47 protein-coding genes (1 of these 47 cut by a window edge) are annotated in these 57,671 nt (G+C 73.9%); 29 read left to right on the top strand and 18 right to left on the bottom strand.

Annotated features, from left to right (window positions below; genetic code table 11):
• Nucleotides 1-129 precede the first annotated feature (129 nt).
• From ACZ466_RS04975 to ACZ466_RS04965, 3 genes are all read right to left on the bottom strand, one after another.
• Entirely contained in the window at nucleotides 130-1,059 is a 930-nt protein-coding gene (locus ACZ466_RS04975) for a sucrase ferredoxin (protein WP_464042906.1), read from the bottom strand.
• A gap of 146 nt (nucleotides 1,060-1,205) precedes the next feature.
• The gene (locus tag ACZ466_RS04970) at nucleotides 1,206-2,750 is read right to left on the bottom strand and encodes a glycerol-3-phosphate dehydrogenase/oxidase (RefSeq protein ID WP_378292663.1); all 1,545 of its coding nucleotides are present in this window, start codon (nucleotides 2,748-2,750) and stop codon (nucleotides 1,206-1,208) included.
• On the bottom strand, nucleotides 2,747-3,367 hold the full coding sequence (locus tag ACZ466_RS04965; protein ID WP_378292661.1) for a TetR/AcrR family transcriptional regulator: 621 nt from the start codon (nucleotides 3,365-3,367) through the stop codon (nucleotides 2,747-2,749). Before ACZ466_RS04965 ends, ACZ466_RS04970 begins: the two co-directional genes overlap by 4 nt.
• 17 nt (nucleotides 3,368-3,384) lie before the next feature.
• Between ACZ466_RS04965 and ACZ466_RS04960 the strand changes: the two genes are divergently transcribed.
• From ACZ466_RS04960 to ACZ466_RS04925, 8 genes are all read left to right on the top strand, one after another.
• On the top strand, nucleotides 3,385-5,001 hold the full coding sequence (locus ACZ466_RS04960) for an FAD-binding oxidoreductase (RefSeq protein WP_378292659.1): 1,617 nt from the start codon (nucleotides 3,385-3,387) through the stop codon (nucleotides 4,999-5,001).
• Nucleotides 5,002-5,006: 5 nt separating this feature from the next.
• Nucleotides 5,007-5,897 carry a diacylglycerol kinase family protein gene (locus ACZ466_RS04955; RefSeq protein ID WP_378292657.1) on the top strand — a complete coding sequence of 297 codons (891 nt, stop codon included), beginning with the start codon at nucleotides 5,007-5,009 and terminating at the stop codon, nucleotides 5,895-5,897.
• 297 nt (nucleotides 5,898-6,194) lie between these two features.
• A complete protein-coding gene (locus ACZ466_RS04950; protein ID WP_378292655.1) occupies nucleotides 6,195-6,593 on the top strand; it encodes a YccF domain-containing protein in 399 nt (132 codons plus the stop codon).
• Nucleotides 6,594-6,888: 295 nt separating this feature from the next.
• Nucleotides 6,889-7,425: a DUF485 domain-containing protein gene (locus ACZ466_RS04945; RefSeq protein ID WP_378292652.1), complete on the top strand. Its 537-nt coding sequence runs from the start codon at nucleotides 6,889-6,891 to the stop codon at nucleotides 7,423-7,425.
• Between the two features lie 41 nt (nucleotides 7,426-7,466).
• Entirely contained in the window at nucleotides 7,467-9,101 is a 1,635-nt protein-coding gene (locus tag ACZ466_RS04940) for a solute symporter family protein (RefSeq protein WP_378292671.1), read from the top strand.
• Between the two features lie 176 nt (nucleotides 9,102-9,277).
• Nucleotides 9,278-10,954 carry a metallophosphoesterase family protein gene (locus ACZ466_RS04935; protein ID WP_464042903.1) on the top strand — a complete coding sequence of 559 codons (1,677 nt, stop codon included), beginning with the start codon at nucleotides 9,278-9,280 and terminating at the stop codon, nucleotides 10,952-10,954.
• A gap of 126 nt (nucleotides 10,955-11,080) precedes the next feature.
• Nucleotides 11,081-11,581 carry a DUF4234 domain-containing protein gene (locus ACZ466_RS04930; RefSeq protein WP_378292648.1) on the top strand — a complete coding sequence of 167 codons (501 nt, stop codon included), beginning with the start codon at nucleotides 11,081-11,083 and terminating at the stop codon, nucleotides 11,579-11,581.
• A 124-nt stretch (nucleotides 11,582-11,705) separates the two neighbouring features.
• Entirely contained in the window at nucleotides 11,706-13,526 is a 1,821-nt protein-coding gene (locus ACZ466_RS04925; RefSeq protein WP_378292646.1) for a bifunctional 3'-5' exonuclease/DNA polymerase, read from the top strand.
• 79 nt (nucleotides 13,527-13,605) lie between these two features.
• Here the strand turns inward: ACZ466_RS04925 and ACZ466_RS04920 are convergent, their stop codons facing one another.
• The 5 genes from ACZ466_RS04920 to ACZ466_RS04900 form a co-directional block, all read right to left on the bottom strand.
• On the bottom strand, nucleotides 13,606-14,520 hold the full coding sequence (locus tag ACZ466_RS04920) for an IS982 family transposase (protein WP_378293641.1): 915 nt from the start codon (nucleotides 14,518-14,520) through the stop codon (nucleotides 13,606-13,608).
• Between the two features lie 57 nt (nucleotides 14,521-14,577).
• Nucleotides 14,578-15,402 carry an ABC transporter ATP-binding protein gene (locus tag ACZ466_RS04915; RefSeq protein ID WP_378282020.1) on the bottom strand — a complete coding sequence of 275 codons (825 nt, stop codon included), beginning with the start codon at nucleotides 15,400-15,402 and terminating at the stop codon, nucleotides 14,578-14,580.
• A gap of 70 nt (nucleotides 15,403-15,472) precedes the next feature.
• Entirely contained in the window at nucleotides 15,473-16,324 is an 852-nt protein-coding gene (locus tag ACZ466_RS04910; RefSeq protein WP_378282021.1) for an ABC transporter permease, read from the bottom strand.
• A complete protein-coding gene (locus ACZ466_RS04905; RefSeq protein WP_378282022.1) occupies nucleotides 16,321-17,097 on the bottom strand; it encodes an ABC transporter permease in 777 nt (258 codons plus the stop codon). The genes ACZ466_RS04910 and ACZ466_RS04905 overlap by 4 nt, the downstream gene beginning before the upstream one ends.
• On the bottom strand, nucleotides 17,094-18,071 hold the full coding sequence (locus tag ACZ466_RS04900; RefSeq protein WP_378282023.1) for an ABC transporter substrate-binding protein: 978 nt from the start codon (nucleotides 18,069-18,071) through the stop codon (nucleotides 17,094-17,096). The genes ACZ466_RS04905 and ACZ466_RS04900 overlap by 4 nt, the downstream gene beginning before the upstream one ends.
• A 460-nt stretch (nucleotides 18,072-18,531) precedes the next feature.
• Between ACZ466_RS04900 and ACZ466_RS04895 the strand changes: the two genes are divergently transcribed.
• From ACZ466_RS04895 to ACZ466_RS04875, 5 genes are all read left to right on the top strand, one after another.
• Entirely contained in the window at nucleotides 18,532-22,011 is a 3,480-nt protein-coding gene (locus tag ACZ466_RS04895; protein ID WP_378282024.1) for a nitrate- and nitrite sensing domain-containing protein, read from the top strand.
• On the top strand, nucleotides 22,008-22,466 hold the full coding sequence (locus ACZ466_RS04890; protein ID WP_378282025.1) for a roadblock/LC7 domain-containing protein: 459 nt from the start codon (nucleotides 22,008-22,010) through the stop codon (nucleotides 22,464-22,466). The genes ACZ466_RS04895 and ACZ466_RS04890 overlap by 4 nt, the downstream gene beginning before the upstream one ends.
• Before the next feature lie 30 nt (nucleotides 22,467-22,496).
• Nucleotides 22,497-22,940, top strand: coding sequence for a DUF742 domain-containing protein (locus tag ACZ466_RS04885; protein ID WP_378282026.1), 444 nt, complete (start codon nucleotides 22,497-22,499; stop codon nucleotides 22,938-22,940).
• Between the two features lie 40 nt (nucleotides 22,941-22,980).
• The gene (locus tag ACZ466_RS04880) at nucleotides 22,981-23,637 is read left to right on the top strand and encodes a GTP-binding protein (RefSeq protein WP_378282149.1); all 657 of its coding nucleotides are present in this window, start codon (nucleotides 22,981-22,983) and stop codon (nucleotides 23,635-23,637) included.
• A 108-nt stretch (nucleotides 23,638-23,745) separates the two neighbouring features.
• Nucleotides 23,746-24,519, top strand: coding sequence for an SGNH/GDSL hydrolase family protein (locus tag ACZ466_RS04875; protein WP_378282027.1), 774 nt, complete (start codon nucleotides 23,746-23,748; stop codon nucleotides 24,517-24,519).
• Nucleotides 24,520-24,606: 87 nt separating this feature from the next.
• Here the strand turns inward: ACZ466_RS04875 and ACZ466_RS04870 are convergent, their stop codons facing one another.
• Complete coding sequence (locus tag ACZ466_RS04870) at nucleotides 24,607-25,026, bottom strand: anti-sigma factor antagonist (RefSeq protein ID WP_378282028.1); 420 nt, start codon at nucleotides 25,024-25,026, stop codon at nucleotides 24,607-24,609.
• A gap of 277 nt (nucleotides 25,027-25,303) precedes the next feature.
• Between ACZ466_RS04870 and ACZ466_RS04865 the strand changes: the two genes are divergently transcribed.
• Complete coding sequence (locus tag ACZ466_RS04865) at nucleotides 25,304-28,963, top strand: AAA family ATPase (protein ID WP_378282029.1); 3,660 nt, start codon at nucleotides 25,304-25,306, stop codon at nucleotides 28,961-28,963.
• Here the strand turns inward: ACZ466_RS04865 and ACZ466_RS04860 are convergent.
• Entirely contained in the window at nucleotides 28,954-30,969 is a 2,016-nt protein-coding gene (locus ACZ466_RS04860; RefSeq protein WP_378282030.1) for an ABC transporter ATP-binding protein, read from the bottom strand. The two genes, ACZ466_RS04865 and ACZ466_RS04860, sit on opposite strands and share 10 nt — an antisense overlap.
• A 183-nt stretch (nucleotides 30,970-31,152) precedes the next feature.
• On the opposite strand from ACZ466_RS04860, the gene ACZ466_RS04855 reads away from it, so the two are divergent.
• The 6 genes from ACZ466_RS04855 (at nucleotide 31,153) to ACZ466_RS04830 (ending at nucleotide 34,879) form a co-directional block, all read left to right on the top strand.
• Nucleotides 31,153-32,289, top strand: coding sequence for an LCP family protein (locus ACZ466_RS04855; RefSeq protein WP_378282031.1), 1,137 nt, complete (start codon nucleotides 31,153-31,155; stop codon nucleotides 32,287-32,289).
• 39 nt (nucleotides 32,290-32,328) lie between these two features.
• Nucleotides 32,329-32,631 (top strand): hypothetical protein, encoded by a 303-nt coding sequence (locus ACZ466_RS04850; RefSeq protein WP_378282032.1) that lies wholly within the window; start codon nucleotides 32,329-32,331, stop codon nucleotides 32,629-32,631.
• 97 nt (nucleotides 32,632-32,728) lie between these two features.
• Nucleotides 32,729-32,884, top strand: a complete 156-nt coding sequence (locus tag ACZ466_RS04845) for a hypothetical protein (RefSeq protein WP_378282033.1) — start codon at nucleotides 32,729-32,731, stop codon at nucleotides 32,882-32,884.
• Between the two features lie 219 nt (nucleotides 32,885-33,103).
• Nucleotides 33,104-33,262 carry a hypothetical protein gene (locus ACZ466_RS04840; protein WP_378282034.1) on the top strand — a complete coding sequence of 53 codons (159 nt, stop codon included), beginning with the start codon at nucleotides 33,104-33,106 and terminating at the stop codon, nucleotides 33,260-33,262.
• A gap of 77 nt (nucleotides 33,263-33,339) precedes the next feature.
• Nucleotides 33,340-33,828: a glutathione peroxidase gene (locus ACZ466_RS04835; protein ID WP_378282035.1), complete on the top strand. Its 489-nt coding sequence runs from the start codon at nucleotides 33,340-33,342 to the stop codon at nucleotides 33,826-33,828.
• 133 nt (nucleotides 33,829-33,961) lie between these two features.
• Nucleotides 33,962-34,879 (top strand): oxidoreductase, encoded by a 918-nt coding sequence (locus ACZ466_RS04830; RefSeq protein WP_378282036.1) that lies wholly within the window; start codon nucleotides 33,962-33,964, stop codon nucleotides 34,877-34,879.
• A gap of 7 nt (nucleotides 34,880-34,886) precedes the next feature.
• Here the strand turns inward: ACZ466_RS04830 and ACZ466_RS04825 are convergent, their stop codons facing one another.
• On the bottom strand, nucleotides 34,887-35,468 hold the full coding sequence (locus ACZ466_RS04825) for a TetR/AcrR family transcriptional regulator (protein WP_378282037.1): 582 nt from the start codon (nucleotides 35,466-35,468) through the stop codon (nucleotides 34,887-34,889).
• Nucleotides 35,469-35,488: 20 nt separating this feature from the next.
• Nucleotides 35,489-36,049 carry a methylated-DNA--[protein]-cysteine S-methyltransferase gene (locus ACZ466_RS04820; protein WP_378282038.1) on the bottom strand — a complete coding sequence of 187 codons (561 nt, stop codon included), beginning with the start codon at nucleotides 36,047-36,049 and terminating at the stop codon, nucleotides 35,489-35,491.
• A gap of 166 nt (nucleotides 36,050-36,215) precedes the next feature.
• Here ACZ466_RS04820 and ACZ466_RS04815 point away from each other — a divergent pair, with 166 nt between their 5' ends.
• Nucleotides 36,216-37,439, top strand: a complete 1,224-nt coding sequence (locus tag ACZ466_RS04815; RefSeq protein ID WP_378282039.1) for an RNA-guided endonuclease InsQ/TnpB family protein — start codon at nucleotides 36,216-36,218, stop codon at nucleotides 37,437-37,439.
• A 42-nt stretch (nucleotides 37,440-37,481) separates the two neighbouring features.
• Here ACZ466_RS04815 and ACZ466_RS04810 read toward each other — a convergent pair whose 3' ends face one another.
• The 3 genes from ACZ466_RS04810 to ACZ466_RS04800 form a co-directional block, all read right to left on the bottom strand.
• The gene (locus ACZ466_RS04810; RefSeq protein ID WP_378282040.1) at nucleotides 37,482-38,735 is read right to left on the bottom strand and encodes an MFS transporter; all 1,254 of its coding nucleotides are present in this window, start codon (nucleotides 38,733-38,735) and stop codon (nucleotides 37,482-37,484) included.
• 107 nt (nucleotides 38,736-38,842) lie between these two features.
• Entirely contained in the window at nucleotides 38,843-41,503 is a 2,661-nt protein-coding gene (locus tag ACZ466_RS04805) for a DUF6493 family protein (protein WP_378282041.1), read from the bottom strand.
• Nucleotides 41,500-42,855 carry an SWIM zinc finger family protein gene (locus ACZ466_RS04800; RefSeq protein WP_378282042.1) on the bottom strand — a complete coding sequence of 452 codons (1,356 nt, stop codon included), beginning with the start codon at nucleotides 42,853-42,855 and terminating at the stop codon, nucleotides 41,500-41,502. Before ACZ466_RS04800 ends, ACZ466_RS04805 begins: the two co-directional genes overlap by 4 nt.
• Nucleotides 42,856-42,961: 106 nt before the next feature.
• On the opposite strand from ACZ466_RS04800, the gene ACZ466_RS04795 reads away from it, so the two are divergent.
• A complete protein-coding gene (locus ACZ466_RS04795) occupies nucleotides 42,962-43,324 on the top strand; it encodes a hypothetical protein (protein ID WP_378282043.1) in 363 nt (120 codons plus the stop codon).
• A 47-nt stretch (nucleotides 43,325-43,371) separates the two neighbouring features.
• The gene (locus ACZ466_RS04790) at nucleotides 43,372-43,719 is read left to right on the top strand and encodes a DUF3817 domain-containing protein (RefSeq protein ID WP_378282044.1); all 348 of its coding nucleotides are present in this window, start codon (nucleotides 43,372-43,374) and stop codon (nucleotides 43,717-43,719) included.
• A gap of 953 nt (nucleotides 43,720-44,672) precedes the next feature.
• Here ACZ466_RS04790 and ACZ466_RS04785 read toward each other — a convergent pair.
• Entirely contained in the window at nucleotides 44,673-45,314 is a 642-nt protein-coding gene (locus tag ACZ466_RS04785; protein ID WP_378282045.1) for a GNAT family N-acetyltransferase, read from the bottom strand.
• Between the two features lie 301 nt (nucleotides 45,315-45,615).
• Between ACZ466_RS04785 and lon the strand changes: the two genes are divergently transcribed.
• The 4 genes from lon (at nucleotide 45,616) to ACZ466_RS04765 (ending at nucleotide 52,827) form a co-directional block, all read left to right on the top strand.
• Nucleotides 45,616-48,015, top strand: coding sequence for an endopeptidase La (gene lon / locus ACZ466_RS04780; RefSeq protein WP_378282046.1), 2,400 nt, complete (start codon nucleotides 45,616-45,618; stop codon nucleotides 48,013-48,015).
• 391 nt (nucleotides 48,016-48,406) lie between these two features.
• The gene (locus tag ACZ466_RS04775) at nucleotides 48,407-51,265 is read left to right on the top strand and encodes an AfsR/SARP family transcriptional regulator (protein WP_378282047.1); all 2,859 of its coding nucleotides are present in this window, start codon (nucleotides 48,407-48,409) and stop codon (nucleotides 51,263-51,265) included.
• 48 nt (nucleotides 51,266-51,313) lie between these two features.
• The gene (locus ACZ466_RS04770) at nucleotides 51,314-52,147 is read left to right on the top strand and encodes a TIGR03619 family F420-dependent LLM class oxidoreductase (protein WP_378282048.1); all 834 of its coding nucleotides are present in this window, start codon (nucleotides 51,314-51,316) and stop codon (nucleotides 52,145-52,147) included.
• A gap of 95 nt (nucleotides 52,148-52,242) precedes the next feature.
• Nucleotides 52,243-52,827: a VanZ family protein gene (locus ACZ466_RS04765; protein WP_378282049.1), complete on the top strand. Its 585-nt coding sequence runs from the start codon at nucleotides 52,243-52,245 to the stop codon at nucleotides 52,825-52,827.
• Here ACZ466_RS04765 and ACZ466_RS04760 read toward each other — a convergent pair.
• Nucleotides 52,811-54,382, bottom strand: a complete 1,572-nt coding sequence (locus ACZ466_RS04760) for a nitroreductase family deazaflavin-dependent oxidoreductase (protein ID WP_378282050.1) — start codon at nucleotides 54,380-54,382, stop codon at nucleotides 52,811-52,813. The genes ACZ466_RS04765 and ACZ466_RS04760 overlap by 17 nt on opposite strands.
• A gap of 207 nt (nucleotides 54,383-54,589) precedes the next feature.
• Between ACZ466_RS04760 and ACZ466_RS04755 the strand changes: the two genes are divergently transcribed.
• Nucleotides 54,590-55,696 (top strand): Gfo/Idh/MocA family protein, encoded by a 1,107-nt coding sequence (locus ACZ466_RS04755; protein ID WP_378282051.1) that lies wholly within the window; start codon nucleotides 54,590-54,592, stop codon nucleotides 55,694-55,696.
• A gap of 44 nt (nucleotides 55,697-55,740) precedes the next feature.
• On the opposite strand, the gene ACZ466_RS04750 is transcribed toward ACZ466_RS04755, so the two are convergent.
• The gene (locus tag ACZ466_RS04750) at nucleotides 55,741-56,964 is read right to left on the bottom strand and encodes an RNA-guided endonuclease InsQ/TnpB family protein (protein ID WP_378282052.1); all 1,224 of its coding nucleotides are present in this window, start codon (nucleotides 56,962-56,964) and stop codon (nucleotides 55,741-55,743) included.
• A gap of 168 nt (nucleotides 56,965-57,132) precedes the next feature.
• Here ACZ466_RS04750 and ACZ466_RS04745 point away from each other — a divergent pair, with 168 nt between their 5' ends.
• Nucleotides 57,133-57,671, top strand: partial view of a TIM barrel protein gene (locus tag ACZ466_RS04745; protein ID WP_378282053.1) — the 5' portion only. It continues 319 nt past the right edge of the window; the window shows 539 of its 858 coding nt (coding positions 1-539); its start codon is at nucleotides 57,133-57,135; the stop codon falls past the right edge of the window.

Here is a 57,671-nt window from a genome sequence, read left to right as displayed (position 1 = left end):
AGACATGCGTCAGAAGCGCCGAAAGGTCCAACGTCTAGAGTTGCCGCTCTGTTCCCCTCCCCGCCCGGTTCACCGGGTGCCTGAGGGGCCGTGCGACAGTGGAGACCCTCGAATGGGGCCTTGGAGAGATTACACGAGGGCCGCTTCGTTGAGAAGGGTGATGTCCCTAACAAAGTAGGTCCGGAGGTTCTCCTGGCAGTCCGGGCCGCACGGATCATTCGTGCGGGACGGCCCTCCATGGGCCTGTGCGCCGCTCTCGAAGATCACCCGGTAACGGTTCCGGCGGGCCCGGACCACGGCCTCGTACGGCGATGTCCCGGTGACCGATTCCACCGTCACGCCACCGATCTCGAAGATCCCGGAATGCTCGCGGACGAAGTGCTCGGCGGCCTGGACGGGTTCGGGGTTGCCGGCCCGTCCGCGCAGCCGGTCCAGGCTGACCTGGCCTTTCAGGTATGCCTCGACCGCTGCCGTGGCCTCCTGCGGGCCAAGGTCGCCGTAGTACAGAGCGTGTGGGAGACATACGAGATTCGCGGCGTAGCGGTCGCCACCGACATGGGTCGTTTCCCATACAAAGGCGCCAAAACGCGCTGAGAGGAACCGGGCGAGCGGAGCCCCGGTCCGGGCGCAGCACACGTTGCGCCGCCCGTGCGTGCACACCAGCAGCAGCGGGTCGGCCACGGGCTCTCCGAAACCGGGCCGGACGCCCGCCGCCACCGCGCGCAGGTCGAGCCCGGCCAACTCGGCGGGGTCGGCCAGCTCGCGGCCCTCGAGCCAGACGTCGTCGCCCGCGGAGTAGCCCGTGTACACCTGGACGGGCGGGGTGGCGCGGCGCCGTCCGGGGCGGCGGATGAGCTGGGGGCGGACGCCGGCGGCCAGGGCGGCCCGCACGGCGTCGGTCACGGGGCCGGGCTCGGCCAGGTTCTCGATGCGCTCGGGCCAGGGGCCGGGGTGCTCGATCAGCAGCCAGCCGCGCGGCTTCACGGTCGCGCTGGCCAGGCACGGCCGATCGCCCGAGTGGCTGCCCGGGCAATGATCGCAACTGTTCCGGCGCGTCACGCGGTCCCCCCGACGATCAGTTTTTCTTAGGTTAGGGTAACCTAACCCAGAATCCGGCGTCGTAACCACGTGACACGCGTCATAGTGCGTGACGGCGGTGGCATGTGTGTTCACGCCACGTGACGCGCCTGAGGCCGGGGGCGGGGTCAGCGCGGGGTGCGGTGGGCCTCCAGCGCCGCCTCGGCGGCGGGCACGGCGGCCTGGCGGTCGGCGGCGACCAGGCCGATCCGGGTCCGCCGGTCCAGGAGGTCGTCCACGTCCAGGGCGCCCTCGTGTTGGACGGCCCAGGCCAGCTCCGCCCGCAGGACGGGCAGCCCCGGCGCGACCGGCTGCAGGAGGTCCTCCCCGCCGCGGGCGAGCAGCGGTGCCTCCGCGCCGTAGCGGCGGACCAGCCGGGCCGGGGCGTCCAGGGCGGCCAGCCGTTCCGGCGGGGCGGCCCCCACCAGCGGCATCCGGGCCGTGCGGCTGCGGCGTCCGGCGGCGCCGGGCAGGGCGTGCGCGAGCGCGGCGTCCACCGCGTCCTCGGCCATCCGCCGGTAGGTGGTCAGCTTGCCGCCGACGATCGTCACCACGCCGTCCGGCGAGGTCAGCACCCGGTGGCGGCGGGAGAGGTCGGCGGTCGTGCGGTGCCCGCCGTCCAGCAGGGGGCGCAGGCCCGCGTACGCGCCGGCGACCTCGTCACGGCGCACCGGGACGTCCAGCGCCGAGCCCAGCACGTCCAGCAGGAACCCGATCTCGCCCTCGGTGGGCTCGGGCACGTCCGGGATCGGGCCGTCGGCGGGCTCGTCGGTCAGGCCCACGTAGACCCGGCCGTCGCCCTGCGGCAGCACCAGCAGGAAGCGGGCGGTCGAGCCGGGCACGGGGATCTGCATGCCCGCCGCCAGTCCCGCCAGGCTCCCGGCCCGCAGGACCAGGTGGGTGCCGCGCGACGGGCGCAGCCGCACCCCGTCCACCAGGCCCCCGGCCCACACCCCGGCCGCGTTGATCACCGAGCGGGCGCGGACGCTGATCGTCTCGCCGGTCGTCTCGTCCCGCACCAGCGCCCCCTCGCCGGTGAGCGCGAGCGCCCGGCAGCGGGTGAGGATCCGGGCGCCGTGCGCGGCGGCGGTCCGCGCGATCGCCGTGACGAGCCGGGCGTCGTCGGCGACCTGGCCGTCCCACGACAGCAGCCCGCCGCGCAGCCCGTACGGCCGCAGCGGGGGCGCCGCCCGCAGCGTCTCCACCGCCGACAGCCCGCGCGGGCGCGGCAGCACGGCGCGCGGGGTGCCGGCGGCCAGCCGCAGCGCGTCCCCGGCCGTCAGCGCGCCGCGCACCAGCGCCGCCTGGCGCCGCGTCACCAGCGAGGTGAGCGGCATGACGAACGGCAGGGCGCGCACCAGGTGCGGGGCCGTGCGCCGCATCAGCACGCCGCGCTCGACGGCGCTCTCGTAGGCCACGTCCACCTGGCCGGAGGCCAGGTAGCGCAGGCCGCCGTGGATCAGCTTGGAGCTCCACCGGGACGTGCCGAACGCCAGGTCGTGCGCGTCGATCGCGGCGACGCTCAGGCCGCGCGAGGCCGCGTCCAGGGCGGCGCCCGCGCCGGTCGCGCCGAGCCCGACGACCAGGACGTCGACCACCTCGCCGGGGAGGGCGGCCAGCTCGCGGGCGCGGCGGGCGGCGTTCAGGGACGAGCCCGCGGGGCCGGTGTTCACGGGGCCAGGGTCCTCTCCAGGATGTGCGCCAGCTCGGCGTCGAACGCGTCGTCGCGCAGCTCGGGGTCGGCGGCGTCGGTCATGGTCCGCGCCGACAGCGCGAACGACTGGACGACCAGCAGCAGCGCGCGGGCCTGCCGCTCGGGATGGCCGGGACGGATCGAGCCGTCCTGGTGGCCGGCCCGCAGCGTCCGCTCGAACATCTCCAGGAAGGCCAGCTGGCTGGTGCCGCAGCGCTCCAGCACGTAGGGCAGCAGCAGTTCCGGGTCCACCTCGACGATCTTGCGCAGCAGCGGGTGGGCGCGGAACGCGCGCACCCCCGCGACCAGGCCCTCCACCATCCGGGGGCGGACCGGCCCGGCGTCCTCGGGGGGCTGCGCCGCGGTCGCGGTGGCCAGCCACTCGCGGGTCATCAGATCGCCCACCAGGGAGCGCACGTCCGGCCAGCGCCGGTACAGCGTCATCCGGGAGACCCCGGCGCGCCGGGCGACGTCGGTCAGCGTCGTGCGGCGCACCCCGACGGCCAGCACGCAGTCGCGGGCGGCGTCCAGCACGGCGTCACGGCGGTCCTCGTCGCCGGAACCTGCGTCCATCGTCTTGTGACGTTCTGACGTCATATGTCACAGTGTAAGCCATGGAGATCCGGGACATGCTGTGGAGCGGCTGGGGCGACCCGGCCAGGGCCACCCCGCTGCCGGACGCGGCGACCGGCCTGCTGCGCGAGCTGCTCGGCGTCCGGCCGGCGACCGAGCCGCCGGTCGCGCTCGCGGACATCGACGTGCCGGCCTCCCGGCTCCCCGCCGGCTGCCCGGCCGCCCTCGCCAAGGCCGCCGGAGGCGAGGCGCACGTGCGCGCCGACGCCGAGTCCCGCGTCCGGCACACCCGGGGCAAGTCCACCCCCGACCTGCTGCGCATCCGGTCCGGCGACGTCGCCGACGCCCCGGACGCCGTCGTCCTGCCCGGGTCGCACGACGAAGTCCTGGCCGTGCTGCGGGCGTGCGCCGAGCACCGCGTCGCTGTCGTGCCGTTCGGCGGCGGCACCTCGGTCGTCGGCGGTCTCGCCCCGCAGGGCGGGCGCCCGTTCGTCGCCCTCGACCTGCGCCGCATGGACGCGCTCGTCTCCCTCGACCCGGTGTCGCGCACCGCCGTCCTCCAGCCGGGCCTGCGCGCGCCACGCGCCGAGGAGCTGCTGCGCGAGCGCGGTTTCACGCTCGGGCACTACCCGCAGTCCTACGAGTGGGCCACCATCGGCGGGTTCGCCGCCGCGCGCTCCAGCGGGCAGGCGTCCGCCGGGTACGGGCGCTTCGACGAGATGGTCACCGGCCTCACCGTCGCCACCCCCGAGGGCACCCTCGACCTGGGCCGCGCCCCCCGGTCCGCCGCCGGACCCGACCTGCGGCAGCTCGTGCTCGGCTCCGAGGGCGCGTTCGGCGTGATCACCTCGGTGGCGGTCCGGGTGCGGCCCGTGCCCGAGGCGGCCGCCTACGAGGGGTGGCGCTTCCCCTCGTTCGAGACGGGTGCCGCGGCGCTGCGCCGCCTCGCCCAGGACGGCCCGCTGCCCACCGTGCTGCGGCTCTCGGACGAGACCGAGACCGCGATCGGCCTCGCCGACCCTGCCGCCGTCGGCGGTTCCCTTCCGTCGTCGGGGACCGCCGGCTGCCTGGCCGTCCTGGGATTCGAGGGCGCGCCGGACGAGATCGCCGCCCGGCGGGAGGCGACCCGGGCCGTCCTGGACGAGCAGGGCGGCGAGCCCCTCGGAGCCGGGCCGGGGGAGAAGTGGGAGCGCGGCCGCTTCGACGCCCCCTACCTCCGCGACGCCCTCCTGGACGCCGGCGCCTTCGCCGAGACGCTGGAGACCGCCGCGTTCTGGTCGGGCATCCCGCGGCTCTACGCGGCCGTGCGGGAGGCGCTGATCCGCGAACTCGCCGGGGCGGGCACCCCGCCGCTGGTCATGTGCCACATCTCCCACGTCTATCCCGCGGGCGCCTCGCTCTACTTCACGGTCGTGTCCGCGCAGGGGAACCCCGCGGTCGCGCACTGGGAGAGGGCCAAGCACGCCGCCGGCGACGCGATCCTCGCCGCGGGCGGCACCATCAGCCACCACCACGGGGTCGGCACCGACCACCGCGACCGGTACGCCCGCGAGATCGGGCCGCTCGGCATGGAGATCGTGCGGGCGGTCAAGCGCCGGGTCGATCCGCACGGCATCCTCAACCCCGGCGTCCTCACCGCCCCCCTCGCCCAGGAGTGATCCCGATGCCGCCCGCCCGCCGACTCTTCACCGCGGTCGTCAACCCCTCCGCCGGGGGGTCGGCGGCCGCCGCCTCCCTGGTCCCGCTGGCCCGCGCGCTGCGCGAGGCCGGCGCGGAGATCCTCGTGGAGTACAGCCGCGGCCTGGAGCACGCCGGTGTGCTCGCCGCCGGCGCCGCCAAGCGCGGGCACGTGGTGCTGGGCGTCGGCGGCGACGGCCTGGTCGGACGCGTCGGCGGCGCCCTGGCCGGCACCGGCGCGCTCTTCGGCATCGTCCCGGCCGGGCGCGGCAACGACTTCGCGCGCCAGCTCGGCGTCCCCTCCGACCCGGCCGCGCTGGCCCGGCTGCTGCTGGAGGGCGAGCCGCGCGAGGTGGACGCCGTCGAGGCCAACGGCGTCCCCGTGCTGGGCAGCGTGTACGCGGGCGTGGACGCCGTCGCCAACGACAACGCCAACCGGACCCGGGTGCTGCGCGGCTCGGCGGCGTACTACGTCGGCGCGCTGCGGGCCGTCCTGGCCTGGCGCCCCGCCGCCTACCGCGTCACGGTGGACGGCGAGGTCCTCGAACGGCGCGGCTACACGGTCGTCGCCGCCAACTCCGGCTACTACGGCTTCGGGCGCCGCATCGCCCCGGACGCCCGGGTCGACGACGGCCTGCTGGACGTGGTGATCATCAAGGACGCCCCCCGGCCGCTGTTCTTCGCCGTGATGCGCGAGCTGGAGGACGGCTCGCACGTGCGCCGCCCGCAGGTGGAGGTGCTGCGCGGCCGGGAGGTGCGGATCGAGCTGGCCGCGCCGGGCCGGACGCTGCCGTACGGGGCCGACGGCGAGCTGCCCGGGACGCTCCCGGTGACCGCCCGGATCATGCCGGGCGCGCTGCGCGTGCTCGCCCCCTGACCTCGGGAAGGGGTGAGGTTACGCGCGCGTTCCGTAACCTTGGGCCCCTCATTGGACCGATTTACGCGGGCATTACGGACGTCCGGATAGTGTTAATTGTGTCCCGCTAAGGGACCCATGGGTCGTCTGTGCGGACATCATGAGAAGGCGACAGCTCGCCGTTCTGGGGGGACTCATGATGCGCACAGGCGCCCTGTACGCGGTGGCGCCGGCGCCCCCGGGGGTTGGCGCCGGCGCTCACCGCGCCGCACGCGCCCGTTCCCGGGGCGCGGCGCCCACGCCACGTAGAGTGGTCCGATGCGCACCCTGCTGAACATCATCTGGCTCGTCCTGTCGGGGTTCTGGCTGGCGATCGGGTACGCGGTCGCCGGGATCATCTGCTGCATCCTGATCATCACCATCCCGTTCGGCATCGCCGCGTTCCGCATCGCGCTCTTCGCGCTCTGGCCCTTCGGCAACACCGTCGTCCGCAAGTCCGGCGCCGGGGCCGGCTCCTGCCTCGGCAACGCGATCTGGGTGGTCGTGGCCGGCTGGTGGCTGGCGCTGGGCCACCTGGTGACCGGCATCGCGCTGTGCATCACGATCATCGGCATCCCGTTCGGAATCGCCAACTTCAAGCTCATCCCGGTGTCGCTGCTGCCGCTCGGCCGGGAGATCGTGCCCACCGACGACCCCCGCGCCTTCGTCGTCGAGTAGCCGGCGGATACCGGGCGGATACCGCGCGGACGCCGCGCGGACAGCGGGCGGGTCCGGCCGGATCGGCGGACCGCCTGCGCCGCGCCGGGCCACCTCACTACTCTCCCTCGGGTCCCTACTCTTCGTGAGGCCGAGGTCTCGTTCCGGCATCGAGCGCGCATCGACCGGGTCTCCACCTCTATTGGCACCAACCAAGATCTTGGTCAAATAGCCCCCCATCGGCCACGCCGGTGCCGCCGGTCACCGCGCCGTGCGCGCGGTGCCGCGGCGGAGTGACCCATAGCCGGAGGTGTGTGTGACAACGGACTCCCCAGGGCCCGCGACGCCGGCGCCCGCCGGAGGCGGCGGGCTCGACGAGGCGGCCTTCGCCCAGATGAACCAGAGCCCCGAGTTCCAGCGGCTCAAGTCGACCTTCCGCCGCTTCGTGTTCCCGATGACCGCGGCGTTCCTGATCTGGTACCTGCTGTACGTGGTGCTGTCGGCGTACGCGCGCGGCTTCATGGGCACCAAGGTCCTCGGCAACATCAACGTGGCGCTGGTGTTCGGCCTCCTCCAGTTCCTCTCCACCTTCCTCATCGCGTGGGCGTACGAGCGGCACGCGCGCCGCAAGCTGGAGCCGCTGGCCGCCCAGGTCGCCGCTCCCGGCGCCGCCCCCGCGGCCCTGGTGCCCGAACCGGCTCCGGCGCCCGACGACGCCGTGAAGAAGGCCCCGGCCGCCGAGGAACCCGCCGCCGACGGACCCGCCGAGGGATCCGCGGACGAGGCCCCGGCCGGCAAGGACCCGTCGGACGGGACCGAGGCCGGCGACGGCCGCGAGGAGGAGAAGAAGTGACGCCACTGCTCGCCGGGCCGCTGTCGGCGGTCCCGACCGGGGTGCTCGCGGCCCCCTCCGAGAACGAGCACCGCACGTTCTCGCTGGTCCTGTTCGCCGTCTTCGTGGCCGCGACCCTCTGGATCACGATCTGGGCCAGCCGCCAGACCCGCACCGCCGCCGACTTCTACGCCGGCGGACGGCAGTTCTCCGCCGTCCAGAACGGGCTGGCGATCGGCGGCGACTACATGTCGGCCGCCTCGTTCCTCGGCATCGCCGGCATGTTCGCGCTGTCGGGCTACGACGGGTTCCTGTACTCGATCGGGTTCCTGGTCGCCTGGCTGGTGGCGCTGCTGCTGGTGGCCGAGCTGCTGCGCAACTCGGGCCGCTTCACCATGGCCGACGTGCTGGCGTTCCGGATGCGGCAGCGGCCGGTCCGCGCCGCCGCCGGCATCTCCACGATCGTGGTCTCGATCTTCTACCTGCTGGCGCAGATGGTCGGCGCGGGCGCGCTGGTGGCGCTGCTGCTGGGCGCCGAGGGCGAGGCCGCCAAGATCTGGACGATCGTGGTGGTCGGCGCGCTGATGATCTTCTACGTCACGGTCGGCGGGATGAAGGGGACCACCTGGGTCCAGATCGTCAAGGCCGTGCTGCTGATGGGCGGCGCCGCGGTCATGACCGTCTGGGTGCTGGCCAAGTACGGGTTCAACCTCTCCACCCTGCTGGGCGCCGCCGCCGACGCCAGCGGCAAGGGCCAGGCGTTCCTGGAGCCGGGGCTGAAGTACGGCGCCACCGACATGTGGTCCAAGCTCGACCTGCTCTCGCTCGGCCTGGCGCTGGTGCTGGGCACCGCGGGGCTGCCGCACATCCTGATCCGCTTCTACACCGTGCCCAACTCCAAGGCCGCCCGTGCCTCGGTGAACTGGGCGATCGGCATCATCGGCACGTTCTACCTGATGACGCTGGTGATCGGGTTCGGCGCGGCGGCGCTGGTCGGCAGCAAGGAGGTCGCGGCGCAGGACAAGGGCGGCAACACCGCGGCGGTGCAGGTCGCCCAGGAACTCGGCGGCGGTCCCGGCTCCACCGGCGGCGCGATCTTCCTGGCGATCATCGCGGCGGTGGCGTTCGCGACCATCCTGGCCGTGGTCGCCGGGCTCACCCTGGCGTCCTCGTCCTCGTTCGCGCACGACCTGTTCGCCAACGTGTTCAAGCGCGGCAAGACCACCGAGCGCGACGAGGTGCGGATGGCGCGGATCGCCGCGCTGGTCATCGGCGCCGTCGCGATCGTGCTGTCCATCTTCGCCCGCGGGCTGAACGTGGCGTTCCTGGTGGCGCTGGCGTTCGCGGTCGCCGCCTCGGCCAACCTGCCGACGCTGCTGTTCTCGCTGTTCTGGAAGCGGTTCAACACCGCGGGCGCGGTGGCCGGCATCTACGGCGGGCTGATCTCGGCGGTGGCGCTGGTGATGTGCAGCTCCATCTGCTGGGGCGGCAAGTCCGCCACCCTGCCCAAGGGCAACCCGGACGCGCTGTTCAGCGAGACGATCGTGGCGCCGTTCCCGATGCAGAACCCGGGGCTCATCTCCATCCCGCTCGGCTTCCTGTGCGCCTATCTCGGCACGGTGCTGTCGAAGGAGAAGACCGACGAGAAGTTCGCCGAACTCGAGGTCAGGGCGCTCACCGGCACGGGAGCGCACTGACCCGTCCACGCCCTCGTCCGCGCCGCGGCGCCGTCCCCAGCCGGGGGCGGCGCCGCGGCGTTTCGGCGCCAGGGGCGCGGTCGGGTGACACAGGTGTTCCGGATTCGCTTGACGCAGAGATCACCCGGCCCAATACATTTGGCCCTGACCCCCTCGAAACCCCCCGGAGGTTGCTTGTGCGCGCCGAGGAGGCGGAGGCACCCGGACGCGGGCCCGACAACTCGCGTGACTCGGAGGCCGGAGCCGGCTGGGAGTGCGGGACGCGCGGCGGCTTCTGGGAGCTGATGCCCGAGCGCGTCTCCAAATTCTCCTGGCGCCGTCCCCTGGTGCTGTGGCAGTCCCGCAACGACGTCATCGCCAAGGTGTTCGGCGACCCGTCCAACGGTATCCGCCGCCGCTGCGTCTCCGCGCTCGCCGAGCGCGGCACCCGTGCCGGGTTCACCATGCACCGCTCGGACGAGGCGTTCTCGTTCCTGCTGCTCGGCGACACCGGCGAGGGCGACCGGTCGCAGTACGCGGTGGTGCCGCCCGCGCTGCGGGTCGGCGCCGACACCGACTTCATGGTGATCGTCAGCGACGTCATCTACCCCAGCGGCGAGGCCGCCGACTACCCGGAGAAGTTCTTCCGCCCGTACAAGGACTATCCGGGGCCGATCTACGCGGTGCCCGGGAACCACGACTGGTACGACGGGCTGCGCGGATTCCTGCGCGTGTTCTGCGACCTCGACCTCGACTGCCGCCCCGAGCCGTGGAAGGGGGCGCTCGGGTTCGTCCCGCGGCTGCTGTGGCGGCGTTCCGGGCCGGTCGACGGGAAGGCGCTGGCGGAGGCGCGGGAGCGCTACCGCGGCGCGCCGGGGCAGCACGCGCTCCAGCCCGGCCCGTACTGGGTGATCGACACGCCCGCGCTGCGGATCGTCGGCATCGACACCGGCATCACCGGCGGCCTCGACCGCGCCCAGGGCGCGTGGCTGCGCGAGGTGTCGGCCGGGCCCAAGCCCAAGCTGCTCATCACCGGCAAGCCGCTGTACGTGGACGACAGCGTCCGGCCCGGCGAGATCGAGGGCGGCGGCACGGTCGACGCGATCGTGAAGGACCCCGAGCACCACTACGTCGCCGCGATCGGCGGCGACATCCACAACTACCAGCGCTACCCGGTGCGGGTCGGCGACCGCACCCTGCAGTACCTGGTGACGGGCGGCGGCGGCGCGTTCATGCACGCCACCCACACCATTCCCAGGACGCACGTGGCCGACGAGCAGGACTTCCGCTGCTACCCGCTGCGCGGCGACTCCCTCTCCCGCTACAGCAGGCTGTACGGGCGGGTGCTGCGGCTGCCGAAGCTGTTCGAGCTGACGCCGCAGGAGGCGACCGAGGCGATCCGGTACCGGCTGGGGATCGAGCCGGGGCGAGGGTACGGCGGCGATCCGTCCCCGTCGTCGGCGGCCAGGGGCATGGACTCCGGAGACCGGCGGCGGTCGATGCCGCGGTCGGCCGCGGCATCGAAGCCGCCGGGGCGGGGCCGGGACGCGGTGGTGCCCTCGCGGCGGGTGCGGTTCGTGGCGTCGCTGCTGGGCGTGCCGCGCGGGCAGCGGCGCCGTCGGGGGATGACGCGGCTGCCGGTGCGCAAGGTGCCGCAGCGGTTCCGCTCGGAGATGGCCGACTGGGACCGCCCGCCGTTCTTCAAGAGCTTCCTGCGCGTGGACGTGACCGGGGCGGAGCTGCGCATCCGCTGCTACGCCGCGACCGGATGCGGCGACCAGGAGCTGCGCCCGCCGTGCGAGGACGAGGTGACGATCCCGTTGCGCCAGGACGGCACGCGCAGTGGAAATCGGGATATCTCACCTGATCTATAGAAAATCAGCGCGTTGTTCAGGTAGGCCGTGCTCGTCTGTCGTACAGTCGGGCGTCGTCATCACTGATCGTCAAGGAACCCGGGTGCCGGGCCCCACCGGAGCCGCGCCCTCAGGAGTGAGCACAGCATGAGCTACCCGCAGCAGGGTGCGCAGCAGCACTACCAGCAGCCCCACCAGGGCCAGCAGGCGCCGGTGCACGCGCCGCAGCACGCCCCGGCCGCCGCCGGGACCGGCCTCAACATGAAGCGCCGCAACCCGGTGGGCGCCTGGCTCGGCCTGCCGATCATCACCTTCGGCATCTACGGGCTGGTCTGGTTCTACAAGGTCCACGCCGAGCTGTTCAACTACGACCGCCGCACCGGCGCCGCCGCCACCAACGCGCTGCTCTCGATGATCTTCGGCTTCGTCACGCTGGGCATCTGGCCGCTGGTCATGTTCGTGAAGCTGGGCGGCCGCATCGCGCAGGCGCAGCGCGCGGCGGGCCTGGCCCCCTCGTGCAGCGGCGGCCTCGGCTTCCTGCTCGGGATCTTCGGTTTCGGCGTGCTGTACTACCAGCTCCAGCTCAACAAGATCGTGGACCGGTACGGCGACGTGCCCGAGGGCCAGCAGGTCTCGCTGGCGGCCTGACCCGCCGCCGGACCGCGCCACGACGGCGCCACGACAGCGCCGAGACGGCGCCGCGAACCCCTCCGCCCTCTCCGGGCGCGGAGGGGTTCGCCGTTTTGTCGGTGCCCCCGGCGAGAATGACCGGGTGAGGATCGCGGTGGCCGCCGCAGAGGGCGGCGGGGGTGCGCTGCGGCCGCTCGCCGACGACGGCGCGCCCGCCGGCCCCGCCGAGACCGTCGGCGACCTGGCGGCCGCCATCGCCGAGCGCGAGCGCGCCGCCGGGCCGCGCTGGGTGTGGCCCGCCACCGCCCGGCTCTACCCCCGGCTGCTGGAGGCGGGGGTGCGGGTCGCCCGCTGCCACGACCTCGAACTGGTGGAGAGCCTGCTGCTCGGTCACCAGGGGCGGTACGGCGAGCCGCGTTCGGTGCGGGCGGCGTGGGCGCGGCTGCGCGGCGAGCCCGTCCCCGCCGATCCGCCGCCCCCGCAGGAGGCCCCGCCGCAGGGCTCGCTGTTCGACACCTCCTCCGATGCCGCCTTCGACGCGTCGTTCGAGGCGTCCTTCGGCGAGGAGGGTCCCGGCGCGGGCGGGCGCCCCGTCGCCGAAGGCCCCGGGCGCGGGCTCCACTCCGCCGCCGGCGAGCTCGAACGGATCGTCGCCGTGCACGCCGAGCAGCTGCGGCGCGTCGCCGAACTGCCCGGCTTCGCCCTGCTGGCCGCGGCCGAGTCCGCGGGTTCGCTGGTCGCGGCCGAGATGGGCCACGACGGGCTGCCCTGGTCGGCCGAACGCCAGGACGAACTGCTCACCGAACTGCTCGGCCCCCGCCCGACCGGCGGCATGCGGCCGCGCAAGCTGCAGGCCCTGGCCGACCGGATCAACGCCGCGTTCGGGCTGCGCACGCCGGTCAACCCCGACTCGCCCGCCCAGATCATGAAGGCGTTCGCGGCGGTGGGCCTGCCCGTCACCTCCACCCGCGCGCACGTGCTCAAGCGCGTCGACCACCCGGCGGTGCCGCTCCTGCTGGAGTACAAGGAGCTGTCCCGGCTGCACACCGCGCACGGCTGGACCTGGGCCGACACGTGGGTGCGCGGCGGGCGGTTCCGTCCCGAGTACGTCGTCGGCGGCGTGGTGTCCGGCCGCTGGGCCACCAACGGCGGCGGCGCGCTGCAGATCCCGCGCGTGCTGCGCAGGGCGGTGGTCGCCGATCCGGGCTGGTCGCTGGTCGTCGCCGACGCCGCGCAGCTCGAACCGCGGGTGCTGGCCGCGCTCGCCGGAGACCGGGCGTTCGCCGCGGCCGCCGCCGAGGGCGATCTGTACGCCGCGCTGTCGGAGGCGTTCCGCGGCACCGCCTCGGACGGGGCGACCGCGCGCGACCAGGCCAAGATCGCGCTGCTGTCGGCGATGTACGGCGGCGGCACGGGCGAGGCGGTGCGGCTCCTGGCCGTCCTGAAGAGCCGGTTCCCGCAGGCGTTCGAGTACGTGGAGGCCGCGGCGCGGGCGGGGGAGCGGGGCGCGCTCGTCCGGTCGCGGCTGGGCCGCACCTGCCCGCCGCCCTCGGCCGGCTGGCGGCGGCTGACCTCCGAGGGCGACGAACCCGGCGGCGACGGGGACGGGGCCGGCGCGTCCGGCGAGCCCGGCGGCGGGGCGTCCCGCCAGGTCACGGCGGCGCAGGCGCTGCGCAGCCGGGGCCGCTTCACCCGCAACTTCGTCGTCCAGGCCACCGCCGCAGACTGGGCGCTGGCGCTGCTGGCCGCGCTGCGCCGGCGGCTGGCCGAGCTCGGCCGGCCGCGCCTGGTGTTCTTCCAGCACGACGAGGTCGTCGTGCACGCGCCCGCCGAGCTCGCCGACCAGGTCCGCGAGGCCGTGCACGCCTCGGCGGAGGAGGCGGGGCGGCTGCTGTTCGGCCGGACGCCGGTCGTGTTCCCGATGGAGGTCGCCGTGGTCGACTGCTATGCCGACGCCAAGTGAGGCGGGTGCGGGTGCGGGTGCCGGGGCGCCCGGCACCCGCCGCCCGCTAGACGGTTGATTCCAAGGGGTTTGGGTGCGGTCAGTGATCAAAAGCGGTGAGTGATCGTTTGACCTGTTGGCCGGTGTGGTCGTTGTGCCAGATCGCTGCGGTCAGTGCCAGCACCCGGACCGCGATGCGGACGGCGACGCCGGCCGGGGTGCGTCCGCCGTGACGTTCCAGGTCGAGGTGGCCCTTGAGGGTCTGGTTGATCGATTCGATGGTCTGCCGCAGCGGCTTGAACAGATGCACGGTGGGGCGTTCGGGCTCGCCCTTGCGGGCGGGCCGTAGCAGGACCAGGTCGCCCTCGGTGAGAGCGTGCTCGAACGCGCGGCCGTAGTAGTGGCGGTCACCGATGATCGTCTGCCCCGGGTGGCGGGCGGCCAGGTCCGGGTCGGCGCCCAGCATGTCCAGCAGTGTGGCGCGCTCGTCGGCCTTGGCACCCGTCAGCGCGAAGGCGACCGGCAGCCCGCCCAGGGTGCACAGCAGATGCAGCCGCAGCCCCCAGAAGAACCGCGAGTGGGAGGCGCAGTAGCCGTATTCGGCCCATCCGGCCAGCTCGCTGCGCCGGGTGGTGTCGCGGGAGCGGCCGCACTCGACCGGGGTGGAGTCGACGACCCAGACGTCATCGCTCCACAGCGAGGTGTCCCGGCCCAGCATCTGGATCATGTGCACGACCAGGACCGAGGCCGCCCGCAGCCGCTTGTTGTAGCCGGACTGCCCGGGCAGGCGGGGGAACATCACGGCCAGGTCGGTGCGGGCGTAGCGCAGCCATCGCCGCTCGGAGGTGAAGCCCAGCAGCGCCGACATCACCGCCAGGGTGACCAGCTCGGCGTCACTGAGCCTGGGCTGGATGCCGGTGGCCGGGCGCCAGGGGGCCAGGTCCGGGAAAGCCCGCAACCAGTCGTCGATCCTCACATACAGTGCGGTGGCGAGGGTGTTCAGGTCTGGGGTCACAACCGACCATGGACACCCTCGCCCCATTTCCGCAGGCGATCCCTTGGAATCAACCGTCTAGTCGTGCCAGTCGTCCTTGCGGAGGCTCCCGGTCGTCCCGCCCGCCGGCGAGCCGGCCGCGGCGCCGTCACCGGTGGCGCTGCCGCGCACCAGCCGCCCGACCTCGGCGCGCAGCCGGACGAACTCCGGCAGCCCGCGCGTCTCGATCTGGTCGCGCGCCGACGGCAGCCCGACCGGCAGCTCCGCGCGCACCCGGCCCGGGTTGCGGGCCAGCACGACCACCCGGTCGCCGACGTAGACGCTCTCGTCGATGTCATGGGTGACCAGCAGGATCGTCATCCCGCCGTCCCGGTGCACGCGCAGCACGAGGTCCTCCAGGTCCTCGCGGGTCTGCGCGTCCACCGAACCGAACGGCTCGTCCATCAGCAGCAGCGACGGCCGGTAGGCCAGCGCCCTGGCGATGGAGACGCGCTGCTGCATGCCGCCCGACAGCTGCCAGGGGAACTTGCGTCCCGCGTCGCCCAGGCCCACCGACTCCAGCGCCTCCTGCGCCGCCGCGCGCCGTGCCGACCGGCCCTTGCCCTTGCGGCGCAGCGGCAGCGCCACGTTGTCGCGCACGCTCAGCCAGGGGAACAGCGACCGGCTGTAGTCCTGGAAGACCACGGCCAGGTCGTCGGGGACGCCGTCGATCGGGTTCCCGTTCAGCACGATCTGGCCGCCGGTCGGCCGGATCAGCCCGGCCACGCAGCGCAGCAGCGTCGACTTGCCGCAGCCGGACGGCCCGACCAGGCTGACCAGCTCGCCCTGGGCGACCTTCAGGTTCAGTCCCGCCAGCACGGTCTGGTCGCCGTAGCGGTGCGTCAGTTCGTTGATCTCCAGCATGTCCTTCACCTGGCTGAATGGCTGAATGGCTGAGGGTTGGTGGGGTGGCCGGGGGCGGTTCACGGCACGGTCAGGAGGCCAGCTGCCGGGCGCCGCCGTGCCAGGCGAGCATGCGCCGTTCCAGCAGCTGGAACACCAGGTTGAACAGGCAGCCCAGCACGCCGAGCAGCACGATGCCCGCCCACATCTCGGTCATCTGCAGCGTCTGCTGCGCGGTGGTGAGATGCGCGCCGATGCCGAAGGAGTTGCCGACCAGCTCCGAGATGACCATGAGGATCAGCGCGAAGCCCAGGCTGACCCGCAGCCCCGCGAAGATCTTCGGTGCCGCGGCGGGCAGGATCACCCGGCGCAGCCGCAGCGTCCCGCCGATCCCGAACACCCGGGCGGTGTCGAGCTGGAGGCGGTCCACCGTGCGGACGCCGTCGATGGTGTTGAGCAGCACCGGCCAGATCACCCCGAACACGATCGTGGTGATCTGCATCGGGGCGCCCAGGTCCAGCACCGCCAGCAGGAACGGGATCAGCGTGGGCGGCGGGACGGACCGGCCGAACTGCAGCACCGGGTCCAGCACGTCGCCCAGCGTCCGGAACCGGCCGATCACGACGCCCAGCGCGACCCCGGCCACCGCGGCGATCGCCCAGCCCGTGAACAGGTTGGTGAAGCTGGGCTTGAAGTCGTCGACGGCCTTCTCGGTGAGGAAGAGGCGGTCCACCGGCCCGGAGAACCAGATCTCGTACAGCGTCCTGACGATCTGGGACGGCGGCGGGAAGAACTGGTCGGCGGCGGCCCGCGCGGCGACCTCCCAGACCGCGACGAGCAGCGCGAACAGCCACAGCCGTCCCACGCCCGACAGCGCCGTCCGGAGGGCCCGCCCGGCGCCGCCGCGCCCGCTGGTCCTGCCGGTGATCTGGTCGGTGCTCATGTCGCGGCCCCCGTTCCGGCGGTGTTCCAGCGGAACGCGCGGCGCTCCACCCCGACCAGCAGCATGTTGGCGAGCAGGCCGAGCGTGCCCGCCCAGACCGCGCCCGCGAGCATGAGGTCGGGATGACCGCCGCCCGACTGGCTCTCCATCAGGTAGCCGCCGACGCCCTCGCCGGCGCCGGCGATCAGTTCGGTGCTGACCACGACGACCAGCCCGACCGAGGTCGCGATCCGCACGCCGGTGGCCACGAACGGCGCGGCGCTGGGCAGGCTCACCCGCAGCAGCACCGCCAGGTCGCCGAAGCCGAAGCTGCGCAGCGTCTCCTTGGCGACCGGGTCGACGTCCCGCAGCGCGTACAGCGTGTTGATGAGGATCGGCCAGGTCGCGGCGTAGAAGACCAGCGACATCTTCGACTGGGTGACGGAGCTGAAGGTGACGATCGCCAGCGGGATCAGCGCCAGGGAGGGGATCGGGCGCAGCAGCTCCACCACCACGCGGGCGGCGTTGTTGAGCCACGGCGTGGCGCTGAGCAGGACGCCCAGCGCCACGGCGGTGACGGTGGCCAGGAGCAGCCCGCCGATCCAGGCGCGCACCGTGTCGAACACGCCGGTCAGGTACTCGCCGTCGACGGCGAGTTCACCGGCGCGCACCAGCACGGTGGAGGCGGGCGGGACGGCGTCCGGGTCGACCAGGCCGGTCCGGGTGACCAGCTCGGCGATCGCGAACAGCCCCGCCACGCCTGCCGCGCCGCGTGCCGCTCTGCCCCACCTCATCCGTTCTGCAGCACGAACGTCTTGACGTCGAAGGGCTGCTTCAAGTAGCCGAACTGCTGCATGACGTCGGCCACCCGCTGGATGCGGGTCGCGCTCGTGGAGGTCGGGAAGCCGTTCAGGTTGATGACGCTGACCAGCTTGGGGTCGAGCTTGGTGAACTTGGGCATCGCGTCCTGCAGGACGGCGCGGTCGCCGGCCAGCGCCTGCGCCTTGACCAGCGCGCGCTGGAACGCGGCGACGGTCTTGGGGTTCTTGGCGGCGAAGTCCTCGGTGGAGGCGAAGCCGGTGATCGGGAAGTCCTTGGTCGGGCCGCCGGAGAAGTCGGTGAGGATGCGCGCGCCGAGGGTCTGCTGGATCTGGGTGACGAAGGGCTCGGGGACGATGATGGCTTCCACCTTGCCGCTCTTCAGCAGCTGCTCCTGGTTGGGGAACGGGGCGACGACGACGTCCTTGCTCTCGTCGACCTGGACGCCGTAGGGCTGCAGGGTGGCGCGCAGGAGCAGGCTGTTCTGGTTCCCGCGCGCGTTGGTGCCGATCTTCTTGCCGGCCAGGTCGCGGGGGGTCTTGATGGCGGAGTCCTTGGCGACGAGCACGCCGTTGAGGTTCTTGGTCATGGACGAGGCCTCGGCCACGACCCGCAGCTTGTAGGCGCCGTCGGCCTGGGCCTGGATGAGGCCGACGTGGCCGCCGTGCGCGATGTCGATGCTGCCGCCCTTGAGGAGGGGGAGCGCTTCGGCGGCGCCGGTCACGGTCCGCATCTTCACCTCGAGGCCCTCGGCCTTGAAGAAGCCCCGGGAGATGGCGATCTGGATCCCGGCGGCCTCGGTGATCGGCATGACCCCGACGGTGATCTCGGACTCTTCCAGCCCGTTGGCGGACGCCTCGTCGCCGCCTCCGCAGGCGGCCAGGGACAGCGCGAGCGTGCCGGCGAGCGCACCGGCGAGCCAGGCGCGCCGTGCTTTGGCGAACCTCATGAGCGCTCCTTCAAGAGGGAGGGATATGGGGGGTATGCCATGGATCGGCATGATCGTGCGGACTCTAGCGCAGTAACCCTAGGTAACCCCGGAACGTTGTCCCGATGTTTACGTGAGTGAGACGCAAATCGGGCAAACGGGACATCTTAGAGCACGGATGTGCTAAGCGTGCTCAAGTGTGAAATGAGTCATCTTGAGGTTTGTCTCTCGGATTACTCTGTGCTGCAATGACCCTCGCCCCAGAGGTACCAAAAGGCCCACTGGGCACGCCGCGGGAACACGTCCGGAACCCGCGGCGGGGGTGTGGAACGTGGACCGCGAGAGGTGATGGAGGGACGTGCGACCAGCGACGGAGCAGGACCGCGCCGTAGGGCCGGATGCTCACTCCCTCCCGCCTGACGGCGACGCAAAGGCCGGTCGCCGGCCCGGCGGGCGCCGTTTCAGGCTGGCCAACACCCGTGTGACGACCCGTCTGGTGGTGCTGATCCTCATTCCGGCGGTGGTCGCCGGGATCCTGGCGGGCCTGCGCGTGCGCGACGGCGTGAACGAGGCCGGGCTCTACACGAGAATCGAACGGCTGGCCACGCTGAGTGAACGCGTCGCCGGACTCGTTCAGGAGCTACAAGACGAACGAGACCTTACGGTGCAATACCTGACCGTCCCCCGGGACGGCCAGGACCAGACCGTACGAGAGCAACAGAGCGTGACCGATCGAGCCGCCCGCGGTGTCCGCGAGCGGCTCGGCGGCATCGACGGCGCCTACTCCTCCCAGGTCCGCGCGAAGGTCCGGGACGTCCGCTACCGGCTCGACTCGCTGGCGGGCCTGCGCTCGGTGGCCGGGCAGAACAGCGCCTCGGCGTTCTCGACCCTGGACATCTACGGCCAGCTCATCGCCTCGCTGCTGGACCTGAACGACCTGGTCGCGCAGGGCAGCCCGAACGCCGACGTCTCCGAGAGCACGCGCGCGTTCGCCGCGCTCGCGCGCGCCAAGGACTTCGCCTCCCAGGAACGGGCGCTGACCACCTCGGTGCTGCTCACCCGGAGGTTCGCCAACCCGTCCGACCGGGAGCGGCTGCTGGGTCTGCGCTCGCAGCAGGACGGCCAGATGGCCATCTTCCGGACGACCGCCGACACCGGCCAGCGGCAGCTGCTGGAGGACACCGTCACCGGCCCCGACATCGGCCGGGTCGAGGGCCTCTACCAGCAGGTGCTGGTCCGCTCCGGCGCCTCCAGCACGATGTCGGTCCGCCCGCTGGGCCCGAGCGACGCGGCCACCTGGCGGAACGCCTCGACCTCCCGGATCGAGCAGCTCCGCAGGGTCGAGCAGAACCTGGCCGGCTCCATCACGCGCGACAGCCGGGAGCTGAAGGACGGCGCCTACGTCGGCGTCGCCATCGACGCCGCGCTGCTGCTGGTCGGGCTGCTGCTGGCCGCGCTGGCCACCGGCGCGGTGGCCCGCTCGCTGGTGCGGCCGCTGCGCCGGCTGCAGGCGGGCGCGCTGGAGGTCGCCGGCACCCGGCTGCCCGGGCTGGTGGACCGGCTGCGCGATCCCGAGGCCGCCGCCGACGGCATCGAGGTGGAGCCGATCGACGTCGACTCCTCCGACGAGATCGGCCAGGTCGCGCGGGCGTTCGACGAGGTGCACCGGGAGGCGGTCCGGCTGGCCGCCGACGAGGCGGTGCTGCGCGGCAACATCAACGCGATGTTCGTCAACCTGTCGCGGCGCAGCCAGTCCCTCATCGAGCGCCAGCTTCGGCTGATCGAGGAGCTGGAGCAGAGCGAGCGCGACGAGGAGCAGCTGGCCAACCTGTTCCGGCTGGACCACCTGGCCACCCGCATGCGCCGCAACTGCGAGAACCTGCTGGTCCTCGGCGGCCAGGACCAGGTGCGCCGGTGGAACCGCCCGGTCCCGCTGATCGACGTGGTGCGCGCCTCGCTGTCGGAGGTGGAGCAGTACGAGCGGGTGGCGCTGCGCGTGCACGGCGACATGACCGTCGGCGGCCCGGTGGTCAACGACCTGGTCCACCTGCTGGCCGAGCTGGTGGAGAACGCCACGGTGTTCTCCGCCGAGCACACCCGGGTGACCGTCTCCGGCCAGTTGCTCAGCGGCGGCGGGGCGATGCTGCAGATCACCGACAACGGTGTGGGGATGTCCCAGGAGGAGCTGGAGCAGGCCAACTGGCGGCTGGCCAACCCGCCGGTCATCGACTTCTCCGCGGCCCGCCGCATGGGCCTGTTCGTGGTCGGCCGGCTGGCGGTGCGGCACGGCATCCGCGTCGAGCTGCGCGCCGCGCAGGGCGGCGGGCTCACCGCGTTCGTGGTGCTGCCGGAGATGGTGATCAGGCCGGCCGAGTCCGGGGGCGTGGGCTCCCGCGGCTTCGGCGCGATGGACGAGGGCGCGGGCCGCGGCGGCGAGTTCGCCGCGATGGCGGCCCCGTCCGGCGGTACCGGGGCGGTCCCGTCCGGTCCGGGCGGGCAGTTCCGCCCGAGCGGCGACACCGGCGAGTACGGGGTGCCGCACCCGCGTCACGGCGGCGCGCCCGGTCAGCCCCCCGGCACCGGCCCGCAGCCGGTGTACGACGGCCGCCCGTTCGACGGCGGCGGCTTCGACGGCCGCCCGTTCGACGACCGTCCGCCCTTCGACGGCCGTTCCTTCGATGACCGCCCGTTCGATGACCGCCCGTTCGACGGGCCGGCGGTGCCGCCCGACGCGCGCGACCTCGACCCGCGCGGTTTCGACCGGCGGCCGTTCGACGACCGCGCTCCCGGGGCGCCCGGCGCTCCCGGGCCGTACCCGAACGGCGGGCCCTACCCGAACGGCACGCCGTACCCGAACGCGCCGTTCGACGGCTCTCCCACCACGACCGGGCCGATTCCGCCGGCCGGTGCGGCCGGGACGGGCCCCTACCCGCCCGTGTCCGGAACCGGCCCCGTGCCGCTCGTGCCGTCCGCGGACCAGGGCCCGCACGAGCCCCGTCCCCACGAGCCGCGCCCGCACGAGCAGGCACCCCACGAGCAGGGGCCGCCGGAGGAAGGGCCGGGACGGCGCGGGCCGAGGCTGCCCGTCCGGCGGCCGGGCGCCCAGCACCCGGCGCGCGGCGGGCCTGCCGACGCGTCCCCGTCGCAGCCCGCCGACCCGGGGCGGACCGGGCCGCTGCCGGTGGTGCCCGAGGCGCAGCCGGCCGTCCCGGGAACCGGGCCGCTGCCGCGCGTGCCCTGGGAGACCGGGCCGCTGCCGGTGGTGCCGGAGAACGCGGCGGGCCAGGGCCCGCACGACCAGGCCCCGCCCAATCAGGGCCCGCCCGTCCAGGGCCGGCCCGTCCAGAACCTGCCCGGACGCGGCGCGCCCGGGCATGCCCCCCGCCCCGATCAGGCCCCCGAGCACGCCCCGCCGCACGGCACCGGGCATGATCCTGGGCATGACGCCGTGCACGACGCCGGGCCCGAGCCCGGAAAGGCCGCTCCCCCCGGTGTGCCGGAACGTTCGCCGATCTTCGACGCGATGCAGTCGGAGTGGTTCCAGCGCCGGACCGACCAGACACCGAGTGAGGATCCCGTGAGAGGTTGGGAATCCCCCGCCGACGCCGGGTTCCAGGCCGCCGAGGCGGCACGGGAACCGGTGGCCGGTGAGCGCACTTCCGCGGGCCTGCCCAAGCGGGTGCCCGGACGCAACCGGGTGCCCGGCGCGGTGGGGTCCCAGCGGCCCGCCGGGCGGGCCGCCCCGCAGGCACCGCCGGCTGGTACGGGCGGGCGCCCCCCGGCGCCGGTCCCGGCCCAGTCGGCCGACACCGTGCGGAACCGGTTCGCCAGCCTCCAGCGTGGCGTGCGCAAGGGACGTACCGAGACGCGCGGCCCCGGCGGGCCGGGCGAGGGATCCGGCTCGGCCAACACAGGTGAGACTCCCTCGCCGAGCGAGGGTGAGAACGGAGGCGCCCGGTGAGCGGGCAGGATCTCAACTGGCTGGTGACCAATTTCGCGGACCGGGTGCCGAAGGTCGCGCACGCGGTCGTGGTGTCCTCCGACGGGTTGCCGATGGCCTACTCGGCCGGGTTCCCGCCCGAGCGCGCCGACCAGCTGTCGGCCATCGCCTCCGGGCTGATGAGCCTGACCCAGGGCGCGGCCAAGATCTTCGACGCGGGCGGTGTGAGCCAGACCGTCGTGGAGATGGACCGCGGGCTGCTGTTCGTGATGTCCATCGCCAACGGGTCGGTGTTCGCGGTGCTGGCGGCCTCGGACTGCGATCTCGGGCTGGTCGCCTACGAGATGACGCTGCTGGTGGAGCGCGTCGGGAGGGTGCTGACCCCGGCGCTGCGGGCTCCCGGGGAGCACGGCCAGCAGCCGCCCTACGGGGGACCGGCCGTACCGGAGATGGGCACCGGGCCGGCCCGATACTGATCTTGACGGAGTCTGACGGAGGTCGGCGAGATGGATCGAGGCAGTCCTTGGGGAGCCGGTCCCGGTGGCCCGCCGCGCTGGGGAGGTGAGCCCGGCCCTCCAGGAGGGCGCCCCCCGGGACGGCCGCAGGAGCCCGAGACCAGCTCCCTGGTGCGCCCGTACGCCGTCACCGGCGGGCGCACCAAGCCGAGGTACGACCTGGCGATGGAGGCGCTGGTCACCGCCACGCCCTACCCGCCGCGGGACGTGGCGGCGCTGACCCCCGAGTACCGGGCGATCATGGACCTGTGCCGGTCGGCCCGCTCCGTGGCCGAGGTCTCGGCGCTGCTGCGGCTGCCGCTCGGCGTGGCCCGGGTGCTGATCGCCGACATGTGCCTCGAAGGACTGCTGCGGTTGCACCAGTCGCGTCCCACCGGCGCGCAGCCGGACCTCCGCCTTCTAGAAAGGGTGCTCAGTGGCCTTCGGAACCTCTGATCAGGCCCCGCCGCCGGCCGGGCCGGGCGGGGAGCCCGAACTGACCTCGGTGAAGATCGTCGTGGGCGGCGGTTTCGGGGTGGGCAAGACGACCTTCGTCGGGTCGGTGTCGGAGATCATGCCGCTGACCACCGAGGCGGTGATGACGGCGGCCAGCGCCGACGTGGACGACCTGTCGGCGGTGCCGGACAAGACGACGACCACGGTCGCGATGGACTTCGGCCGGGTGTCGCTGGACTCGGAGCTGATCCTCTACCTGTTCGGCACGCCGGGCCAGCACCGCTTCTGGTTCATGTGGGACGACCTGGTCAAGGGCGCGATCGGCGCGGTGGTGCTGGTCGACACCCGGCGGCTGGAGGACTGCTTCGCCGCGGTCGACTACTTCGAGGAGCTGGGCCTGCCCTTCGTGGTCGGGGTGAACGGCTTCAACGGCGAGTTCCCCTACGGCGCCGAGGACATCCGGGAGGCGCTGTCGATCAGTGCGCACGTGCCGATCCTGCAGTGCGACGCGCGCACCCGGGAGTCCACCAAGCAGGTGCTGATCACGCTGGTGAAGCACGCGATCGGGATGCACTCGGCCGCGGCGGGGGCGGGGGCCCCGGTCCCGCAGGCGGGTCCGCCCGGTCCGCCCGGCCGGCCCGGCCGTCCCGGCCCGCCCGGCGGTCCGCTGGGCACCACCTCGCCCACCTGGACCTGAGCCCGCCGGGGCGGAGCGCCCGGGGTGGGCTCCCGCGCTCGCGCGGGATGTGTGTACGCTGCATCATTATTCCTCGCAAGTATGGACGAAACCGTTCGAGGTGATGCGATGGACGCCCTGGAACAGGTCGGTACGTACGTCGCCATCGGGGACAGCTTCACCGAGGGCCTGAACGACCCCTACCCCGGGGAGCGCGACCGCTTCCGCGGCTGGGCGGACCGGCTGGCCGAGCATCTGGCCGAGCGCGATCCCGGGCTGCGGTACGCCAACCTGGCGGTGCGCGGCAAGCTGCTGCGCCAGATCGTGGCCGACCAGGTGCCGTGCGCCGTCGAGCTGGAGCCGGACCTGGTGACCTTCTGCGCGGGCGGCAACGACATGATCCGCCCGGGCGCGGATCCGGACGCGCTCGCGGTGCTGTTCGACGACGCGGTGAAGCGGCTGCGGGCCACCGGCGCCCGGGTGGTGATCTTCACCGGTTTCGACACCCGGGGGCTGCGCGCCGGGCACCGCATCCGCGGCCGGGCCGCCACGTACAACATGCACCTGCGCGCGATCGCCGACCGGCGCGGCTGCGACGTGGTGGACCTGTGGTCGAGCCGCGTGTTCAACGACGCGCGGGCCTGGTACGAGGACCGGCTGCATCTGTCCCCGGAGGGGCACCGGCGGATGGCGCTGCTGGTGGCGCAGGTGCTGGGGGTGCCGGCGGCGGGCGACTGGCGCGAGCCGTGGCCGCCCGGCGAGGCGGCCGGCTGGCTGGTGTCGCGCCGCGAGGACGTCCACTGGGCCAGGACGTACCTGCTGCCGTGGATCGGACGGCGCGCGACGGGGCGTTCCTCGGGTGACGGCCGCGGGCCCAAGCGCCCCACGCCCTCGCCGCTCTGAGACGAGCCGTGGGCCGCGCGTCGCGGGGGTTCCCGCGGCGCGCGGGCCGGGCGCGTCCCCGGGGATCTCGGGGAGACGCCGGGCGCGTCAGGTCGGGCGGGGGGCCGGGTCGGGGTGCGGATCAGGGTGCGGGTCGGGCTGCGGGGCAGGGCGCGGGTCGGGGTCGGGGCGCGCGGCGATCGCCTCCTCGACCGTGGGGGTGACGGTGATCCGCCGGTGCAGGCCGGTGATCTCCAGCGTGCGGCGGACGATCGGCCGCGGCGCGGCCAGCACCAGGCCGCCGCCGGAGGCCGAGACCGCCTTGTAGCAGTCGATGATGATCGACAGTCCGTGCGAGTCCATGAACCGCAGATCGGTCAGGTCCAGGATCAGGTGGTCGCCGTAGGAGCGGCGCGCGGCGCGCAGCCGGTCGCGCAGGTCGTCGCCGTTGGCGATGTCGAGCTCACCACGCAGCCGTACGACGGCGCGGCCGTCCTGCCGGAGGGCGGTCACGTCCAAGGGGAGCACGGCGGCTTCCTCTCCGCTGGGGACATCCGGGGCGGGGTGCACGGATGCTTTCCATGTGACAACTATCCATGAGGAGTGCCGGTCTGCCAACCCGCCGCACCGCCGGGTCCCCGTGGCGCGGCCGCCGGGCGGCCCTGACCCGCCGTGCGCGGCGGGAGGTGTGCGCGGTCGCGGAGCGCCGTAGGGTGCATGCCAGACGTGATGTCCGTCCACGCCGAAGACCCCGCAGGAACCGCACAGGAACCCTTCAGGAACGCGCAGGAAAGGGCCCAGCCAGTTGAGCGCCCCACGGTTGCCGGAACACCTCGAACTGCTCCTCACCGACGAACCGGTCCTGGACGTCTACGCGCACGGACCGTGGCGGGTACCCGACGGGGCGTACGAGGAGATGCGCGAGCGGGCGCTGGAGTTCAACCGTGATCCCCGCGCCGTCGTCCTCACCCGGCAGCTCAGCGAGTTCTACGGTCCGGGCACCTCGGCGGCGGGCGCCGAGCAGTGGTCGCTGCTGACGTTCCTGCTCGGCGCGTCCGCGCTGCGCGGCGGGTCCCGCGGCGACGTGGACTACGAGCTGCTGGGGGAGTTCCTGGCGACGCCCGAGCCCGCGGTGCGCGACCCGCTGGCGTGGTTCACCCAGGGCGGGCGGTGGCGCCCGCCGGGGCTGTGGCTGCCCGAGCCGGCGGGCGACGACCGCGAGCGCCGCGCGGTGATGCACGAGCTGGCCCGGGACGGCCTGGACGTCTTCGAGGGCCTGGAGCCGCTGGAGCGGCGCCGGGCCGCGCTGATGGACCTCTTCGACGCGCGGCTGGGCGATCCCGCGCGCCGCGAGGAGGCGATGACGGTCCCGCAGGACCGGCTGGAGGCGTGGTGGAACGCCGGCCTGCCGGACGAGACGCTGGCGGTGCTGCCCGAGCTGGCCGGTCCGCTGGGCTACCTGGGCTGGGTGTGCGAGGGCCTGGGCGCCGCGCACGAGCGGCTCGCCGGGGCGGTCGGTGACGACGTCCCGCTGGAGACGGCCCTGGCGCGGCTGCTGCTGGCCGCGGAGGTGACGTCCGTGCCCGCCGAGATGGCGGTCACGCTGGGCACCGCCCGCTACGAGAACCTGGTCGACCGCGTGCGGGCGCTGGGGCAGGGCTTCGCGGCCGAGGCGTGGCAGCAGGAGACGCGGGCGTGGCTGGCGCGCGGCCTGGTGGCCGGGGAGGCGGACGCGTGCCGCGCCTGGCTGGACATGGCGGTGCGGGTGACCGGCGCGGCGCAGGGCCTGCCCGAGTCGCCGACCAGCCCGCGCTGCCGGGTGCCGGTCCGCGCGTTCCAGCACGACCTGCGGCGGCTGTTCGACCACCGCCCGGTCGCCAACCCGCTGGGGGAGTGGCTGAGCAGGTCGTCCCCGCAGGCTCCAAAGGCCCTGGAGGCGCGCCCCGGCGCGGAAGCCGAGACCGGCACCGGCACCGACAGTGAGACCGGCGCCGAGACCGCGACGCGCGAAGAGGACGACGTGCTGTCCGGGCTGCTGGTCGGGCAGCCCGAGCTCACCCGGGCGCTGCGCGAGGTCCTCGTCGCCCGCCTGGCGGGGGAGAGGCCCGCGCGCCTGCTGGTCTCCGGCTCCGAGGGCACCGGCAAGGGCACCGCCGCCGAGATCCTGGAGCGCCTGCTGGCCCGCCGCGGGGTGATCCGGGAGGCGCTGTGGATCTCCGACCAGGTGTTCGCCTCGCTCGGCGTCAGCGACGCCGTGCTGTGGCTGCAGGCCCGGGTCCGCGAGTGCGTCGAGGGACGGCTGCTGCTGGTGATCGACGACCTGGAGCGGCTGACCGGCTACGAGCGCTGCGGGGCCGCGGCGCTGGAGGAGCTGCGCCGGCTGATGGCGCGCTCGCCCGGCCTGGACGTGGTGGCGCTGTGCCGTCCAGGCGGCGACCGGCGGCTGTTCGACGCCAACCCGGCGCTGGTGCGGGCCTTCGAGGTGACCCGCACCCGCGAGTTCGGCGAGGAGGAGTACGCCGAGCTGTTCCACCGCGCCGTGACCGCGCGCGGGGTGCCGGTGGCGCGGTCGGTGGCCGCGGCCGCCGGCGTGCTGCTCTCCCGTACCCCGCCGCTGCACAACCTGCGCGGCGCCCGGCTCGCCGAGCATCTGGCCGCGCAGGCGGTGACCGCGGCCCGGACCCGCGCCGCCGCGCCCGCCGGCTCCGGAGCCGACCTGGAGGTCACCTCGGCCGACCTGTCGCAGCGCCTGATCGCCGGGGTGCGCACCGCGCACGACCCGCTGGCCGAGCTGGCCGCGATGGCCGGGATCGAGCCGGTCAAGCGGGAGGTCGCGGCGCTGGTCGCCGAGGCCAAGGCGGCGCGGCTGCGCGAGGAGGCGGGCATGGCGGTCGCCGCCCGTCCCCGCCACCTGGTCTTCGCCGGCAACCCGGGCACGGGCAAGAGCAAGGTCGCGCAGATCCTCGGCACCGTGTACGCCGACCTCGGGGTGCTGTCCACCGGGCACCTGTTCGAGGTGGACCGGGCCGACCTGCTGGGCGAGTACAGCAGCGAGAGCGCGGTGAAGGTGCGGCGCGCGGTGGAGCGCGCCGTGGGCGGCGTGCTGCTGGTACGGGACGCGCACGCGTTCGCCTCGGCGGAGGCGGTCCGCGGCCGGGAGATCGTGGACGTCCTGCTGGGCGCCGTCCAGGCCCATCCCGCTGATCTGGTGGTCGTGCTCACCGGCCCCGAGGCCGAGCTGAACGGGCTGCTGAAGTCGCACGAGGAGCTGGCCGCCTACTTCCCCCGCACCGTCCGCTTCCCCGACCTCACCGACGAGGAACTGGTCGAGGTGTTCCGGGCGAAGGCCGCCGCGGCCGGGTTCGCCCTGGCCGACGGCGTGCTCGACCGGGTCGCCGCGCTGGTGCGGGCCGCGCCGCGCGACCGCGGCTTCGGCAACGCCCGCACCATGAACGGCCTCCTGGACCGGGCGGTGGCCAACCAGGGGCGGCGCGTCCTTGCCGACGGCGTCGTGGACGAGAGCGAGTCCCTGGACGTCATCCTCCTCGACGACGTGCCCGACACCCTCGCCCCCGGCCGCGACGCGGTGCCCGGCGACCCCCTGGAGGAGGTCGAGCGGCTGATCGGCCTGGACGACATCAAGCGCGAGATCAGCGCGCTGGTCGCCGAGGCGCGGATGGAGGAGCGGCGGCGGGAGGCGGGCGTGCCGCTGGCCTTCCCCACCCGGCACATGGTGTTCATGGGCAACCCCGGCACCGCCAAGACCACCGTCGCCCGGCTGATCGCCGCCGTGTACGCCCAGCTCGGCCTGCTGTCGTCGGGTCATCTGGTGGAGGTCACCCGGGCCGACCTGGTGGCGGAGTTCATCGGGCAGACCGCGCACCGCGTGCGCGCCGCGATCGACCGGGCGCTGGGCGGCGTGCTGTTCGTGGACGAGGCGTACGCGCTCACCGCGGGCGGCGCCGACCGCCGCGACTTCGGCCACGAGGCGGTCGCCGAGCTGCTGAAGCTGATGGAGGAGCACCGCTCGGACCTGGTGGTGATCGTGGCCGGGTACGACGCCGAGATGGAGCGGTTCCTGAAGTTCAACCCCGGGCTGGAGTCCCGCTTCCCCAAGACGCTGCGGTTCCCCGACTACTCCGACGACGAGCTCGCCACGATCTTCGAGTCGATGGCCGCGGAGGCGGGGTTCGCGCTGGCCGAGGGGGCCCTCGCCGCGCTGCGCCGCAGGCTGGCCGCCGAGGCGCGGGGCGCCTCGTTCGGCAACGCCCGGCTGGTGCGCAACGTGCTGGAGGAGGCCATCGCGCGGCAGGCGCAGCGGATCACCGCCGGTGCCGGCCCGGGCACCGGCGGGGTGGACGAGGACGACGTGGACCATGCCGAGGTGCGGCTGCTGCGGCCCGAGGACGTCCCGTCCGAGCCCGCCAGGCGCGAGCCGGACCTGCCCACCGGCCCCTACATCTGATCGGCCCGCGCCCCCGGCGCCTCCGGAACCTGCGCGACCTCCGGAACCTGCTCCGCGGCCTCGGCGGCCCGGTAGGCGGACGCCTGCAACTCGTACAGCTCGGCGTACAGTCCGCCCCGCGCCATCAGCGCCGCGTGGTCGCCCTCCTCGATCACCCTGCCCTGCTCCAGCACGTAGATCCGGTCGGCGTGGCGGACGCTGGCCAGCCGGTGCGTGATCAGCAGCACGGTGCGGCCGTCGGCGTGCGTGCGGATCCGGTCGAACAGGTGGTGCTCGGCGCGCGCGTCGAGCGCGGCGGTCGGCTCGTCGCAGATCAGCAGCGGGGCGTCCCGGAAGAAGCCGCGGGCCACCGCCAGCCGCTGCCACTGGCCGCCCGACAGCTCGGCGCCGCCCTGGAACCGCCGGTCCAGCAGGGTGTCGTAGCCGTGCGCGAGCTCGTCCACCACCTCGGCGGCGCCCGACGCCCGGGCCGCGGCCAGCAGCTCCTCCTCGCCGGCGGCGCGGCCCATGGTGATGTTCTGCCGGGCGGTCATCGGCCAGTGGGTGTACTCCTGGGCGATCACCGCGATGCGCTCCCACACCCCCTCGGCCGGGACGGACCGCAGCGGGACCTCGTCCCAGCGGATCTCGCCGCCGTCCGGGTCGTACAGCCCGGCGAGGATCTTGGCCAGGGTGCTCTTGCCGGAGCCGTTCTCGCCGACCAGCGCCACCACCTCGCCGCGCCGGACCTCCAGCGAGATCCCGTTCAGCGAGGGCGTCTCGGCGCCCGGATAGGTGAAGGTGAGGTCCTCGGCGGTGATGCGCTCGAAGTCCGCGGGCAGCCGGGCCACCACCGTCTCGGTCCCCTCGCCGCGGACGCCGCGCTCGGGCACCCGGCCCTCCGCCTCGGCGCAGAAGTCGAGATAGTCGCCGAAGTACAGGCCCTCCTCGTAGCAGCGGTTGACCGCGAACACCAGATTGACCAGCGAGGTCTGACCGGACCGGATGGCCAGCACCGCGGTCCCCGCCACCGCCAGCGGCACCGTGCCCGCCCACAGCATCAGGCCGAGCGTGACGTAGACGCCCCCGGTGGCCGCGCCCTGCATCATGTCGCCGAACACCCGCGTGATCGCCTGCCGCCTGGCCAGGTCCAGCTCCACGCCGCGCTGGTACGCGGCGACCTTGTCGTACTCGCCCAGCAGGAACCCCCGCATGGTGAACGAGCGGATCTCCGCCGCGTGCCGCCGCTCGACCATCAGGTTCGACAGGATCCACTTGCGCCGCAGCGCGCCGATCAGGGTCAGCTCGGTGACGTAGCGCATCCGGGCGGCCCGCACCGACGCCCACCCCTCGGGCACCGCGGTGAGCAGCAGCAGGGGCAGCAGCAGCGGGTGCAGCACGCCGAGCGTCCCGGCCGCCGCGAGCAGGCCGACCACTCCGGTGAGGACGTCCACCGCGTGCTGGACGACCATCGGAGCCGACCTCATCCCGCGCCCCTCCGCGCGCTTGAGGTCGTCCAGGAACTCCGAGTCCTCCAGCGCCGCCAGGTCGACGGCCGTGGTGGCCTCGTACAGCCGCAGCTCGACCAGCCGCTCCACCTGCGGGTCGAGCCGGGCCTGCGCCCACCCGGCCGCCGCCTGCAGCGCCGCCCGCAGCGCGGTCGCCCCGGCCACCAGTGCCAGCGACGGCAGCGCGTCCCGCACCCGGTCGGGAGTCGGCCCGGCGCTGAACAGCGCGGTCAGCACCCCGGTGGTGGCCAGCAGCCCGAACGCGGTGAACACCCCCGCGACCAGGTTGCACCCGATGGTGACGGCGGTGTCGGCGCGGTTGGCCCGCCAGGCCAGCCGGGCCGACCGCCAGATCACCGACGGCAGCCGCCGGGCGACCGTCCGCATGCTGGTCTCGTGCAGCTCCCGGGTCCGGGACGACCAGAGCGCCGCCGTCAGCTCCGGCAGCGCGGCGGCGTCCGGGTCCGCCTCCCCGCGCCGCCGGCGCGGGCGGACGAGCCCGCGCAACCGTTCGAACATGGAGAAAACACGCCGAGAACCCATCCGCCGCCCCTCGCACGCACGTACCACCCACCGGGAAGTGTGCACCGCCAGGGCGATGGGCTCCGCTGCATTTGTCACATGCCGCGCTGATTTAGAGCTGTGGACAATCATGCGACGGGGGGACGCGCCCGGCGGCGGCCTTGCCCTAAGGTCTACGGCATGACGGACGCCTGGCCAGGACGGGAGGACGGCGGGATGGCACGCAACAGGCCCGCGCCAAGGCCGGCGGAGTACGCCGGAGAGCGCGACCCGTACGGGGGTGCCCACTCGGGCGACCAGTACGCGGACCCCTACGCGGGCGACCAGTTCCGCGGTCGGGACCCCTACGACGACATGCCGCGCCGCCGCAGGCGCCGCCGCTGGCCGCGCGTTCTCGCGGTGCTGCTGGTGATCGTGCTCGGCCTCACCGTGGCCGGGTACTTCTACCTCGACTCCCGGCTCAAGCGCGAACCGGTGCTGGACCAGGCGGGGCGGCTGGCCGACACCCCGGGCACCAACTGGCTGGTCGTCGGCTCCGACAGCCGCGAGGGCCTGTCGGCCGCCGACCGCAAGCGGATGGCCACCGGCAAGGCCCAGGGCCGCCGCACCGACTCCATGATGCTGCTGCACTACGGATCCGGCGGCACCTCGCTGATCAGCCTGCCGCGCGACTCCTACGTCTCCATCCCGGGCCGCGGCATGAACAAGCTGAACGCCGCGTTCGCCTTCGGCGGCCCCAAGCTGCTGGTGAAGACGGTCGAGCAGGCCACCGGCGTCCGGATCGACCACTACGCCGAGATCGGCTTCGGCGGGTTCGTGGGCGTGGTGGACGCCGTCGGCGGCGTCGACATGTGCCTCAAGGAGCGGATGCGCGACCCCAAGGCCGGGCTGAACCTCGCCCCGGGCTGCCAGACCCTCGACGGCGCCCAGGCCCTCGGCTACGTCCGCACCCGCGCCTCTGCCCGCGCCGACCTCGACCGGGTCGACCGCCAGCGGCAGTTCTTCGGCGCGCTGATGAAGAAGGCCACCAGCCCCGGCGTGCTCTTCAACCCGGCGCGCGGCGTCCCGCTGGCCTTGAACGCCACCAGCAACTTCCTCGTGGACGAGGACGACCACCTGCACGACCTGGTCCGGATGATGTGGGCGATGAAGGGCGTCAGCGGCGGCGACGGCGTCACCACCGCCGTCCCGATCGGCGGGGCCGGCAGCTCGGCGGCCGCGGGCGCGTACATCACCTGGGACAAGCGCAAGGCGGGCCGGCTGTTCGACGCCCTGAAGAACGACGAGAAGATCCCCGCGGACGTCATCTCCAAGTAGCCGACGGTTAAAGACCGGCCGCGCGGTTACAGTCGGGACATGTCCGATGTGACGCCCGAGGCCGCCGCGCGGCTGGAGAACCTGTCGTCCAAGGAACTGCACGACCGGGCGCTGGCCCGCGCCCGCGAACGCCGCGACGTCGGCTTCCTGTGGGAGCTGCTGCGGGCCATCCCGGCCGCGGCCGCCTCGCTGGGCAACCTCGACCGCGCCAAGTTCGACCTCCTCCACGGCCTGTCGCTGCTGGAGGAGTTCACGCACGCGGGCGAGGGCGAGCTGGCCGACGCGCTCCGCCCCCTCTACATCGGCTATCTCGTGGAGCACGGCCCGCCCTCGGTGTCCTGAGCCGCCGCCGGGCCGGGTTTTACCCTCGCTTGATCTCCGTCCCCCGGCACCCGGGGAACTACTCTCCGTAGGCGAGTGGACGCGGAAAGTGGGGGACGTGAACAAGAAGCACCTGAAGATCATCGCGATCGCCTTCGCGGTCTGGTACGTGATCACCCGGCCCGAGGGCGCCGCCAACCTGGTGAACAGCACCCTGGGCGGGCTCGGCGGCGCCGCCGAGTCCATGTCGCAGTTCGTGAGCGCGATCCCCTGACACGCCGCGCGGGCACGGGTTTCTTCGCGCGTCGCGAACACCCGCGCCGCAAGCCCGCAGTTCGAGGCCCTGAGGACCCTCCGAGGCGCGCCGACCGCCCGGGGGGATCAAGCGCGGGCCGCATCGTGACAGTAAAATATCGCTTTGCGGGCAGGAGCAGCTGGGCACAATTGAATCGGGTCAGTGTGTCGCTGCGCTTACTAAGGGACGGCGTTCGGTATGAACAAGAAGAACCTCCAGCGGGTCGGCATCGTCTTCTTGATCTTCTATGTGCTCAGCTCACCCCGGGATGCGGCCAACATGGTGAACAACGCCTTTTCGCAGCTCGGCAACGCGGGCAACCAGCTCGCGGCGTTCGTGAACGGGATCGGCACGTGAGCCGGTAGCCGCGCCGTCCCCGCCTCCCGGGGACGGCGATCGCGGACAGGCCCGGTCCCTCTCCTAGGATCGGGCCCATGTCTGTCTACGATGTGGAGATCGCGGGTCTGCGCGGCGGGTCCGCCGACCTCGCGCAGTACCAGGGCACCACCGTGCTGATCGTCAACGTCGCCTCCAAGTGCGGCCTGACGCCGCAGTACACCGGTCTCGAGCGGCTGCAGGAACGCTACGCCGACCGGGGCTTCACCGTCCTCGGCGTCCCGTGCAACCAGTTCATGGGCCAGGAGCCGGGCACCCCCGAGGAGATCGCCGAGTTCTGCTCCACCACCTACGGCGTCACCTTCCCCCTCACCGAGAAGATCGAGGTCAACGGCGAGGGCCGGCACCCCCTCTACACCGCCCTCGTCGGCACCCCGGACGCCGAAGGCCACACCGGCGACATCCGCTGGAACTTCGAGAAGTTCCTCATCGCCCCCGACGGCACCGTGGCCGCCCGCTTCTCCCCCCAGACCGAACCGGAGTCCACCGAGATCACCGAGGCCATCGAGAACAAACTGCCCGCGTAGCCGCCGGATTGCCCGGGGCCACCCCCAGCCTCCACCGGGGATGGGGGGCGCCCCCCGGGCAATGACCGGCGTGGAGGGTCGCCCCTCCACAATGACTGGCGTGAAGGGTAGCCCCTCCACAATGATGAGACCCATGCGTAAGTGGACGGTTGCTGACATTCCCGATCTCGCTGGGCGGCGGGCCGTCGTCACCGGCGCCAACAGCGGGATCGGGTTCCACACTGCTCTGGAGCTGGCGCGGCACGGCGCCGAGGTGGTGCTGGCCTGCCGCAGTGCCGAGCGCGGGCAGGCGGCCCTCGACCGGCTGAAGGCGGCGGCGCCGGACGCCGAGGCGCGGCTGGCCTCGCTGGACCTGGCGGACCTGGCGTCGGTGCGGGAGTTCGCGGGCCGCGAGGGCGAGCGGCCGCTGGATCTGCTGGTCAACAACGCCGGGGTCATGGCGTTGCCCAGGCGGACCACGGCGGACGGGTTCGAGATGCAGTTCGGCACCAACCACCTGGGGCATTTCGCGCTCACGGGGTTGCTGCTGCCGGCGCTGCGGGCCGCCGAGGGGCCCCGCGTGGTGACGGTGACGAGCGGGTTCGCGTGGGTCGGCAGGATCCGGTTCGACGATCTGCAGGGTGAGCGCCGCTACCAGAAGTGGGGTGCGTACGCGCAGTCCAAGCTGGCGAACCTGCTGTTCACGCGGGAGCTGGCGCGGCGCGTGCCGGAGGTGCTGAGCGTGTCGGCGCATCCGGGTTTCGCCGCGACGAACCTGCAGCAGACCGGGCCGCGGATGGAGGGCAGCCGGTTCATGGAGCGGGGTGCCGGGGTCGTCAACACGGTCGTCGCGCAGTCGGCCGCCGCCGGGGCGCTGCCGACGCTGTACGCGGCGACTGCGGCCGATGTGGCGGAGGGCGCCTGCTACGGGCCGAAGCTGCTGCAGTATCGGGGCGCTCCGACCGAGGTGGTGACGCATCCCCGGGCCAAGCGTCCGGAGCTGGGCGCGCGGCTGTGGGAGGTGTCGGAGTCGCTGACCGGCGTCCGGTACGAGATCCGCGCGGACGGCTGAGCGGGGCTCAGGTCAGGCCGCGGACGGCCTGCGCGACCGCGGCGTCCACGATCGTCGCCGCGGCGGTCTCGCCGGGGCGGCGCTGGGCGAGCTTGGCGGCGGCGTCGACGATGCCCTGGACGAGTTCGGCGCGCAGCTCCGGTTCGGGGATGCCGTTCTCGGCGAGCGCCGCGGTCAGGGGGCGCAGCAGTTGCGCGTGGCCGTCCCTGATGCGTTCGCGGGCGGGTTCGGCCAGCGCGTGCTCGACGAGTGCGACGGCCGCGGCGTGCCGCCCGTCGGTCATGACCTCGAGCTGGGTCCGCACGTACGACTCGACCTTGCCGGAGAGGTCGGCGGAGGCGTCGAGGGAGCCCTCGACCAGGGCCGCCCAGCGGGGGAGTTCCTCTTCGACGATCGCGGCGACCAGGTCGTCGCGGGAGCGGAAGTACTCGTACAGGCCGGGACGGGACAGCCCGACGCGGCGGGCGAGGGCGGCCAGGGACAGCGCTTCGAGGCCCTCTTCGGCGACGAGCGAGCGGGCCGCGTCGAGCAGGATGCGCAGCTGGCGCGCCCGGTGCTCGGCGACCGTGGGTTCGCTGATCCTGGGCACCGGCTCATTCTACGTTTCCGTCAGGGGCCGGTGGCGAGGTCCCAGTCGAGGGTCGCGGGGAGGGCGCCTTCGAGGGTGAGCAGCCACCGTTTCACCTCGACGCCCGAGCCGCCGCTGTAGCCGCCGAGGCCGTTGGACGCCACGACCCGGTGGCAGGGGACGATCACGGGGATCGGGTTGCCGCCCATGACCTGGCCGATGGCCTGGGCCGGGACGCCGGCGCCGCTGCGTTCGCCCAGCTCGCCGTAGGTGACGACCTTGCCGTAGGGCACCGACTCGTACAGCGTCGTCAGCACCTGCCGCTGGAGCGGGGAGGTGAGGCGCCAGTCGATCGGGAGGGCGAAGGCGTGCGGTTCGCCGGAGAAGTAGGCCGCCAGCCCGTCGAGGGCGGCGGCGAGCCGGGCGGGGTCGTCGACGACCGGCAGGCCCGCCCGCGTGGTCGCGCGGGCGCGGGTGCCGGGGGTGTCGCGCCAGCCCAGCCAGGCGATGCCGGTCTCGGTCGCGCCGACCAGGAGCCGGCCGAGCGCCGTGTCGGCCGCGCCGAACGCGAGCGTCGCCGCGGCGGTGTGGGTCTCGTTCATCAAAGGACCTCCGTGGAAACTCCGGCTTGAGGCCGGGGAGGAATCGGACGTCTCCGGAGCAGGGTAGACAAAGGAGATTCGCCCCCTGGGGGCGAATGCCGGTTGACCAGGCGCGATCCAGTACGTTTTCGCTCCTGTGTTCGAGCGTGCAGGGTAGGGTCGCCTCGTGCCGCGTTACCGCCTGGCCCCCACGCCTGAGCAGGAGCAAGCCCTGCTCGGGCATTGTGCGCATGCGCGGTACGTGTGGAACCTTGCCGTGGAGCAGCACGGCTTCTGGTCCCGGCACCGGCGGGGCGGGGCGCCCGGCTACAACGAACAATCCCGGCAGCTCACCCAGGCCCGAGCCGAGTTCGAGTGGTTGCGGGCCGGGTCGCAGACCGTGCAGCAGCAGGCGCTCCGCGATTTCGCGCAGGCGATGGCCAACTTCTTCGCCGGGACGCACAAGCGCCCCACCTGGCGAAGGCAGGGTGTGCATGAGGGGTTCCGGCAGGTCGGCGTCAAACCCCATCAGGTCAAGCGGCTGTCGCGTAAGTGGGGTGCGGTGCTGGTGCCCAAGTGCGGGTGGGTGAGGCTCCGTCTGTCGCGGCCGGTGCCGGAGGGTGTGAGGTCCTACCGGGTGACCCGTGATCGGGCCGGGCGCTGGCATGTGGCGTTCGCGCACGTCCCGCCCCCGGTCTCCGGCCCCGGTGACGGGAGCGTGGTCGGGGTGGATCGCGGCGTCACCGTCAGCGCCGCCCTCTCGACCGGCGACCTGCTGAAGGTCCCCGGCCTCACCCCCGGAGAGAGGCGGCGCCTGCGACTGCTGGCCCGCAAACTCGGGCGCGCCCGGCGCGGCTCCCACCGCCGCGCCGGACTCAAAGCCGCGCTCGCCCGACTCAAGGCCCGCCAGAGCGACCGCCGCAAGAACTGGGTCGAGCAGACCTCCACCAGGCTGGCCCGCGAGTACGACGCGATCGGTGTCGAGGACCTCAACACCCGGGGCATGACCCGCTCCGCCAAAGGCACTATCGAGAGGCCGGGATGCAACGTCGCCGCCAAGGCGGGACTGAACCGGGGCATCCTCGCAAGCGGATGGGCCATGCTGGTCGAGCGGCTGGAGCACAAGGCCCCTGGCCGCGTCCACAAGATCAACCCCGCGTACACCTCGCAGCGCTGCTCGGCGTGCAGGACCATCGACCCGCAGGCGCGCGAGAGCCAAGCGCGCTTCCGGTGCCGGTCCTGCGGCTTCGCCTGCAACGCCGACGTGAACGCGGCACGCAACATCGCCCACGAGATCAGACTCCTCTGCACACTCGTGGACACGGCGGCCGGACCGGCCGTCGCTGCGCGGGGACGCCCCGGGGTACCGGAGCGGACGAACCGCGAACCCCAACCTGTCCTCCTCTACTGAGGCCACGGGGTGGAATCCCCCTCGTTTACGAAGGGGAGGAGGTCAACTCACTCTCTCTCGCATGGTCAGGAGCAGCGCCACTGTCATGGGGAACACCAGGGCCATCGCGACGGTTGCGAGTGCACCGTACGACAGGGCGGTGACGATCGCGCCCGCGGCCAGCCCGCCGACCGCCGCGCCGCCGTTCATGAGCAGGTCGGACAGGCCCTGGACGGCGGGCCGCCGGCCGGCCGGGACCGACTCGGTGAGCAGCGCCGACCCGCCGACCAGCCCGAACGACCAGCCGAGCCCGAGCAGGACCAGCGCGACCGACAGCCGGGTGACGTGGTGCGGCGCGGAGACCGCGGCCAGGGCGGTCGCGGCGGCCAGCAGCGCCATGCCGACGAGCAGGACGGGGATCCGCCCGAACCGGTCGGCCAGCCAGCCCGGGAGCGGGGAGAGGGCGTACATGCCCGCGATGTGCAGGCTGATCACGATCCCGACGACGGTGAGGCTCGCGTGCCCGTGGCCCAGGTGGACCGGGGTCATGACCATGACGGAGACCATCACCATGTGGCTGACCACGATCGCGGCGACCGCGAGGCGGGCCCGCGGGACGGTCCGCAGCACCTCCCACGCGCCGCCGGACGCGGCGGGCTTCCCCGGGTCGGCGGGAGGGGCCGCCGCGTGGAGCGGGTCGGGGCGCAGCAGGGCGACGATCGCGGCCAGTGTCAGCGCGAAGGCGATCGCGGCCAGCGCGTACGGGCCGGCCCAGGGCGCCAGGCCGAGGTTCCGGCCGATCCGGTCGGCGGGCTCGGCGAGGTTGGGGCCCGCGATGGAGCCGATGGTGGTGGCCCAGACGACGGTGGACAGGTCGCGGGCGGTGCGGCCGGGGCTCGACAGGTCGGTGGCGGCGTAGCGGGCGGCCAGCCCGCCGGCGCTGCCGCCGCCCGCGAGGAAGAGCCCGAGCATCAGCAGCGGCCACTGGCCCAGCGCGGTGGCGGCGGTGGCGATCACGGCGCCCGCCACGGCCGCGCCGTAGCCGACGGCGAGCGCGGGGCGCCGTCCGTGCCGGGCGGCGGCCCGCGCCATCGGGACGGCCAGGACCCCGGCGCCCGCGACCGCGCTGGTCTGCGCCAGCCCGCCGATCGCCTCCGAGCCCGACATCGTGGCGGCGGCCAGGGTGCTGATCGCGACGCCGGTGCCGACGCCGATGCCGCCCAGCACCTGGGACGCGGTGAGCACGGCCAGGATCCGGCGCTGCGCGGGATGCGGATCGGCGGGGGCCCGTTCCGCGGTCGTGTCCGGTGCCGTCATCGGCCCCCCTTGCCGTCGAGTAAGCCGCGATTGGCCGGTTTGTTCGTGAAGTGCCCGATCACTATACGGTTCAGGGGTATGTCCTGGGGGGCCGCTTCTGGACCGGTTCAGTTCCGGGCGAGCAGGTCGCGCAGCCGGACCGCCTCCTTGACCGTCCGGCTGGATCCGCCGCGCCCGGCCGCCGCGGCCAGCCCCTCCGGCGCCGGCCCCCGCGCCCCGCTGGTCTCGGCGGTGCGGACGCCCAGCGCCAGCAGGTCGGCCATGCCCGGCACCGGCTTGCTCGCGTGGGCGGTCAGCACGGCCGGAAGCGCCGCCTCGACCGCCCTCCAGACCTCGGCGTGCGCCCCTGCCGCGGCCGCGTCGCCGAGCCCGCCGACCACCCGGCCGAGCTTGGCCTCCCGGTGCGCGGCCAGGGCGCCGGCGGCCGCGCCGACCTCGGCGGCGGGCAGCCGGCCGCGGGCGGCCATGAGCAGGAAGGCGTCCACGGCACAGGTCCGCTCCTGGAGGGGCTCGACCGTGAGGCCGTAGGCCAGCGCCGCCCCGGTCGCCACGCCGGTCGGGCCGTCGCACTCGGCCAGCCCGAGCAGCGCCGCGCCCTGGTCGTGCGGGAAGTCCAGCGTCGACAGCAGTTGCGGCAGCAGGTGCGCCGCGGCGACCTCGGCGTGGGACGGCGCGATCGCGGGCCACCAGGCCGGCGGGCTGGAGTAGCCGGCGAGGGCGAAGGTCTCCGGGGACTCCCTCCATTTCGCCCCGTCGAGGGGGTAGTCCCAGAGCGGGGCCAGCGCCTTCGGGACGTCCCCGACCGGGCGCAGGACCCCCATGAGCGCGACCGCCGGCCGGAACGGCACCTCGGGGAGCCGGACCTCGACGCGTTCGACGAACGGGTCGGCGACCCCGCCCTCCCGCAGCCACGCCGCCACCGCCTGGCCCGCCGGGGACTCCAGCCGTTCCGCGCGGGCGGTCACGCCCGAGCCCGCGGCGGCGTCGCGGGGCAGGCGCAGCAGGGCCTGCACGAGGTCGTGCGGACCGGGCTCGACGCCCGCCGCCTCCAGCCGTTCCACCCGCGCCACCAGCACCTCCGGGTCGAGATGGCCGTTGGCCCGCGTCGGCGTCGCCAGCAGCAGCGGGACCCGCTCGACCCGCTCGGCGACCTCCCGCATCCGCCCGATCAGGAAGTCGCTCATCGGCGCGTCGTGCGGCTCGGCTCCGCGCCGCTCGAGCCGCAGCTCCCCGCCGGCCTTCGGGCGCCAGCGCGCACGCAGCACCGAACGCGCCGCCAGGACCGGCCAGGCCCGCGGTGAATACATGAACCGGTCGTAGTCGGACGCCCGGTACCAGGCGCCCCGGTCGCCCTCGAAGAACCCCTTCAGCGCCGCCCGGAGGGACTTCACGTCGCGGTGGGCGAGCTCGGTGATCCCGGCGGAGATCCGTTCGGAGTCGGTCCAGGACGGCTCCTGGCGCAGCACGACGGCGAACTCCTCGGCCAGCTCGGCCGCGGAGCCGAACGGGCCGGGGAACGCGGACGGGGGAGGCGGCGCGGGCAGTGCCCCGGCCGGGGCGGCGGCCGGGGCCTCGACCTCGCCGAACGCCGCCGCGATCCGTTCGCGCAGATCGTGGGGCAGCGCCGTGGCCGCCTCCCGGACCCGCAGGACGGCCTCCCGGCCCGCCCCCGGCCCGAACTTGACGGCCAGGTCCGTGGCGCGCTCCTGGACGGCGTGCGCCTCGTGCGCGAACGCCACCGCCAGCGCGCAGAGCGTTGCGTCCTTCTGGTCGGCCCGGTCCGCGCTTTGGGCCAGCCATGCCAGCGCCGCCCGCACCAGCTTCTGCTCGGGACGGAACAGCAGCGCCTCGGCGGCCTCCGAGTACGCGGCCGGCCCCAGGCCCCCGGCCGCGTCCACCCGGCGCACCTCGCGCAGCGCGAGCTCGGCGACCCGGGACGGCGCCGCGGGCAGCAGCCGCAGGTAGTCGCGGAGCCGGGCGGTCGCCTCCCCGAGGTCGGGGGCGAGCCTGTCGTGCAACTCGGCGTACCAGCGCAGGTCGGCGACGGTGCCGCCGCGCAGGAACCGGCGCAGGCAGCCGTCCAGCACGGTCGCGCGTTCCAGCCGCTTCTCCTCCGCCAGGGTGAGCACGGCCTCGATCCAGGCCTCCGTCTCCCCCCGCGAGGTGATCAGCCGCCCGATCGCCTCCACCTCGAAGATCCGCGGCATCATCGCCTCGGCCAGCGGATCGCCGGACGCGACGCCGCGCCCGTCCGTCCACCGCACCCAGCCCACGGCGAAGGCGTCCTCCACCGGGACGGGGGCGCCGGCGGAACGGAGCAGGAGCGCGCACGTCCACCAGGCGGTCTCTTCACCGTTCCAGTCCGACTCGGCGGTGGTGCGCAGCAGGCCCGCGAGCCGCCGCCCGACCTCGGCCCGCCACTCGGCGGGACGGCCCTCGGTCGCCTTGACCACGAGCTCGGCCGGGCCGCGGTCGCCGTTGAAACCGAAGCGGGTGACGAGCCGCAGGTCCGCGCGCGACAGCCACCGCGCGGCCGCCGCCGGGCCGGACAGGCAGCCGGCGCCCGTGACCCGCAGGGCCGACTTGACCGGCGTGGCGCTCCAGGCCCACGTGGAGTCCGCCTCCCGGAGCTCGGCCAGCAGGGCGGGCAGCTCCTTGGCGACCCGCTGCCGCTCCTCGTCGGCCAGGCGGGGCACCAGGGCCGCCGCGTACCGGGCGTTGCCGCCCCTGATCGCCTTGTACAGGGCGTCCAGCTTGGTCGTGCTCATCGGCCGGCCTCCCCGCGCACGATCCGGGCGGCGATCACGTGCTTGCACGGGCCCCGCCCGCCCCGGTACTCCGTCCACCACTGGCATGTGCAGGACGCGCCGTCCCCGCCGAACCGCACCCGGTGCAAGCGGTCCTCGACCTTCACCTCCGCCGCGTCGGGCCCGTCCAGGGTGACCATGCCCCGCTCGGCGAGCGCGCGGGCGTCGCGCAGGCGCGGGTTCATCGCGGTCACGCGCTCGGGGTCGTACGGCAGCTCGCGGTGGAAGAACCCGGCCTCGGCGGTGTCGTACCCGACCCGCCCGGCCGTCCCGAGCTGGGTCAGGGCGGCCCGCGCCCGCGGCAGGCCGATGCCCGCCCGCTCGGCCAGCAGGTCGGGTTCCACCCGAGGCTCGAACGACAGCAGCGCCCCCACCAGCTCGGCGTCGTCGGCGGCCTCCTCGGTGGCGAGCGCGTCCAGGACGGCGCCCTCGCCGGAGAAACCGCGGTGCGACTCGGGGGACAGCGCCAGCACGTACCGCATGCCGGGCAGCTCCAGCTCCCACACGCTCGCCGCCGGGCCGCCGCTCGCGGTCACCGCCGGACCGTAGGCGCGCAGGCCGCGGGCGAAGCGCAGCAGCGGCAGCATCGTCCGCAGCCGGTCGGGGCCGGGCAGGCACACCGCGCCGGGGGCGGGACGCGAGGTGATCCGCAGGCCCCTCCCGGCGGGCACCGCCCACAGCACGCCGTTCCTGCCCTTGGGGAGCCCGCGCAGGAACCGCACCGCCTCCGGCCCGGGCAGCGCGGCCCGCGGATCGAAACCGGAGGTGATCACCTGGACCTCGGCGAAGCCGCGCAGCCAGCGGTCGGGCAGCGGCACCTTCTTCTCCACCACCGCGCCGTCCAGCGTGGTGACCGCCAGCTCGTCGGCGCCGACCGCCAGGTGCAGCGGATCGTCCCCGCCCACCCGGGCCAGCGACTCCCGCAGCGGGCCGTTGACGTCGACGTTGGTGGTGCCGCGCTCGTGCACCTCGCCGTCGAGCGCGGGCTGGAGCACGTCCAGCCGCGCGTACACGCCGCAGCAGGCCGAGAACGACTCCAGCCGCAGCCGGTCGCCGTTGCACGTCACCACCGGGTCGCGGAACGAGGTCGGCCGCGGCCGGTGGTAGCGGGTCTGCGCCACGTCCGCCAGGGCCAGCAGCGCCGCCGCGGCCGGCGCGGGCCTGGTCAGCAGGCCGCTGAAGAAGTGCGGGTGCTGCCGTGGCCCGGCGGAGGTGGTGCCGCCGGAGGTCGACAGGCCGAGGAGCCCCCCGGCCAGTCCCGAGGGACGCGAATAGGTGTAGGCCTGGGCGGGGCCCGCCGTGCTGGTCGCCATGCCGCGAACCTAGAGGCAGCGGCCGACAGTTTTCGCGAAAGCGGGCAAACCCGGCCGGTACGGGGTCGGGCGCGGGCTCGGGGGCACCGGGGGTAGGCTCGATGACGTGCGAAGGTTCCTCACCCCCGGCTGGCTCGGGCTGCATGCGCTCGCCATCACCCTGTGCGTCGCCTTCCTGGGCTTCGGGTGGTGGCAGTACGACCGCGCGCAGGCCGGCAACGACCGCAGCTGGGCCTACACCTTCGAGTGGCCGATCTTCGCGATCTTCGTGGTCGTGATGTGGGTCAAGATGATGCGCGACGAGCTCAGCGACGACCCCGCGGGCAAGGCCCCCAAGGTCATCGAGGAGCCCGCGGAGGCCGCGGTCAAGCGGACCATCATCAGCCGGCAGGAGGAAGAGGACCCCCAGCTGGCCGCCTACAACCGGTATCTCGCGCGGCTCAACTCCGAGAGCCACCGGCGCGACTGACCGGCACGGCTCCCTTTCCCCACCCGTACCGCCCAGAGGAGTGATCTGTGGAAGCGGCCATCAACCGGTACCGCGTCATGGCCATCGTCGTCGGCGTGATGCTGCTGCTGGTGGTCTTCGTGGGCATGCCGATCCGCTACATCGGCGGCAACGGCACCCCGTCGGCGATCATCTCCCCGATTCACGGCGCGCTCTACATCGTGTACCTGGGCGTCGCCTTCGACCTGTACCGCAAGGCCGCCTGGCCGCTGAAGCAGATGGTGCTGATGGTGTCGGCGGGCCTGATCCCGTTCCTCGCCTTCTTCATCGAGCGCCGGATCGTCGCCGACGCCCGCGCCGAACTGGAGTCGCGCAAGACCGACCCCGCCCCCGCCGCCGCCACCCACAAGGCCTGACCCACCCCACCCCACACTCGCGGCCCTCGGCCATGTCGGGTGGGCTGGATGCGCCGCGGCCCGTGGGGGCGGGGCACCACCACGGGCCGGGCAGTCGCAGCGGTCGTGCTGCGCGGCGGCCCTGGACGGGGGTCGGGTCTGAGTCCGGGCCACCGGATTGCGTCACGGCTCACAGGCTGTCTGCGCTCGGCGTTCACCTCGCTCTCCTCGGACGGTGACGGTCAGGGGCCGGGAAGGGCCGGACCGGCGGCATGGCTCGACGATGCCGCCGGCCCGGCGCGGAGGGCACCGGTGCCGCGGGGGCGTGCGGCACCGGGCTCCAGGGCACGTTGTCCGATCGCGGCGCGGCGGTCGCCGGGCCGAGACGGCCGAGGACCCGAGGTGTGTCCGAGCGCGCCGCCGTCGCCGCCGGCACCAGGGCGAAAGGGGGGAGGCACCGGCGGCGACGCGACGGGCCCGGAACGTCCTCGGCCGTCCGGACCGACCAGTGGGAGGGATGTCGAGGACGGCGGTCCCGAACCGGTGCGCCGTCCAACGCATGTGACCCTCCCATGATCCGCGGGTTCGGGATCCGGGGCCTTTTGCCGCCCCGGGAGTTTGCCCTTCACCCTGTGTCACGATCTCGTTGCGTTAAGTACCCACCCTTCACGGCGGCGTAAACCAAGGTCAACGAAGAAATGCCGGAGGTAAAGATGATCGGCCGCCCGGCGGCCGAGGCGCGTGACCCGGACTCTCCCGATATTTCCGTTTTTGTCGGGATGGGGTGCCCGGTCAAGGGCGAAGGTGATTAATCCATCTCCGCTGGTAGGGCCGCCGGTGGCGGTGCCATAATCGCGTCCGTTCCCTCCGCGGGGAATTCTCTGGAGACGAGCGCGGGGCCGCCGTGATCGGCGGCCCCGCGATCCCGGATCCGGATCAGCCGTGCCCGGCGGTGTGGGGAGAGATGTGGCCCGTCAGAGGCCGAAGAGCGGGAGGCATGGTTCGAGGCCGCCGATCTGAACGGACACCGTCCGGTGTTGCTCCCAGCGGGTGCGGTCGAGTTCGAGCCGCCGCTCGTAGCCGAGCGCGTCGCGTACTCGGATGCGGGCGGTCCCATTGGGCCGGTATCCGAGCTTTCGGGAGACCGCGTAGGAGGCGGCGTTGTCGGTCAGCGCCGCGCTGACCGCCGACTCGGCGCCCAGCCCGGTGAAGGCCAGTTCCAGTACGGCGGCGCGCATCTCGGTGCCGATGCCCTGCCCCTGGTGGCGCTGCCCCAGCCAGGAGCCGGTACCGACCTCGCGCAGGATCGTGAAGTCCCTGGCGCCGATGCCCTGCACTCCGACGATGCGGCCGTCCAGGAAGACCCCGAGTTGTAGATCCCAGTCCTCGGGGGTCCAGACGGCCAGCTGCCGCCAGTGGAACTGCATGAGACCCCGGGCTCGTTCAGCCGGCGGCAGGTCTGTCCACGGGACGGCGAACGGCATCCGGTCCGGAGGGTGGACGCCCTCGGTCGACAGTTGGGCGAGCGCGTCGAGTTCTTGGAGCGTGGGGAGGCGCAGCTCCAGCCGCGGCGTGCGCACCCGCAGTCGGAACAACGGCCAGTGGGTCACGTTCATCTTGATCCTTCTTCGGCGGCGAGGCGCTCGAAGCCGTCGACTGGTCGTGCAGGCTCGGCCGACACCCCGGTCACGCACCGCATACTGTGCCACCCCGGCTCGCCGAGGTGCCAACCAATTCGCACGTGGCGAGGCCGGCCCCAACCAAGATCCGGAAGGTGCGGGGGCCGCGGGGGCGGGACGCCCGGCGTGATCGCTGACAGCGAACGTTGCTGCGGAAACAAAATCGTGCTCCGTTTTCTTGAGTGAGTATGACTCAACCCGAGTGGGTCATGATCGCTACAGACTTGGAGCTGAGAGCATGAGCGAGACCCTGACGCTGCCGGTCCTGCCCCTGGACGACGGGGCCGTTCTGCCCGGCATGGTCGTGCCCCTCGACCTGTCCGAGAACGAGGTGCGCGCGGCGATCGAGGCGGCCCGGGCGGTGGCCCAGACCAAGGGCCCGGGGATCAGGTCGGCCGTCAAGCCGCGGGTGCTGCTGGTGCCCAGGCTCAACGGCCAGTACGCCGCCGTCGGCACGCTGGGCGTGGTCGAGCAGGAGGGCCGGCTGCCGGGCGGCGAGCCCGGCGCGGTCGTGCGCGGCGTGGAGCGGGTGCGGATCGGCACCGGGACCACCGGGCCGGGCGCGGCGCTGTGGGTGGAGGGCACCCGGATCGAGGTCCCCGCGGCCACCGGGCGCGCCCAGGAACTGGCCAAGGAGTACAAGGGCCTGGTCAGCGCGATCCTGCAGAAGCGCGGCGCCTGGCAGGTCGTGGACGTGGTCCAGGCCATCGACGAGCCCTCCGCGCTCGCCGACAACGCCGGCTACGCCCCGTACCTGTCCGACGAGCAGAAGATCGAGCTGCTGGAGACGGCCGACACCGTCGAGCGGCTCACCCTCGTGATCGGGTGGGCGCGCGACCACCTGGCCGAGCTGGACGTGGCGGAGACGATCCGCAAGGACGTCCAGGAGGGCATGGAGAAGACCCAGCGCGAGTTCCTGTTGCGGCAGCAGCAGGAGGCCATCCGCAAGGAGCTGGCCGAGCTGAACGGCGACCCGGCCGACGAGGAGGACGACTACCGCGCCCGGATCGAGGCGGCGAACCTGCCCGAGAAGGTCCGCGAGGCGGCGCTCAAGGAGGTCGACAAGCTGGAGCGGGCGTCCGACGCCTCCCCGGAGGGCGGCTGGATCCGCACCTGGCTGGACACCGTCCTGGACATCCCGTGGAACGAGCGCACCGAGGACGCCTACGACATCGCCGGCGCCCGGGAGATCCTGGACGCCGACCACGCCGGTCTGGACGACGTCAAGGAGCGCATCATCGAGTACCTCGCGGTGCGCAAGCGGCGTTCCGACCGGGGCATGGGCGTCGTGGGCGGTCGCCGCAGCGGCGCGGTGCTGGCGCTGACCGGTCCTCCCGGGGTCGGCAAGACCTCGCTGGGCGAGTCGGTCGCGCGGGCGATGGGCCGCACGTTCGTCCGGGTGGCGCTGGGCGGCGTCCGGGACGAGGCGGAGATCCGCGGCCACCGGCGCACCTACGTCGGGGCGCTGCCGGGACGCATCGTCCGGGCCATCCGTGAGGCCGGTTCGATGAACCCGGTCGTGCTGCTGGACGAGGTCGACAAGGTCGGCGCCGACTACCGGGGCGACCCGACCGCGGCGCTGCTGGAGGTCCTGGACCCCGAGCAGAACCACACCTTCCGGGACCACTACCTGGAGGTCGAGCTCGACCTGAGCGACGTGCTGTTCCTGGCCACCGCGAACGTGGTGGAGGCGATCCCCGGCCCGCTGCTGGACCGGATGGAGCTGGTGCAGCTGGACGGCTACACCGAGCACGAGAAGGTCACCATCGCCCGCGACCACCTGCTGCCGCGCCAGCTCGACAAGGCGGGGCTGGAGGCGTCGGAGGTGTCGTTCGAGGACGGCGCGCTGCGGCTGCTGGCCGCGGAGTACACGCGGGAGGCGGGCGTGCGGTCGCTGGATCGCTCGATCGCGCGGGTGCTGCGCAAGATCGCCGCGAACGTGGCGCTCGAGAAGACCGAGTTGCCGGTCACGGTCGGCGCCGACGGCCTCAAGGACTACCTGGGCCGGCCCCGGTTCACGCCGGAGGTGGAGCTGAGCAAGTCCGAGCGGCGGACCGGGGTGCCGGGCGTGGCGACGGGGCTGGCGGTCACCGGCGCGGGCGGCGACGTCCTCTACATCGAGGCGTCGCTGGCCGACAAGGAGACCGGTGACACCGGTGTGACGCTGACCGGCCAGCTCGGCGACGTCATGAAGGAGTCGGCCCGGATCGCGCTCAGCTACCTGCGCTCGCGCGGGGCGGAGCTGGAGCTTCCGGTCGGCGACCTGAAGGAGCGCGGCGTGCACGTCCACGTGCCCGCCGGGGCGATCCCGAAGGACGGTCCGAGCGCGGGGATCACGATGACCACGGCGCTGGCCTCGCTGCTGTCGGGGCGGCCGGTCCGGTCCGATGTGGCGATGACCGGTGAGGTGTCGCTGACCGGGCGGGTGCTGCCGATCGGCGGGCTGAAGCAGAAGCTGCTGGCGGCCAGCCGGCTGGGCATCACGACCGCGATCGTGCCCAAGCGCAACGAGCCGGACCTGGAGGACGTGCCGGCCGAGGTGCTGGAGAACATGACGGTGTTCGCGGTCAGCGACGTCCGGGAGGTGCTGGACCTGGCCCTGGAGCCCGCGACCAGCGACGCGACGGTCGCGGCCTGACCGAGAATCGAGGAACGGGCGCCCGTGCCGGTTATCCGGTGCGGGCGTCCGCGCTTAGCGGATTCTTAGCGGCGTGCGTCATGCTCGGCTCGTACAGGGTGGCCTGTAGAGGCCCCTACGGGGGCGGGCATGGTGTGGGTCCTGCGGGGGAAGGTGCTGGTCCGCAGATGCTCCGGGTGCGACAGGCCGCCCTGTGGCGCGAGGCACGGGAGGAGTCTCGCGCCACAGCGTCCTGGGTGGACGGGGACGTCCCCTTCCCCGTTCACCCGGACGCGTGGGAACGGCGCGAGGGCCGACCGCATGTGGCCTCCGCGCGACCGTGGGATCCCTTCGGCCGCGCGGGGACGCTCGTTAGAGTTGCGGGCGTATGGGCGGTGGGCTCTATTTTCGTGTGCTCGGCCCTGTCTCGGCCGAGCGTTCGGGCCGCCCGCTGGATCTCGGCGGCCCGCAGGTCCGTACCGTGCTGGCGCTGCTCCTTCTGGAGCGCGACCGGGTGGTGTCGGTGGAGCGGCTCGTCGATGCCCTCTGGGAGGGCGATCCGCCGAACTCCTGGCGCGTGCAGTTGCAGGGCATGGTGTCCCGGTTGCGCCGGGTGCTGGGCGCGGGCGGCGACCGCGCGTCCGCGCCGATCGAGACGCGCCCGCCCGGCTACCGGTTGCGGATCTCCGCGGGGCAGCTCGACCTGGAGGACTTCCGCGACGAGGTCCGGCGGGCGAGGGAGCGGCTGGCGGCGGGGGAGCCCGGCCCGGCGGCCGCGCTGCTGCGCACCGCCCTGGCGCGCTGGCGCGGCCCGGTCTGCGCCGACCTGCCCTCCCCGTACGTGCGGCGCGCGGCCGACTGGGAGGAGCTGCGGCTGGCCGCGGTGGAGGACCGCGTGGACGCCGACATCGCGCTGGGCCGTCACGACGGCCTGGTGGTGGAGCTGCGCGCGATGGTCCGCGACCATCCGCTGCGGGAGCGCTGCCGGGGGCAGCTGATGACCGTGCTGGCGCGGGCCGGGCGTCCCGCCGACGCGCTGCGCGTGTTCCGCGACGTGCGGGACCGGATGGTGGACGAGCTGGGCATCGAGCCGTCCACCGGCCTCCAGCAGCTGCACCGCGCGATCCTGACGGGCGTGCAGGGGCCGGACGAGCCGGAGGCGGTGCGCGGCCGCCCCTCCGTGGTGCCGCGCCGGCTCCCGGCCGACGTTCCGGGCCATGTCGGCCGGGAGGGCTTGCTGTCGGAGCTGTCGGCCGTGCTCGCCGATCCGGCGCGGACCGCGCCCGCGTGCGTGGCCGTGACGGGGCCCGGCGGCATCGGCAAGACGGCGTTCGTGCTGCGGCTGGCGCACGCGCACCGCGCGGCCTACGGCGACGGGCAGCTGTACGCGCGGCTGCGCGGCCGCACGGGCGGTCCGGCGGAGGTGCTGGCCGGTTTCCTGCACGCGCTGGGCGTCCCGCCCGCGGGGGTGCCGTCCGGGCTGGACGAGCGGGCCGCGCTCTTCCGGGAGCTGCTGGCGTCCCGGCGGGTGCTGATCGTGCTCGACGACGTGGCGGACCTGGCGGACGTGGAGCCGCTGCTGCCCGCCGAGCCGCGCTGCGCCGTGCTGCTGACCAGCCGCCGCAGGCTGCCGGGGGCGGGGGCGGCGGGCGGGCCGCGGGTGGTGACGCTGGAGGCGCTGCCGGGGGAGGCGGGCGCGGTGCTGTTCCGCTCGATCGCGGGCGTGAAGGACGACGAGGCGCCGGGCGAGATCGCCGAGATCGTGCGGCTGTGCGGCGGGCTGCCGCTGGCGATCCGGATCGCCGCGGCGCGGTTGGCGTCGCGGCCCGGCTGGACGGTGGCGGACCTGGTGCGGCGGCTGGCCTCGCACCGCGACCGGCTCGACTGGCTCCAGCACGGGGATCTGGGTGTGCGGGCCAGCTTCCAGGACGCCTACGACGCGCTCACCGGTGACCAGCGGCGCCTGTTCCGCCATCTGGGCCTGCTGGAGGACGCCGAGTTCCCGGCGTGGGTGCCCGGGGCGCTGCTGGGCGGGCGCGCGGAGACCGCGGAACGGCTGCTGAACGACCTGGTCGACGCCCATCTGGTGGAGCCCGCCGGGCGCGGCGTCACGGGTCCGCGCTACCGGGTCCACGATCTGATCCATCTCCTGGCGCGCGAGCTGGTCGGGCGGGACGACGCCCCCTCCCGCCGCGGGGCGGTGCGCAGGCTGCTGGGGGCGTGGCAGGACATCACGGTGGCGGCCGACGCGGGGCTGCCGCACTGGTACGGCCTGGACCCCGTCCCCGATCCGCTCTGGACGGTCCCCGAGGAGGCGCGCGCCGCGGCCCGCGCGGACCCCCTGACCTGGTTCGACGAGGAGCGTCCCCACCTGCACGCCCAGGTCCGCCGCGCCGGGGACGCGGACTGCCACGCCTGGCCGCTGGCGCAGAGCCTCACGACCTATTTCGACATCCGCGGCCGGTACGACGAGTGGGTGGACGTGCTGCACGAGGGGCTGCGGGTCGCCGACCGGCAGGACGACCGGCGCGGGGCGGCGTGCATGCTCGGGCTCCTCGTCGACGCCGAGGGCAGCAGGCTCGATCTCGGCGCCGGCCTCCAGCACGCGGACCGCGCCATGACCACCTACCAGTCGCTCCCGCATCCGCCCGCCGAGCGCGTGCCGGTCCCGTCCCGGCCGCTGTTCGACCCCCTCGGGACGGGCCGCGCCCTCTTCTCCCTGTGCCTGCGCCGCCGCGAGCGGGGCGAGCACGGCGGGTACCTGCCGCTGTTCGAGGAGGCCCGGCAGGCGTTCGAGGCGTGCGGGGCGCCGATGTCCGAGCTGTGGATGCTGAAGAACTGCTGGCTGGCGTACCTGAAGCAGGGCCGGATGGCGGACGGGGCGGCGTGCCTGGCGCGCGGCCTGACGATCCTGGTCAGTCTCGGGGACGACTTCGAGACCGGGTCGGTCATCGGCGAGATCGGCGCGCTGCTGGCCGGCCAGGGGAGGCACGGGGAGGCCGAGGAGCTGGCCCGGGAGACGCTGGAGCGGTCGCCGCACCCGTGGGACGAGGCGGCCGCGCTGGACATCCTGGCGGTGCTCGCCCGTTCGGCGGGCGACACCCACGCGGCCATCGACGCCCACCTCAGGGCGCTGGCGGTGTGGCGGCGGCTCGGGGTGCGGGTGCGGGTGGCGCACACGATGCGGGCGCTGGCCCGGCTGTGCGAGGAGATCGGCGACACCGAGGCGGCCGAGCTCTACCGCTCCGACCCCCTCCTCGCGGGCCCGTGAGGAACACGCGCCAGGAACACGGAGGACGCGCCGCCCGTTCCCCCGCACATGGAGCTCGGCATCAACATCCTCAACTTCGGTCCCTCGGCGACCCCGGACGCGCTCGCGGACTGGGCGCGTTTCGCCGAGGACGGGGGCTTCGGCTTCGCGATGATCTCCGATCATGTCGCGGTGACGCCGGACGTGGCCGGGCAGTATCCGGCGCCGTTCTACGACCCGTTCACCACCCTGGCCTGGCTCGCCGGGCAGACCGGGCGCATCGGGCTCGGCACGACCGTGACCGTGCTGCCGTACCGGCATCCGCTGCAGACCGCCCGCGTTACCGCGAACCTCGACCGGTTCAGCGGGGGCCGGCTCATCTTCGGGGTGGGCGTGGGCTGGGCCCGGCGGGAGTACGCGGCGCTGGGCGTGCCGTTCGAGCGCCGCGGCGCCCTCACGGACGAGTACCTGGACGTGATCGTGCGCGCCTGGACCGAGGACTCCGTGACCTACGGCGGCGAGACCGTCGACCCGCGGCCCCATCCCGCCGCCTCGCCGCATCCGCCGGTCTGGATCGGCGGGCAGAGCGCCGCCGCGTTCCGCCGGGCGGTCCGCTACGGGGACGCCTGGCATCCGATCAACCAGACCCCGGAGCGGGTCCGCGACGACGGCCTGCCCGCGCTCCGCGCCGCCGCCGAGGAACTGGGCCGTCCCGTGCCCGCGCTGGCGCCGCGCATCCGCCTGGACGCCGCCGACCCGGACCGTGCCCGCCGCGAGGCCGACGCGTTCGCCGAACTGGGCGCCACCCACCTCCTCCTGGACACCTACACCGGCGATCCGGCGACCGCCCGTCCGCCCGAGGAGGACCAGCGCCTGCTGGCCGATTTCGCCGCGTCGCTCTGAGCCCGCGCGCTTGACCAGCCCTTTGCATAGTCGCGCCCGGATCGGGGACATGCACCGGCATCGAAGCGGTTCGGGACGCGGTGGAGGTGCGGGGCGTGGCGAGCGCGTCGTTGAAGAAGACCGAGACTCAGAAGACCGAGACTCAGCAGCCGGCATCCAAGCCCAAGACGGGAAAGACCGGCAACAAGAGCGTGAGTACCGCGAAGACGAAGGTCCAGCCCGGCGATCGCAGACCGCCCTGGTACGTCCTGCTGCTCAGGGTGCTCGCCGTGGCGGTCGCGCTCGCGGCGCTGGCGGCGTTCTTCTACTTCTGCTTCCGGCTCACCCTGAGCCCGGTGGCGGACAACGGGCAGGCGGGCGGCAACACCGATCCGGGGCGGTCCCTGCGGTTCTACTTCGACCAGCCGGTGCGGGACGCGCTGCCGCAGGTCGGCGGCAACCTGCTGCTGCTCGCGCCGCTCGGGGTGCTGCTGCCGCTGCTGTCGGCGCGCTTCCGCGGTCCGGTGCGGCTGGGGGTGCTGGCCGTGCTGCTGTCGCTGGCGATCGAGACCGTGCAGGGCCTGGCGGTGCTGGGCCGCGCGTTCGACGTCGACGACGTGATCCTCAACGCGCTCGGCGTGGTGCTGGCCTACGCGCTGCTGGGACGGGCGCTCGCCCGCAAGATCATGGGGCCGGCGTGAGGCGGAAGACGCGCAGCCGCCGGTCGACGCGCTCCACGTAGCGGTCGTAGACGGGCCAGACGCGCACGAGCCGGGGCCACACCTCGTCCCGCTCGGGCCCCTCCAGCAGCGCGGCGGTCACCTTCACGGTGCGGCCGCGGAAGCTGACCTCGGCGGCGGGGTTCTTGAGGAGGTTGCCGGTCCAGGCGGGGTGCCGTTCGCGGCCGAAGTTGGAGCCGACCACGATCCAGGAGCCGTCGGGCTCGGGCATGCAGGCCAGCGGCGCCCGCCGCGGCTGCCCGCTGACGGCGCCGGTGGTGGTGAGCACCAGGCTGGGCACGAGCGACTGGCCGAGCAGGAAGCGGCCGCCGCTGGCCTTGTGGAGGGCCCGGTCGAGCGGCGGGACGATCTTCGGCCCGACCTTGGAGAACCAGGCCGCCCCCGAGACGCGCTCGAAGACCGGGCCCAGGTAGCGCTTGGCGAGGGTCGGCATGGGGCGCTCCTTCGTGGCGGCGGGCTTGCCGGCGGACGTGCGGGGCGGCCGGGGTGCCAGCTTTCCGGCCCGGCGGAGGTGGCCGGACTCGGCCAGCCAGCGCAGCCCGTCCTCGACGGTCTCCTCGAGCGGGCGCAGGGTGAGGGAGAGGGCGTCGAGGGCGGGGGCGTCGTCGGTCGGGACGAGCCTGACCATGAATTCGGCGGCGTCGCGGGTCAGCGGGTAGTCGAAGTCGCGGACGCGCTTGGCCGCGTCCAGCAGCGACCCGGCGCCGAGCATGACCCCGGCCGGGACGCGGAGGCGGCGGCAGCGGACGCCGGTGAGCCGGTCGCACAGGTCGGCGTACTGCGGCCAGGTCAGGTAGTGGCCGCCGAGGAGGAGCCGGTCGGGGGTGGGCCGGGTGGCGGCGCGGGCGAGGGCCTCGCCGAGGTCGCGGACGTCGATGACGGAGACGCCGCCCGGGGGCAGCGGCCAGGCCAGGTCGAGCGCCGCCGAGAGCCCTTCCATGAGGGCGTCCAGGACGGGCTGGTCGGGGCCGCAGACGCCGCCGGGGTAGACGATGGTGACGGGCGCGCCCTCGGCCTGGAGGTCGCGCACGTAGCGTTCGGCGGCGAGCTTGGAGCGGCCGTAGCCGGTGCGCGGCGCGGCCAGCGGGCCGTCGGTGGTGATGCGCGGGCCGGGCGGCGGGACGAACACCGCGATGGTCGACACGTGGACGACGCGTTCCAGGCCGCGGGCGACGGCGCCGCCGACGACGTTGCGGGTGCCGGCGACGTTGACGCGGACCAGGCCGTTCTCGGGGTCGCCGCCGCCTCCCGGTGTGCCGCTTCCGGTCACGCCGATGGCGGCGGCGGCGTGGACGGCGGCGTCGCAGCCGTCGAGCGCTTTGTTCACCGTCGCGGCGTCGAGCATGTCGCCGGTGACCAGTTCGACGTCGCCGGCGGGCACGCCGAGCCGGGCCAGCACCCGGGCGGCCTTGCCGGGGTCGCGGACCAGGGCGCGCGGCCGGTGCCCGGCGTCGAGCAGGGAGCGCACGGTGTGGGAGCCGACGAAGCCGGACGCCCCGGTGAGGAAGACCCGCATGGTCACAAACTAGCGCTTGGTCACGCTTCGCGGAACCGGCGCGCCGGAGCGGCCCGCCGCAAGGGGCCCATTTGCGGACAGGTCGTAACGGCTTCGGGCCAGCGTAGGGCGTTGACCGGAGGTGGAACGCTCCAGCACACTCGGGTTCTGCCGCCGGGGCGCCGGGGCGACCCGGCGGCTCCCCCAGCGAGCCGACCGGGAGGATCGATGAGGATCGGGCTGGCCGGCGCGGGGCGCATCGGGGCGCGCCACGCCGCGGCACTGTGCGAGCTACCCGAGGTGGAGGCGCTGGTCGTGGCCGACGCCGACCCGTCCCGGGCGAGGGATCTGGCGGCCCGGCTGCGGGCCGGTCCGGCGTGCGGAAGGGCGGCGGGCCGGCGCCCGGACGACGCCGCGGCCGTGGACGTGCGCGCGGCGGGCTCGGTGGCCGACCTGTTCGGGGAGGGCCCGCCCGGATCGGCCCTCGACGGCCTGGACGCGCTGGACGGCCTGGACGCCCTGGTCGTGACGGCGGCGACGGACGCGCACGCGGCGCTGGTGGAGCGGGGCGTGCGCGCGCGAATACCGGTGTTCTGCGAGAAGCCGCTCGCCGCGGACCTTGATGGAACGTTCCACATCGTTCGCTCGGCCCGCGCCGCCGGCGTCCCGGTGCAGGTCGGCTTCCAGCGCCGCTTCGACGCCGGCCACATCGCCGCCCGCGAGGCGGTCTCCGCGGGCCGGCTCGGCCGGCTGCACACCGTGCGGTCGTGCAGCTTCGACGCGACCCCGCCGCCGCCCGGGTACGTCCCCGCCTCCGGCGGCCTCTTCCGCGACTGCGCGATCCACGACCTGGACGCCATCCGGCACGTCACCGGGCGGAACGTGGCCTGGGTGATGGCCGCCGGCTCCGACAGGGGCGGGGAGGTCTTCCGCGCGTGCGGCGACGTCGACACCGGCGCCGCGCTGCTCGGCCTCGACGACGGGACCCTCTGCACGATCGGGGCGGGCCGCTACAACGCCGCCGGGTACGACGTCCGCCTGGAGCTGTTCGGCTCCGAGGACAGCATCGTCGCCGGGCTCGACGACCGCACGCCCGTCACCCCCGTCCCGGAACCGGCGCCGGGGCCCGCGCGCCCGCCCGCCTACGCCGGCTTCCTGGACCGCTTCGCCGCCGCCTACGACGCCGAGCTGCGCGCCTTCGTCGACGTGGTCGCGGGACGGCGCACCAACCCCTGCCCGCCCGAGGAGGCGCTCGAGGCGTTCTACCTCGCGGAGGCGTGCGAGATCTCCCGGCGCGAGGGCCGGGTCGTCCACCCTGAGGAGGTACGGCTTTGACCTCCTCCCCCTCGTAAAAACGAGGGGGATTCCAACCCGTGGCCTCAGGAGATGAGGAGGGGTTGAGGTTCGCGGTTCGTCCGCCCCGGCGACCCGGGGCGTCCCCGCGCAGCGACGGCCGGTCCGGCCGCCGTGTCCACGAGCGTGCAGAGGAGTGCGGTCTCGTGGGCGATGTTGCGTGCGGCGTTCACGTCGGCGTTGCAGGCGAAGCCGCAGGACCGGCACCGGAAGCGCGCTTGGCTCTCGCGCGCCTTCGGGTCGATGATCCTGCATGCCGAGCAGCGCTGCGAGGTGTACGCGGGGTTGATCTTGTACACGCGGCCGGGGGCCTTGTCCTCCAGCCGCTCCACCAGCACGGCCCATCCCCCCGCGAGGATGCCCCGGTTCAGCCCCGCCTTGGCGGCGATGTTGCGTCCCGGCCGCTCGAGGGTGCCCTTCGCCGAGCGGGTCATGCCGCGAATGTTGAGGTCCTCGACACCGATCACCTCGAACCCGTGGGCCAGCATCGTGGAGGTCTGCTCCACCCAGTTCTTGCGGCGGTCGCTCTCACGGGCCCTCAGCCGGGCGAGTGCGGCCTTGAGCCTGGCCCGGCGGCTAGAGCCGCGCCGGGCCCGCCCCAGCCTGCGGGCCAGCAGTCGCAGGCGTCGCGTCTCCCCGGGCGTGAGGCCGGGGATTTTGAGCAGGTCCCCGGTGGACAGGGCGGCGCTGACGGTGACGCCCCGGTCCACCCCGATCACGGTCCCGTCGCCGGGGCCGGGGAGCGAGGGCGGGACGTGGGCGAAGGCCACATGCCAGCGCCCGGCCCGATCACGGGTGACCCGGTAGGACTTCACGCCTGCGGGTACGGGCCGCGACAGGCGGAACCTGACCCATCCGCACTTGGGCACCAGCACCGCGCCCCACTTGCGCGACAGCCGCTCGACCTGGTGGGGTTTGACGCCGACCTGCCGGAACCCCTCATGCACACCCTGCTTGCGCCACGTGGGACGGCGGTGGGTACCGGCGAAGAAGTTGCCCATCGCCTGGGCGAAGTCACGCAGTGCCTGCTGCTGCACGGTCTGGGATCCGGCCCGCAACCACGCGAACTCGGCGCGGGCCGCGGTGAGCTGCCGGGACTGTTCGCTGTAGCCGGGTGCCCCGCCCCGCCGGTGCCGGGACCAGAAGCCGTGCTGCTCCACGGCCAGGTTCCACACGTACCGGGCGTGCGCGCAATGCCCGAGCAGAGTTTGCTCCTGCTCGAGCGTGGGGGCCAGGCGGTAACGCGGCACGCGGCGATCCTAGCGTGCACGCTCGAACAAAGTGGCGAAGACGTGCTGGATAGTGCCTGGTCAACCGACATTCGCTCCGGAGGGGCGAGTTTCCTTTCCCTGCCCTGCTCCGCAGGGATCCGATTCCTCCCGGCCTGAAGGGGCCGGGGTTTCCTCGGAGGTTTTTTGATGAAGCTGGCAGGCGCACCCATCTCCTGGGGGGTTTGCGAGGTCCCCGGCTGGGGGCACCAGCTCTCCCCGCGGCGGGTCCTGGCCGAGATGCGCGACCTCGGCCTGACCGCCACCGAACTCGGCCCGGCCGGGTTCCTGCCCGCCGTCCCCGGCGAGCGAGACCGGCTCCTGGCCGAGTACGAGCTCGAGCCGGTCGGCGCGTTCGTCCCGGCCGTCCTGCACGATCCGGCGCACGACCCGCTGCCGGAGGTCGAGCGGGCGATGGACGCGCTGGGCAGCGGCGCGACGCTGATCCTGGCCGCCGCCACCGGCCTCGCCGGGTACGACCGGCGGCCCGCCCTCGACACCGGGGCGTGGCGGACGCTGCTGTGCAACCTCGACGCCATCACCGTGCGCGCCGGCGACCGCGGCCGCTCGGTCGCGCTGCACCCGCACATCGGCACGGTCGTGGAGCGCCGCGCGGAGGTCGAGCGCGTGCTGGGCGGGTGCAGCGTGCCGCTGTGCCTGGACACCGGCCATCTGCTCGCCGGCGGCAC

The sequence above is a fragment of the Actinomadura rugatobispora genome (assembly GCF_055379765.1).
Note: the sequence above shows the minus strand (reverse complement) of the source record. Positions and strands in the feature narration are given on the sequence as shown.

Coding starts and splice junctions, on each gene's coding strand:
- ACZ466_RS04885 (WP_378282026.1), top strand. CDS start 22,497: ATGGATCGAGGCAGTCCTTGGGGAGCCGGTCCCGGTGGCCCGCCGCGC.
- ACZ466_RS04835 (WP_378282035.1), top strand. CDS start 33,340: ATGTCTGTCTACGATGTGGAGATCGCGGGTCTGCGCGGCGGGTCCGCC.
- ACZ466_RS04965 (WP_378292661.1), bottom strand. CDS start 3,367: ATGACGTCAGAACGTCACAAGACGATGGACGCAGGTTCCGGCGACGAG.
- ACZ466_RS04805 (WP_378282041.1), bottom strand. CDS start 41,503: ATGAGCACGACCAAGCTGGACGCCCTGTACAAGGCGATCAGGGGCGGC.
- ACZ466_RS04860 (WP_378282030.1), bottom strand. CDS start 30,969: ATGTTCGAACGGTTGCGCGGGCTCGTCCGCCCGCGCCGGCGGCGCGGG.
- ACZ466_RS04840 (WP_378282034.1), top strand. CDS start 33,104: ATGAACAAGAAGAACCTCCAGCGGGTCGGCATCGTCTTCTTGATCTTC.
- ACZ466_RS04905 (WP_378282022.1), bottom strand. CDS start 17,097: ATGAGGTGGGGCAGAGCGGCACGCGGCGCGGCAGGCGTGGCGGGGCTG.
- ACZ466_RS04785 (WP_378282045.1), bottom strand. CDS start 45,314: ATGAACGTGACCCACTGGCCGTTGTTCCGACTGCGGGTGCGCACGCCG.
- ACZ466_RS04760 (WP_378282050.1), bottom strand. CDS start 54,382: ATGCGGGTCTTCCTCACCGGGGCGTCCGGCTTCGTCGGCTCCCACACC.
- ACZ466_RS04910 (WP_378282021.1), bottom strand. CDS start 16,324: ATGAGCACCGACCAGATCACCGGCAGGACCAGCGGGCGCGGCGGCGCC.
- ACZ466_RS04850 (WP_378282032.1), top strand. CDS start 32,329: ATGTCCGATGTGACGCCCGAGGCCGCCGCGCGGCTGGAGAACCTGTCG.
- ACZ466_RS04830 (WP_378282036.1), top strand. CDS start 33,962: ATGCGTAAGTGGACGGTTGCTGACATTCCCGATCTCGCTGGGCGGCGG.
- lon (WP_378282046.1), top strand. CDS start 45,616: ATGAGCGAGACCCTGACGCTGCCGGTCCTGCCCCTGGACGACGGGGCC.
- ACZ466_RS04755 (WP_378282051.1), top strand. CDS start 54,590: ATGAGGATCGGGCTGGCCGGCGCGGGGCGCATCGGGGCGCGCCACGCC.
- ACZ466_RS04855 (WP_378282031.1), top strand. CDS start 31,153: ATGACGGACGCCTGGCCAGGACGGGAGGACGGCGGGATGGCACGCAAC.
- ACZ466_RS04950 (WP_378292655.1), top strand. CDS start 6,195: ATGCGCACCCTGCTGAACATCATCTGGCTCGTCCTGTCGGGGTTCTGG.
- ACZ466_RS04930 (WP_378292648.1), top strand. CDS start 11,081: ATGAGCTACCCGCAGCAGGGTGCGCAGCAGCACTACCAGCAGCCCCAC.
- ACZ466_RS04810 (WP_378282040.1), bottom strand. CDS start 38,735: ATGACGGCACCGGACACGACCGCGGAACGGGCCCCCGCCGATCCGCAT.
- ACZ466_RS04800 (WP_378282042.1), bottom strand. CDS start 42,855: ATGGCGACCAGCACGGCGGGCCCCGCCCAGGCCTACACCTATTCGCGT.
- ACZ466_RS04900 (WP_378282023.1), bottom strand. CDS start 18,071: ATGAGGTTCGCCAAAGCACGGCGCGCCTGGCTCGCCGGTGCGCTCGCC.
- ACZ466_RS04955 (WP_378292657.1), top strand. CDS start 5,007: ATGCCGCCCGCCCGCCGACTCTTCACCGCGGTCGTCAACCCCTCCGCC.
- ACZ466_RS04875 (WP_378282027.1), top strand. CDS start 23,746: ATGGACGCCCTGGAACAGGTCGGTACGTACGTCGCCATCGGGGACAGC.
- ACZ466_RS04820 (WP_378282038.1), bottom strand. CDS start 36,049: ATGAACGAGACCCACACCGCCGCGGCGACGCTCGCGTTCGGCGCGGCC.
- ACZ466_RS04960 (WP_378292659.1), top strand. CDS start 3,385: ATGGAGATCCGGGACATGCTGTGGAGCGGCTGGGGCGACCCGGCCAGG.
- ACZ466_RS04770 (WP_378282048.1), top strand. CDS start 51,314: ATGGAGCTCGGCATCAACATCCTCAACTTCGGTCCCTCGGCGACCCCG.
- ACZ466_RS04915 (WP_378282020.1), bottom strand. CDS start 15,402: ATGCTGGAGATCAACGAACTGACGCACCGCTACGGCGACCAGACCGTG.